This is a genomic window from Psychrobacter sp. SHUES1 (assembly GCF_001652315.1).
GTDB classification, from domain to species: Bacteria; Pseudomonadota; Gammaproteobacteria; order Pseudomonadales; family Moraxellaceae; genus Psychrobacter; species Psychrobacter faecalis.
The window spans coordinates 1-57,671 of sequence record NZ_LXWA01000053.1 but is presented as its reverse complement, the minus strand read 5'-3'; the positions used below and the strand labels follow the sequence as shown (position 1 = coordinate 57,671).

General features: G+C 44.5%; 53 protein-coding genes and 3 tRNA genes (1 of these 56 running past the window's edge). 27 read left to right on the top strand and 29 right to left on the bottom strand.

Annotation, left to right across the window (positions count from 1 at the left end; translation table 11 throughout):
• The 13 genes from A7325_RS13835 to A7325_RS07245 form a co-directional block, all read right to left on the bottom strand.
• Positions 1-288 carry the 5' portion of a hypothetical protein gene (locus A7325_RS13835; protein ID WP_068406361.1) on the bottom strand. 69 nt of this gene lie to the left of the window's left edge, so only the first 288 of its 357 coding nucleotides appear in the window; it begins with the start codon at positions 286-288; the stop codon falls past the left edge of the window.
• A gap of 27 nt (positions 289-315) precedes the next feature.
• Positions 316-1,755, bottom strand: a complete 1,440-nt coding sequence (locus A7325_RS07300; protein ID WP_068406356.1) for a phospholipase A — start codon at positions 1,753-1,755, stop codon at positions 316-318.
• A gap of 394 nt (positions 1,756-2,149) precedes the next feature.
• Positions 2,150-4,309 (bottom strand): protein-disulfide reductase DsbD domain-containing protein, encoded by a 2,160-nt coding sequence (locus tag A7325_RS07295; protein WP_068406354.1) that lies wholly within the window; start codon positions 4,307-4,309, stop codon positions 2,150-2,152.
• Between the two features lie 77 nt (positions 4,310-4,386).
• Positions 4,387-4,947, bottom strand: a complete 561-nt coding sequence (locus A7325_RS07290) for a protein-disulfide reductase DsbD domain-containing protein (protein WP_068406351.1) — start codon at positions 4,945-4,947, stop codon at positions 4,387-4,389.
• Positions 4,948-5,222: 275 nt separating this feature from the next.
• Positions 5,223-5,684 (bottom strand): type II secretion system major pseudopilin GspG, encoded by a 462-nt coding sequence (gene gspG / locus A7325_RS07285; RefSeq protein WP_286796058.1) that lies wholly within the window; start codon positions 5,682-5,684, stop codon positions 5,223-5,225.
• Positions 5,685-6,170: 486 nt separating this feature from the next.
• Positions 6,171-7,373, bottom strand: coding sequence for a type II secretion system inner membrane protein GspF (gene gspF, locus A7325_RS07280; RefSeq protein ID WP_068406348.1), 1,203 nt, complete (start codon positions 7,371-7,373; stop codon positions 6,171-6,173).
• Between the two features lie 79 nt (positions 7,374-7,452).
• Positions 7,453-8,520 carry a hypothetical protein gene (locus A7325_RS07275; RefSeq protein ID WP_068406345.1) on the bottom strand — a complete coding sequence of 356 codons (1,068 nt, stop codon included), beginning with the start codon at positions 8,518-8,520 and terminating at the stop codon, positions 7,453-7,455.
• 355 nt (positions 8,521-8,875) lie between these two features.
• Positions 8,876-9,811 carry an AraC family transcriptional regulator gene (locus A7325_RS07270; RefSeq protein WP_068406344.1) on the bottom strand — a complete coding sequence of 312 codons (936 nt, stop codon included), beginning with the start codon at positions 9,809-9,811 and terminating at the stop codon, positions 8,876-8,878.
• A gap of 465 nt (positions 9,812-10,276) precedes the next feature.
• Positions 10,277-10,352, bottom strand: a tRNA-His gene (locus A7325_RS07265).
• A gap of 39 nt (positions 10,353-10,391) precedes the next feature.
• Positions 10,392-10,468 (bottom strand) — tRNA-Arg (locus tag A7325_RS07260).
• A gap of 108 nt (positions 10,469-10,576) precedes the next feature.
• Positions 10,577-10,653, bottom strand: a tRNA-Pro gene (locus tag A7325_RS07255).
• A 242-nt stretch (positions 10,654-10,895) separates the two neighbouring features.
• The gene (locus A7325_RS07250; protein ID WP_082894337.1) at positions 10,896-12,515 is read right to left on the bottom strand and encodes an McrC family protein; all 1,620 of its coding nucleotides are present in this window, start codon (positions 12,513-12,515) and stop codon (positions 10,896-10,898) included.
• Between the two features lie 18 nt (positions 12,516-12,533).
• Positions 12,534-13,976, bottom strand: coding sequence for an McrB family protein (locus A7325_RS07245; RefSeq protein WP_227514958.1), 1,443 nt, complete (start codon positions 13,974-13,976; stop codon positions 12,534-12,536).
• A 337-nt stretch (positions 13,977-14,313) separates the two neighbouring features.
• Between A7325_RS07245 and A7325_RS07240 the strand changes: the two genes are divergently transcribed.
• Complete coding sequence (locus A7325_RS07240) at positions 14,314-15,069, top strand: DUF4442 domain-containing protein (protein WP_068406341.1); 756 nt, start codon at positions 14,314-14,316, stop codon at positions 15,067-15,069.
• Positions 15,070-15,143: 74 nt separating this feature from the next.
• Positions 15,144-15,638 carry a RidA family protein gene (locus tag A7325_RS07235; protein ID WP_068406338.1) on the top strand — a complete coding sequence of 165 codons (495 nt, stop codon included), beginning with the start codon at positions 15,144-15,146 and terminating at the stop codon, positions 15,636-15,638.
• 140 nt (positions 15,639-15,778) lie between these two features.
• On the opposite strand, the gene gspE is transcribed toward A7325_RS07235, so the two are convergent.
• Positions 15,779-17,320, bottom strand: a complete 1,542-nt coding sequence (gene gspE / locus A7325_RS07230; RefSeq protein WP_068406335.1) for a type II secretion system ATPase GspE — start codon at positions 17,318-17,320, stop codon at positions 15,779-15,781.
• 384 nt (positions 17,321-17,704) lie between these two features.
• Here gspE and A7325_RS07225 point away from each other — a divergent pair, with 384 nt between their 5' ends.
• Both A7325_RS07225 and A7325_RS07220 read left to right on the top strand, forming a co-directional pair.
• Positions 17,705-18,544, top strand: coding sequence for a thiazole synthase (locus A7325_RS07225; protein ID WP_082894336.1), 840 nt, complete (start codon positions 17,705-17,707; stop codon positions 18,542-18,544).
• 260 nt (positions 18,545-18,804) lie between these two features.
• Positions 18,805-20,244, top strand: coding sequence for a WS/DGAT/MGAT family O-acyltransferase (locus A7325_RS07220; RefSeq protein WP_068406332.1), 1,440 nt, complete (start codon positions 18,805-18,807; stop codon positions 20,242-20,244).
• 65 nt (positions 20,245-20,309) lie between these two features.
• Here the strand turns inward: A7325_RS07220 and A7325_RS07215 are convergent, their stop codons facing one another.
• Both A7325_RS07215 and dxs read right to left on the bottom strand, forming a co-directional pair.
• On the bottom strand, positions 20,310-21,137 hold the full coding sequence (locus A7325_RS07215; protein WP_068406329.1) for an inositol monophosphatase family protein: 828 nt from the start codon (positions 21,135-21,137) through the stop codon (positions 20,310-20,312).
• A 263-nt stretch (positions 21,138-21,400) separates the two neighbouring features.
• The gene (dxs, locus tag A7325_RS07210; RefSeq protein ID WP_082894335.1) at positions 21,401-23,449 is read right to left on the bottom strand and encodes a 1-deoxy-D-xylulose-5-phosphate synthase; all 2,049 of its coding nucleotides are present in this window, start codon (positions 23,447-23,449) and stop codon (positions 21,401-21,403) included.
• Between the two features lie 531 nt (positions 23,450-23,980).
• On the opposite strand from dxs, the gene ribA reads away from it, so the two are divergent.
• The 3 genes from ribA to A7325_RS07195 all read left to right on the top strand — a co-directional run bounded on the left by ribA (position 23,981) and on the right by A7325_RS07195 (position 26,651).
• Positions 23,981-24,664 carry a GTP cyclohydrolase II gene (ribA, locus tag A7325_RS07205; RefSeq protein WP_068406328.1) on the top strand — a complete coding sequence of 228 codons (684 nt, stop codon included), beginning with the start codon at positions 23,981-23,983 and terminating at the stop codon, positions 24,662-24,664.
• An 18-nt stretch (positions 24,665-24,682) separates the two neighbouring features.
• Positions 24,683-25,690, top strand: a complete 1,008-nt coding sequence (gene hemF / locus A7325_RS07200; RefSeq protein ID WP_068406326.1) for an oxygen-dependent coproporphyrinogen oxidase — start codon at positions 24,683-24,685, stop codon at positions 25,688-25,690.
• Between the two features lie 490 nt (positions 25,691-26,180).
• Positions 26,181-26,651 carry a c-type cytochrome gene (locus A7325_RS07195; RefSeq protein ID WP_068406323.1) on the top strand — a complete coding sequence of 157 codons (471 nt, stop codon included), beginning with the start codon at positions 26,181-26,183 and terminating at the stop codon, positions 26,649-26,651.
• Positions 26,652-26,728: 77 nt separating this feature from the next.
• Here the strand turns inward: A7325_RS07195 and gloA are convergent, their stop codons facing one another.
• Together gloA and A7325_RS07185 are read right to left on the bottom strand one after the other, a co-directional pair.
• Complete coding sequence (gene gloA, locus A7325_RS07190) at positions 26,729-27,298, bottom strand: lactoylglutathione lyase (protein WP_068406321.1); 570 nt, start codon at positions 27,296-27,298, stop codon at positions 26,729-26,731.
• A 117-nt stretch (positions 27,299-27,415) separates the two neighbouring features.
• On the bottom strand, positions 27,416-28,054 hold the full coding sequence (locus A7325_RS07185) for a carbonic anhydrase (protein WP_068406318.1): 639 nt from the start codon (positions 28,052-28,054) through the stop codon (positions 27,416-27,418).
• A gap of 464 nt (positions 28,055-28,518) precedes the next feature.
• On the opposite strand from A7325_RS07185, the gene potA reads away from it, so the two are divergent.
• From potA to A7325_RS07165, 4 genes are all read left to right on the top strand, one after another.
• Positions 28,519-29,793 carry a spermidine/putrescine ABC transporter ATP-binding protein PotA gene (potA, locus tag A7325_RS07180; protein WP_082894334.1) on the top strand — a complete coding sequence of 425 codons (1,275 nt, stop codon included), beginning with the start codon at positions 28,519-28,521 and terminating at the stop codon, positions 29,791-29,793.
• The gene (gene potB / locus A7325_RS07175; protein WP_068406315.1) at positions 29,793-30,701 is read left to right on the top strand and encodes a spermidine/putrescine ABC transporter permease PotB; all 909 of its coding nucleotides are present in this window, start codon (positions 29,793-29,795) and stop codon (positions 30,699-30,701) included. The genes potA and potB overlap by 1 nt, the downstream gene beginning before the upstream one ends.
• The gene (potC, locus tag A7325_RS07170; protein ID WP_082894333.1) at positions 30,701-31,519 is read left to right on the top strand and encodes a spermidine/putrescine ABC transporter permease PotC; all 819 of its coding nucleotides are present in this window, start codon (positions 30,701-30,703) and stop codon (positions 31,517-31,519) included. Before potB ends, potC begins: the two co-directional genes overlap by 1 nt.
• 118 nt (positions 31,520-31,637) lie before the next feature.
• Positions 31,638-32,528: a LysR family transcriptional regulator gene (locus A7325_RS07165; protein WP_068406314.1), complete on the top strand. Its 891-nt coding sequence runs from the start codon at positions 31,638-31,640 to the stop codon at positions 32,526-32,528.
• 83 nt (positions 32,529-32,611) lie between these two features.
• Here the strand turns inward: A7325_RS07165 and crcB are convergent, their stop codons facing one another.
• From crcB to A7325_RS07145, 4 genes are all read right to left on the bottom strand, one after another.
• A complete protein-coding gene (gene crcB / locus A7325_RS07160) occupies positions 32,612-32,983 on the bottom strand; it encodes a fluoride efflux transporter CrcB (protein ID WP_068406312.1) in 372 nt (123 codons plus the stop codon).
• Positions 32,984-33,034: 51 nt separating this feature from the next.
• Positions 33,035-34,075: a tRNA (adenosine(37)-N6)-threonylcarbamoyltransferase complex transferase subunit TsaD gene (tsaD, locus tag A7325_RS07155; protein ID WP_068406309.1), complete on the bottom strand. Its 1,041-nt coding sequence runs from the start codon at positions 34,073-34,075 to the stop codon at positions 33,035-33,037.
• Positions 34,076-34,169: 94 nt separating this feature from the next.
• Complete coding sequence (locus tag A7325_RS07150; RefSeq protein WP_068406307.1) at positions 34,170-34,697, bottom strand: c-type cytochrome; 528 nt, start codon at positions 34,695-34,697, stop codon at positions 34,170-34,172.
• A 144-nt stretch (positions 34,698-34,841) separates the two neighbouring features.
• Positions 34,842-35,270, bottom strand: a complete 429-nt coding sequence (locus A7325_RS07145) for a hypothetical protein (protein WP_226928764.1) — start codon at positions 35,268-35,270, stop codon at positions 34,842-34,844.
• Positions 35,271-35,775: 505 nt separating this feature from the next.
• Here A7325_RS07145 and rpsU point away from each other — a divergent pair.
• On the top strand, positions 35,776-35,991 hold the full coding sequence (gene rpsU, locus A7325_RS07140) for a 30S ribosomal protein S21 (protein WP_010195908.1): 216 nt from the start codon (positions 35,776-35,778) through the stop codon (positions 35,989-35,991).
• A gap of 174 nt (positions 35,992-36,165) precedes the next feature.
• A complete protein-coding gene (locus A7325_RS07135) occupies positions 36,166-36,615 on the top strand; it encodes a GatB/YqeY domain-containing protein (protein WP_068406303.1) in 450 nt (149 codons plus the stop codon).
• 63 nt (positions 36,616-36,678) lie between these two features.
• On the opposite strand, the gene A7325_RS07130 is transcribed toward A7325_RS07135, so the two are convergent.
• Positions 36,679-38,220 (bottom strand): M48 family metallopeptidase, encoded by a 1,542-nt coding sequence (locus A7325_RS07130; RefSeq protein WP_227514957.1) that lies wholly within the window; start codon positions 38,218-38,220, stop codon positions 36,679-36,681.
• A 432-nt stretch (positions 38,221-38,652) separates the two neighbouring features.
• Here A7325_RS07130 and A7325_RS07125 point away from each other — a divergent pair, with 432 nt between their 5' ends.
• The 4 genes from A7325_RS07125 (at position 38,653) to thiS (ending at position 40,941) form a co-directional block, all read left to right on the top strand.
• Entirely contained in the window at positions 38,653-39,135 is a 483-nt protein-coding gene (locus tag A7325_RS07125) for a sulfurtransferase TusA family protein (RefSeq protein ID WP_068406298.1), read from the top strand.
• 240 nt (positions 39,136-39,375) lie between these two features.
• Positions 39,376-40,239 carry an RNA polymerase sigma factor RpoH gene (rpoH, locus tag A7325_RS07120; RefSeq protein ID WP_197488882.1) on the top strand — a complete coding sequence of 288 codons (864 nt, stop codon included), beginning with the start codon at positions 39,376-39,378 and terminating at the stop codon, positions 40,237-40,239.
• A gap of 63 nt (positions 40,240-40,302) precedes the next feature.
• The gene (locus A7325_RS07115; RefSeq protein ID WP_068406292.1) at positions 40,303-40,674 is read left to right on the top strand and encodes a DUF423 domain-containing protein; all 372 of its coding nucleotides are present in this window, start codon (positions 40,303-40,305) and stop codon (positions 40,672-40,674) included.
• A gap of 66 nt (positions 40,675-40,740) precedes the next feature.
• A complete protein-coding gene (gene thiS / locus A7325_RS07110; RefSeq protein ID WP_068406290.1) occupies positions 40,741-40,941 on the top strand; it encodes a sulfur carrier protein ThiS in 201 nt (66 codons plus the stop codon).
• 271 nt (positions 40,942-41,212) lie between these two features.
• Here thiS and hpf read toward each other — a convergent pair whose 3' ends face one another.
• Both hpf and A7325_RS07100 read right to left on the bottom strand, forming a co-directional pair.
• Complete coding sequence (gene hpf / locus A7325_RS07105) at positions 41,213-41,593, bottom strand: ribosome hibernation-promoting factor, HPF/YfiA family (protein WP_068406286.1); 381 nt, start codon at positions 41,591-41,593, stop codon at positions 41,213-41,215.
• Positions 41,594-42,023: 430 nt separating this feature from the next.
• Positions 42,024-43,742, bottom strand: a complete 1,719-nt coding sequence (locus A7325_RS07100) for an RNA polymerase sigma-54 factor (RefSeq protein WP_068406282.1) — start codon at positions 43,740-43,742, stop codon at positions 42,024-42,026.
• 297 nt (positions 43,743-44,039) lie between these two features.
• On the opposite strand from A7325_RS07100, the gene A7325_RS07095 reads away from it, so the two are divergent.
• Positions 44,040-44,927 (top strand): carbon-nitrogen hydrolase family protein, encoded by an 888-nt coding sequence (locus A7325_RS07095; RefSeq protein ID WP_068406279.1) that lies wholly within the window; start codon positions 44,040-44,042, stop codon positions 44,925-44,927.
• A gap of 34 nt (positions 44,928-44,961) precedes the next feature.
• Here A7325_RS07095 and A7325_RS07090 read toward each other — a convergent pair whose 3' ends face one another.
• The 4 genes from A7325_RS07090 to lptM form a co-directional block, all read right to left on the bottom strand.
• Positions 44,962-46,002: a tyrosine recombinase XerC gene (locus A7325_RS07090; RefSeq protein ID WP_068406276.1), complete on the bottom strand. Its 1,041-nt coding sequence runs from the start codon at positions 46,000-46,002 to the stop codon at positions 44,962-44,964.
• A gap of 6 nt (positions 46,003-46,008) precedes the next feature.
• Positions 46,009-46,896 carry a diaminopimelate epimerase gene (gene dapF, locus A7325_RS07085; protein WP_068406273.1) on the bottom strand — a complete coding sequence of 296 codons (888 nt, stop codon included), beginning with the start codon at positions 46,894-46,896 and terminating at the stop codon, positions 46,009-46,011.
• A 223-nt stretch (positions 46,897-47,119) separates the two neighbouring features.
• Positions 47,120-48,454: a diaminopimelate decarboxylase gene (lysA, locus tag A7325_RS07080; RefSeq protein WP_068406270.1), complete on the bottom strand. Its 1,335-nt coding sequence runs from the start codon at positions 48,452-48,454 to the stop codon at positions 47,120-47,122.
• A gap of 115 nt (positions 48,455-48,569) precedes the next feature.
• A complete protein-coding gene (gene lptM, locus A7325_RS07075; RefSeq protein WP_068406267.1) occupies positions 48,570-48,881 on the bottom strand; it encodes an LPS translocon maturation chaperone LptM in 312 nt (103 codons plus the stop codon).
• A 716-nt stretch (positions 48,882-49,597) separates the two neighbouring features.
• On the opposite strand from lptM, the gene A7325_RS07070 reads away from it, so the two are divergent.
• The 9 genes from A7325_RS07070 to A7325_RS07030 form a co-directional block, all read left to right on the top strand.
• Entirely contained in the window at positions 49,598-50,827 is a 1,230-nt protein-coding gene (locus tag A7325_RS07070) for an acetate/propionate family kinase (RefSeq protein ID WP_068406264.1), read from the top strand.
• 110 nt (positions 50,828-50,937) lie between these two features.
• On the top strand, positions 50,938-53,094 hold the full coding sequence (pta, locus tag A7325_RS07065) for a phosphate acetyltransferase (protein WP_068406260.1): 2,157 nt from the start codon (positions 50,938-50,940) through the stop codon (positions 53,092-53,094).
• Positions 53,095-53,295: 201 nt separating this feature from the next.
• A complete protein-coding gene (locus tag A7325_RS07060; RefSeq protein ID WP_068406257.1) occupies positions 53,296-54,207 on the top strand; it encodes a nicotinate-nicotinamide nucleotide adenylyltransferase in 912 nt (303 codons plus the stop codon).
• A gap of 151 nt (positions 54,208-54,358) precedes the next feature.
• Complete coding sequence (gene rsfS / locus A7325_RS07055) at positions 54,359-54,772, top strand: ribosome silencing factor (RefSeq protein ID WP_068406254.1); 414 nt, start codon at positions 54,359-54,361, stop codon at positions 54,770-54,772.
• A gap of 200 nt (positions 54,773-54,972) precedes the next feature.
• The gene (locus A7325_RS07050) at positions 54,973-55,749 is read left to right on the top strand and encodes an MOSC domain-containing protein (protein ID WP_068406251.1); all 777 of its coding nucleotides are present in this window, start codon (positions 54,973-54,975) and stop codon (positions 55,747-55,749) included.
• A gap of 93 nt (positions 55,750-55,842) precedes the next feature.
• The gene (locus A7325_RS07045) at positions 55,843-56,727 is read left to right on the top strand and encodes an N-acetylmuramoyl-L-alanine amidase (protein ID WP_068406248.1); all 885 of its coding nucleotides are present in this window, start codon (positions 55,843-55,845) and stop codon (positions 56,725-56,727) included.
• A gap of 28 nt (positions 56,728-56,755) precedes the next feature.
• On the top strand, positions 56,756-56,947 hold the full coding sequence (locus A7325_RS07040; RefSeq protein ID WP_068406245.1) for a hypothetical protein: 192 nt from the start codon (positions 56,756-56,758) through the stop codon (positions 56,945-56,947).
• A gap of 8 nt (positions 56,948-56,955) precedes the next feature.
• Entirely contained in the window at positions 56,956-57,192 is a 237-nt protein-coding gene (locus tag A7325_RS07035) for a hypothetical protein (protein ID WP_068406241.1), read from the top strand.
• A gap of 3 nt (positions 57,193-57,195) precedes the next feature.
• Positions 57,196-57,671: transposase (locus A7325_RS07030; RefSeq protein ID WP_197488881.1), on the top strand; the 476-nt coding region annotated here is incomplete at its 3' end.

Here is a 57,671-nt window from a genome sequence, read left to right as displayed (position 1 = left end):
TGCTTGAATAGAGAGAACAGTACCCGAAGCGATATCAACCTCAAAGGGTTTGGGTCGCCATGCGATACTGTTATGACAATCGGAGCAAAGCAAGCCGCTGTTAAAACGGTTATTAACTTGCTGGCGCAGTTTGGCAAAAAATGAATGCTTATTTGGCGGACTTGGTGAGGAATGAGTTGGTAGGTGTTGTGATTGCGACGCACTGCGATAAAGACGGCACAACTGACAGCGTATGTCCCCATACTCTGCCAGCCATAATCCAGTTTGATAAGGCGCTAAGTGTCGCATCACTCGATGCCCATCGCTGCGTTTATTCTAAAAACCTTTCCAGTCATTTAGCACGATACCAAAACCAATCGAAGTATTTTCATGGTTATAATCAATAATAGATTCGCCATAACCTTGGAATAATTGAATATAGCCGTTGACGTTTTTGGATAATGGATAGACATAGTCGATTTGGGCAGCACCCTTGTTGGTACTCGGATTATAACGCAAAGTACCGCTTAGGCTTTGCTGATCAGGCAAATCATATAAAAATTTGATATCGCCATAGCCCATGTAATCTTCGATATCTGGATTGTCCTCACTGCTAGAGCTCTCGTTATTGACGCGCGCCCATAGACGCGGTATGACCGACAATTTGCCCCACTCTGCCCCTGCCATCAGATAAGCACGGTTCCACGAGCGCGATAAGGGATCATCTTGCCCATTAGAGTGGTGAATCGCACCCGCTCCTAACATGCGCAGACGGCCACCAAAAGGCAGATCAGCTGTGACAGGCTGGGTCAAAAATATCTCTGGCTGATAATCAGTGGCGCGAAATGGTCGTGAGTTGTCTTCGTTATAAACCTGCCAGTGCGACTCTTGGGTATAACCAAACCATAAATCGGCACTGGTATCAAACAAATCCTCCATCACTTTGGTCTTTAGTGACAGCTGGAACTTTAGCTCTGTATTACGGGTGTCGTTAGAGGTAAATTCTTCTTTATCTTGCGACGGCGTGCTTGGTCCTAAATTGGGATCAAAAGTATAAAATAGCGGTAGCAAATAAGTTGGTCGGTGTGGTCTGACTGTCCAGGTACCTCGCTCGCTGTTTTTATCCAAATCATAAGCCAAACTTAACGGCGTGTATTTCTCGATATCAGCTTGGGTGACGCCGACGTTTTCTAATACTTCCGCCTCCCTTTGCGTCAATCCAACCGTATCCAAACTCTCGCCATTACCAGCTTCGTTATTTGCTGTATTATTACTGTTTGCAGAAATGGTGGTATTTTCTTCTACTAGGACAACTTGCGGATTACCAGCAAGGGTACTTTGTAGGGTTTTTGCCAAATCAACTGGTTGTTTAGTCGTGGTGTAACTCGGCGTTTTGCCTTGCTCGGCAACTTTATCAAAACAAGCCAAACGCGCACCACTGGTTTGTACTTGTGTACATTCATAAAACAGTCTTGCTTGTTCGGCGACAAACTCCTTACTAATCACCTTGTCGCTTTGAGCCGCCGCATTTGGATTGACCACGCGCTTATTGTCAACTTTTGCCGCCTCATCAGTATCATACTCAAATGCGATACTCTCTACCGGTAGCTCTTCATAGCTTGGAGTGCCATTAGCGGCGTTGGCTTGTAAGGTAAAACAAGCAAGCGCTGTCCCAACCGCCATGGTTAAATAGCATTTGGACCGCTGACTGTTATTATTTTTGCCTGCTTTGTTAAGCGCTAAAGAGGGACGCTGCGGCGTAATAGGAGAAAACATAAGTGTCCTTTATCTAACTGGCATGAGCGCCAGCAGAGTCTATGAGATAATTGATATAACCATTAGCATGATTGCTAAAATAGAGTAAAAACCAAAGAAAACCAATAAATATGGACGTGTCAGGTAGCCATTACTCGTGGTAATGCGCCTTTCGCAATGTTGCTTTATTGTAATGAAAATAAGGGCACTATACTAGCGTTATTGCGAGCAAATTCTGATGTAAATAATAAGGTAAGTAGTTAAATGAATAGTAATAAATAACGTTAAACCAAGGATTTAGCGTCTATATTAAAAAAGCTATTTAGTAAGATTGAAAAAGCCAACGTCCTATTATCAAAGGACGTTGGCTTTTTAATGGGTAGAAATGATGTGGAATTTATCTACATTTAAACGATTAATTTAGCGCGGTTAAGGTTTGCTCAAACGCTGCGTGCCCGATTTCACCCACTTGCTGATTGACCAATTGCCCGTCTTGATAATACAGCAATGCTGGCGGACCAAATAGTTTATAACGCGCTAAGATTGCTTTTGAATCAGCCGTAGTCTCCGTGATATCAAGTCTGACCAATTGCCAATCTTGCATTTGCGCAGGGCGATTATGAAATAAGTTTTTATCCATAATCCGGCACTCAATACACCATTCGGCGGTGACATCGACCAGCACTTTAGGGTTGGCGGCGACAATAGCATCTAATTCAGCGAGCGTCGTGACCGTCTTATCGGTTGCATTACTGCTGGCTGGTTGACCAGCAGTCGTCTGCATCACTGGCGCGGCGCTTAATGACGCGAGCGGATGTAAGCTGTCGTCATTACCCAATGCGGCGCCGACGATTAAACACGTCGCCCAAATACCAGCGATTAAGCTTAATGCTTGGGTCAACATTCGACCTTTGCCTAGCCAGCTCCATGCCCACATCGCCACGACCATAAACCACAGGGCCCACACTATCAGCATTACAGGCGAGATAAAGACGCGCTCAATTAATAACAACGCCACGGCAAACAGCAGCAAAGCAAAGCCTTGCTTGACCCAGTTCATCCACTCGCCAGCTTTAGGCATGATTTTACCTTGGGTCGCGCCGATTAAGATAAGCGGCGCTGATAAACCAAAACCGAGCATAAATAAAGCGGCAAAGCCAAGGAGCGGACTGCCAATCGTCGATACGGCAAGCAGCGCCCCAAATAAGGGTGCCGAAACGCATGGCGATACCACGAGCGCCGATAAGAATCCCGCAATTAAACTGCCACCCGTACTACCAAGTTTGCTATCCCCCGCTTGGCTTAGACCCTGCATTTTACTACTGATGAATCTTGGCAGACGAATGCTAAATACGCCCAACATATAAAGGGCTAATAAGACAAAAACGATGGCAAACCCAATTAAAATAATCGGATTTTGTAGCCAACCGATAATGCCTAACGATTCGCCAAATACCGCAATGACCGCGCCTAAAATACCATAAGCGATGGCAACACCAATAGCGTAGCTGGTCGTTAAAATAACACCGCGTTTTACCGTTGGATTGTCTTCACGCGCGACGATATTGGCAACAATCGGTAGCATCGGTAACACGCATGGCGTCAATGCCAAGCCCAACCCTGCCAAGAACAATAACACCAATGCCAACCACGGATGCGAAGCTAAGCCAAAAGGGTCACTATTAATGGCGTTATCAACGACAACGGTATTGTTTGTTGCAGTTGTAGCGCTATCGTTTGCTGGCATATTACTTGTGACATTGTCGCCTACAACTTCTTCATCGGCACCAGAGATGGTATTGCTAGTACCAAGCTCTGCATCTAATGCTTCATCATCTAACAAAGCGTAATCAATCACCTCGTCATCTGGCGTAGTTTGCTCTGTAGCAAGACGATCAGTATCAGTCGCCTCTGTAGATGCTTGCGCAGTTTCTGCATTGCTGTTATTGCTCGCAGAAACTGTAGCAGTGCTACTTGAACTATTGGCTGCCGATTGTGACGCAGCAGCAATTTTGACCGTGGTTTTTATTTTCTCCGGTGGATAACAAAGTCCTGCTTTGGCACAGCCTTGCCAACCTATCGTCACGGCGGCATTATTTATCGCCTTGCCATTACTACTCAATATAGTGCTAGCAACCATATTGGCTTGGTCAAATACCAGTACTTTTCCAAAGGTCGGATCATCAATGGAGACAGGCTTTTGGCTAAAGGTAAAAGGCGCGGCGGTCACGCCAGCAGGCAGCGTTAGCTTAATTTGGTCTTTATAAACATAGTGCTCAGGCGTAATGTCAAAGTTAATCGCTAAGCGCGTGCCATTATTGGTCGGTTTGCTGCTACTGCTAACTTGAAACGCTTCGTTAACGGGTAAAAATTTCGGTTGGGTCGCGCTTTTATCACTGCTAAATAAATCGCCCAACCCTGCCGCTTGCGATGCCACTGGCACGGCCATCAGCCCAGTCGCTGCTAGCCCTGCCAATAATGAACCAGCGCTTAAAGCGAACGCCAACAGATAAGATTTTTTTGACGGTTTATTTTGCGTTAATGACAGAGACTTTTCTGCGCTCTTAAGGGACATGAAGGGCTACCTATTATTACCAAAATTCGAATTGACCAATTCACTGTCTGTATGGACTTTTCTATTTACATCATTATTTATTTACGAGCTGTGCCAATATTGACCGTGGTTTTAATTTTCTCGGGCGGATAGCATAAACCCGCTTTAGCACAGCCCTGCCAGCCGATGACAACGGGTACATTTTTGGCGCCTTTACCATTATTGGTACTCAGGGTGGTGGTAGCGATGATATTTTTTTGCGTAAAAACAGGCACTTTCCCAAAGGTAGGATCATTAATAGAAATTGGCGACTGGCTAAAGCGAAATGGCGTCGCACTGATGCCCTTTGGAAAGCTTAGCATCAGCTTGTCTTTATAAACGTAATGGCCGGGCGTGATATCAAAGGTAATCGATAACTGCGTGCCTTTAGACGTCGCTTTGGTAATACTATCTACTTTAAAAGCTTTATCGACTGGCAAAAACTTCGATTGTGCTGCATTATTATTGCCAAACAATTCACCAAGCCCTGCTGCCTGCGCGCTCATTGAAATTGTTGATAAACCTGTCATCAACGAAGTGCTTATAAGCGCCATTGCCAATAGATGAGGTTTTTTAGCAAGGCGTTTATTGATAACTGGGGTGGCTGTTTTGATAAACATAAATAACTACCTTTGATAGCGGGTTTTAAAGGTTACTTTTAACAACTGTTTGTAATGACTTTTAATTAAAAAGGCTAAACGTATATGGTGGCCGTCTGTTTAGCATGGTACTTACTAACATAGTACTTATTTTATGCTTTCATAAAAAATATCAACCAATAAAGCCTTATTGGTTGATATATAGAAATTTTAACGCCGCTTTAATCAGTAAAGTGTTAGAAAATGCTATGTTGCTCAGCGCTAATCACTTTAATCTAATCACTTTAAATCGCAGCTTACAACTGAGCATAAATATCAGCATCTTGCCCTTCGCCGCCTTGCTGCCCATCAGCGCCTAATGAAAATAAATCATAAGGACGACCTTCGCTACCTGGCGCAACATATTGCAACTCGTTTTCCCAACCATCGGTCGGATAGCCACCTTTGATATAACCGCCATCGGGATAGTTTTTGGCGTCAGCAGGCGGTGTGGTTAGGGCTTCTAAACCTTGCGCCGTCGTCGGATAACGTGAATTATCAACTTTGTACATATCAAGCGCATTGGATACCGTTGCCAGCGCCGTTTCTGTGGTTTTGACGCGCGCTTTATCACTTTGTCCGACCACTTTTGGTACGACTAGACCTGCGAGAATGGCCAAAATCACAATCACTACCATAATCTCAATAAGGGTAAATCCAGACTGGCTATGAGACATTGACGGACGACCTTTCAGAGCAGCGGGCATATTTTCATTCATGTTTTCTGCCTGCAACTTATCGTCATTCCTAGCGTTTTTTGGCATGGTATCTACTTGCATCGTGTCAATTATAGTCATCGCTTTGGTCATCGCTTTTGGTATCAGGTGATATAAATAATGAATGTACTGTTCAGAGCGTTTTAGTGGGTTGGCTTTAGATTAATGAACCCTCAACCGTTTATCACTATAAACCATGCTTTTATTTTTATCCAGCGCTGCAATGGATTGTTATGAATATCTACTTTTATGGATACATGCCGTGAAATGTTGGATAACCGCTATCCTTTATACTAAGCAGTTTATAAGCAAAGCTTTTGACTGGCGCTTACTATAGCCTAATGACTGGCTGCGCTCTAGTAAAAACATACCGTTGTCAACAATCTACAACACTAAGCAAGGCTTAAGAAATTTAGCGGAAGCTTTAGCAAGATAAAGGTAATGGATTTTGAGCCAGCTACAGAGAAATTAACAAAGCTTAAGCGTTTACTAACCTGCCAAATCATTCATATTCACTATCGGTAGCATCACTGCCATGACAATAATCATGACCACCACGCCCATCAATACCAACATGAGCGGCTCAAGTAACGACAGCAAGGTGCTGATAAAGTTGGTCGCTTCGGCTTCTTGCATATTGGCGGCGCGGCTGAGCATATTTTCAAGCTCGCCTGAGTTTTCCCCACTTTTAATCATTTGCACCATCATTGGCGGAAAGTAGGTAGATTTTCCTAACTGACTCGATAAGCTTGAGCCTTCGGTGACTCTATCGGCTGCGGTGATAATGGTTTTTTGAATGTGTAAATTGGTCGTCACCGCCGCCCCTATATGCAGCGCTTCAATCAACGGTACCCCTGAGCGCACCAATATCGCAAGCGTACTGGCAAAACGGGCCGCATTAAGCCCTTTTGATAAGCGCGCCAATATCGGTAGTCTCAGTACCATACTGTCTATGGCTAATTTGCCTGCTTGGGTTTGCGCAAAGCGATAAAACAAAAACGCCGCCCCTGCCAATACCAGAAGCATCAACCACCACCACTGGGTAATGATATTTGATAAGTTCAGGACGATTTGGGTAATCAGCGGCAGCGCTTGCTCAGATTGCTCAAAAACTTTGACAATCTTGGGAACCACAAAGCTCATTAGCCCCATAATGACCCCGACTGCCATTACCATTAATACAATTGGATAGACCATCGCCCCTTGGATTTTCTTTTGTAGGGCAAAACGGTTTTCGGTGTAATCTGCCAACTGATTAAGGATTAAATCTAAATGACCGGACTTTTCCCCTGCCGCAATGGTGGCGATATAAAGCGGCGGAAAACTAGCGGCTTGTTGCAGGGCGCGTGCGAGGCTTAAACCTTCTAGCACATGCGAGCGCACGGCAAGCATTAATGATTTAATATGGGTTTTTGGTGATTGTTTGGCGACGGCAGCCAGCGTTTCCTCTAAAGGAATACCGGCGGCAAGTAATACCGATAATTGACGAGTCAGCAGTGCTAATTCATAAGCCGATGGTTTTTTATAGCGGTTTTTACTTTGGCTTTGTCGGTCATTGACGGCGGTGACTTCGACGGGCGTCCACTGTTTATCACGCAGCTGCTGGCGCACTTGCCGCGCAGAATCGCCTTCAAGTAAGCCTTTTTGGACACTGCCATGGTCATCTAACGCTTTATAATGATAAGCGGGCATAGCAGCAAATATCCTAAGGTGAGCAATTTAACATGCTGATAAACAGAAGTTTTACAATAGATTTTAAAGAGTAAAAGTCTTAAAAAAGCGGCGTAGAATCACTGCTATCTGGCATTAAACCTTGTAACAGTAAAACATCTAGATGCTGTTGTTGCAATTTTTTATCAAAATCATTGACTTCAGCAATCAGCATGCGCTCGATACGCTTGTCACTGGCGAAGACGCTAAGGCGCGCGCAAATAACGGCCAATTGATAAATACGTTTTTTGCAATAACCATCCAAGCCTTGTAGCAGTCTTACCATATGTGGCGTCTCTAAACTAGCGTATTCATAGTCGCTCACGACCTGCGGACCAAGTGCGGTAACCCCATAGCTGATAGACAGATGAGCACAAAAATAGCAGCTAAATAAGTAACCAACTACATGACCAATATAATAAGCGCGGTCATAGGTAAAACTACTGACGCCAAAATGACCAAGCACATAACTGTTTAAGCTGCCTTGATCTACAATAGGCTTGTCATGTTTGAGCTTACCAACGGTAGGGAAACGCAGTGGATTATGACCATCTTGTGTCGTCAGCTGCCAACCGGCGGGCTGCTGTGCGGGCATATGACGCACGATATCTTCGATAATATCATCGACCACGTGCAACTGTTGCCATAAACGCTCTAGCCCATCGGTATCCATCAGACCACGTTTATCAAGCTGCTGCGCCAGTAAATATTGCTGATATTCTGCAAACTGCGTTTTTAGCGTTTGCACCAGATACGTAGGACGAGTAGCGGCGGAGGCCATATATAGCTGGCGTGTGCGCTCATGCTGACGACGATAAAGCGCTAACCGCTGCGTGGCGACATTGGTTTCGCTGCTGTTCGACTCACTGCTGCTAAGAGTATTTAGACTTGCTTGCTCAACGCCTAATTCAACATTTGACTCAGTATTTGATAACGTAAATAACGCGAGCAGCGCCGCTTTATCAAGCGCAGGCGTAATATTGGTTTTTTGCTTGTTTTTTGCCGTACGCGGTTTATTTTTCGCCTTACTTTTTACGTCTTTTTTATCAGCGTTGCCCGTCGGCGTAGCGGACGCAGTAGTACGCTGGCTATTTGAAGTCACGGTTGGCTTAGCGGTTGGTTCAGTCATAAAATACCATTAGCTGCAAAAATAAACTTTGCCCAAGTTATCCTAAATGAATAGTCTATCAGCGTTTAAAACCAACTACTTATCGATAGCGGCCAGCAGACAGTGCCATAAAATGCGCTAAAATCTCACTACTACGCTTGGGCAAAACATGACTCTATAGTACCTTAACCTAAGTGCATTGTCAGCTAGCCATCGCCGAAATACTCAGTATCGAAATCAGTGATAAAGGTGATGGTAAGTAATAGTTATGGTAAAAGGCGGGAGTTTTAATTAATAATGAGCATCGAGCAAAAAAGCGCTAAGGCCGATAAATAGCCTGAGCGCTTTTTAAAAAGGTATAGCAGTTAACAGCTAATTAAGAGAGCGTTTGTTGTTGATACTGCTGCCGATAAGCTTTAGGTGAGATGCCGTAAACACGCTTAAACGCTTGGCTAAAGGTTGAATCCGAGGCATAACCGACCAAACCGCTAATACGGCTGATACTGTTTTGCTGCAAACGCAAATAACGCGCGGCCAAGCGCAAGCGATAATCCATCAAATAGGTCAACGGCGGTATACCAACGACCTCTTTAAAGCGCTGAGCAAAGCTTGAGCGTGACATGCCTGCTACCTCAGCAAGCTTATTAATGGTCCAATTTTCGCTTGGCATCTCATGCATCGCAACCAGCGCTTTGGTCAAAAACGGATCCTTCATCGCTTTTAGCCAATTCTCAGTGGCTTCAGGCAGACTTTCAATATATACCCGCAAACATTCAATCATCATAATACTTGCCCAATGATTGATCACCGCGGTTTTACCCATGCGCTCGTGCTCAGCCTCTAGCGTCAGTAGCCTAATCTCAACATCAATCACCTCAAACCGGCCATCATCTTCATCATTGACTTCCGGCAGAATCGATGGCAGTACGGACAATAAAGGCCGAATCATCGCCTTATCATACTTACACTCGATTAATATCAATGACGCTTCAAAATCACCGTCACCCTTTAAATCCAGCGTATGATCTTTACAGCTCGTCAATAACTCATCTAACGGCTGCGCCTCATCACTATAATAATTTAGCGCATAACTCACGTGCTGATGCGCGCTTGGAATCATAATCATGTCACCGGCGCGCGTTTCTCGTGGGCCATTGCCGACGTCGATACAAAAACCACCCGACATCACCAAATAAAATAAAATCGTATCTTGCCTAGTGAGTGAATAAGACCAATTGCCCGTCACATTTAATCGATAATACTTCGTTTCGAATAAATGTACATTTTGTAGCAACACGCTTAGTGCGTCCATCCATCACTTCCTCAATCATGGGTAATTAATATAGAAAAATTTAAAAATAGAAACAAAGCACTGATGACTGCAAAATCTTTTAAAATAATGGGGCAAAAAATTTTATTTTTATTTGATAGGCATTTTATTTTGGATAAAATCAAAGCAAAAATTTGAATAAGAATATCGAGTAAATAATTTAATGTGATAGCTTAATTGAACAAGGCTTAACAAATGATAGAACAATCGCGAGCCTATCTATCATAAGAAAAATAGCGAAAAAAGGCTAGCAGATGTTTAAACATTAAATGCCTAGGAAGTTTATAACTTATTAGAATTAAAACAGCAGGCTAGTTCGCATATCATCATAACTTAAAAAGTATGCATTGATATAAAACAAACAGGCACAAAAAAATGCCAGTAAAGGCAAGCAGTGTTATTTTGATATTTTTGAATTTAATAAGGAAGGAGATGCAGAATAAAATATGGGGCGACTGATGGGACTCGAACCCACGACAACCGAGATCACAACCCGGGGCTCTACCAACTGAGCTACAACCGCCATAACTATTGCCTGATAAGGCAAGATTGACAGGCTAAATGGTGCGCCTGGCAGGATTCGAACCTGCGGCCACCTCCTTAGAAGGGAGATGCTCTATCCAGCTGAGCTACAGGCGCTCTTAGAGGACTTTTATATATTTTGATTGGTTTATCATATCAGAAATATCTAACATAAAAACAATATCATCATACATAAAAAAAAGCCTGTAAGGCTCTTTAAATAGATGGTCGGAGTGATAGGATTCGAACCTACGACCCTCTGGTCCCAAACCAGATGCGCTACCAAACTGCGCCACACTCCGAAATTCTCTATTATCTCGATAATTTGTTACTTAACTTGTTGTTGGTAATACCGCTAACTTGTTAATGTTCCTCGCTATCGAGGTGCACATATTAAGGGGTAAAGCCGATTGTGTCAACACCTATTTTTGATTATTTTAAAGAATCGTTAAATTCTTTCAAAAATGCGCCATTTTTATAACAATGGCGGCGTCGCAACGTTGGTTTTTTACTGACCTTAATACTACATTGCCAACAGCGCTTATTATACTACATTCAAATCTGGAAGCAAGTCACCGTTTACTTTTCCGGTCAGCACATTAAAGGGTATCAGCCATAATTTGGCATGATTGGACGGCTTTTTGTAGCTTTTATCATTGTCTGCGTCATTATAAGCTTGTTGCTGGAGCAGGATTGGTTGTCTGCTATCGTCCTGTACCGGATAAACCAGCCAGCCCTGCTCGGCGTGATAAGCCTGCGCGTAACTGCTCAACTGATAGGCGTCGCCCGCACTTATCGCCCCTGCATGCGGTAAATGCTTCCATTTAATATCAATCACATGGCTATAATTGCCTGATTGGGGTGAGTGAGCAGAGGTATGCGTTTCTGATTTTACGTCATCCTCACCCAGCGCTTTAATGTTAGGTCCAGTCTGCAAATGAGCACTTTTATAAATCAATAAATCAGGACGAATGGACAAACACGCCTGCCCTTTTACATCATGTAGCCACACTCGCTGTGCTTGAAACAAAGGCTTATAAGCCAAATCAATTTGCTGAAACTGGGCCGCTATGCGCAGGCTTGTCCATTGCTCGAACGCTTGATTCATATCAATCAATAAACATAGGCGCGGTTGTGCGGCGTTTTGCTTGGCTAATGTTTGCGGCTTAATGCCATTGCCAGTATGAGCGTCAGATTGCTGCAAGAGCCAATAAGCTAAGTCCAATAACTGCTGCGCCGCTTGTAATTGCTGCCGAGATAAAGGCTGCAGTGCCAATTGCCGCTTTGCTTGCTGATAAAAAGACTCAAGCCGCTGCAACTCATAACGACTTAACACTGCTACTTGTCGCCACTGCTGTAATGCGGGCAGTGACATTGATGGCGGAGATAACGGAGTAAGTAAATTCAGCGCGCTTTTAATCAAGCGATTACACAGCATCTCTTGGCTCAGTACACTGCTTTCACAGACAAACTTATGCGGCTGCATGCTGTTATGGCGTAATTGCTCTTTAATCAGCAAACGACCTTGTAACGCTGCTTGGTTATGGATTTTCGCCTGATAGTGCTTCGTCGGCTGATAATGCGCCAAACGCTGTAAAAACTGCGCAATCAGCCAGTCAGATAATGGCATTGCTTTAGTCGGTAGCGCTGCTAACTGATTGCTAAATTGGCCAAAGTTTTTTGTATTAGGAAGCTTATTTTTATCATGACTGCTGGTTAAATCTGCCAGCATATTCTGCACCCATTGCCGCGTTTGATTGATGTCATTGGTTTTAGCTAAACCGTATGGCTGTGACGAATTATGTTTGCTAGACGTTTTTGCTATTAACTTGGGCAACATCTCAAGTGACATCCCACTTGGCAATAAAATAATACCAATATAATGGCCGACTTTTAGTTGCCATTGTCCTTGCTGACGTTTAATGCTAAAAACGGCAAACTCTTGCACCATTAGCCAATGAAAGTCCGCTACGTGCGCAAAATCATGGGCTGTTAAACGTTGATGCTCAAACACCGTAATAATATTAGCATTAAGTGCAGCCGCATTGACGTTATTAGCAATACTCGCACTATTACTATTGGCACTATTATTATTGCCACTATTAACGTTATGATTAATGTCGCTGCCTATCGCTTTGCTCTCAGACTGTAATACTCTACTCATCACAAGCTAGCCACCTTGTTAATATAAACGCTGATAGACAAACGGCTTGGCAAACTCAGCAGTATTATTGATTAAATCGGCATTAATTTTATAACTGCCACTACTCATAGACTGGCCGAGCAATGAATGCTGGTCGGCAAACATTGGATTTGAATTATTAGGACTGACTAAGTTATTGGCATTATCAAACAGCGCTTGGCTATCTTGTATAAACTTCGCGCTTAGGGGCTGCTGCTCATCTTGAAAGATATATTGCAAAACAGTGACTTGCCCGCCCGCTGCTTGTGCCAATTGCGGAATGATTTGTTCAATCAGTGCCGTTTGCAAGTGCTCAAGACTGTCTACTGACCATAAAAACGCATGACCTAATTGTGCCTCTGCACCAAGGGTTTGCGTAATACGGTGATTTAAACCGGTTAAGAGTTTCGCCAAATCTATTGTTTCTTCTGACTTAAACGCTTCTGTATTATCAGCTTTTAAGTCTTGATTGAGATAAATAACAGGTAATAATTCCGACTGCGGCGGACAATCAATAAAGCGAAAACGCCGCCGTAATGCCATATCAAGCGGCGTTAATGAATGGTCTTGGGTGTTCATGGTGGCATAAATATCAACGTTGGCAGGGACGCTAAAGGTTCGCCCTGAATACGCCAAATTAACCGTCATCGCATTTGCCATGCTAGCGCGTTTATCGGGTTCAATCAAACTTAATAGCTCGCCAAAGACCCGTGACACGTTAGCACGATTGACCTCATCAATCAGCATCGCATAACGCTGCTCAGGATTATTGGCAGCGCGTTGGCACAATTTCAAAAACGCGCCATCTTGCACGCTATAACTCATTTGAGATGAGCTGTTTTTTGTATGATCGGACGACGCCATCACCGGGCGGATACCTTCGACAAATTCCTCATAACCATAGGCTTGATGGAAGCTAACCATACTAAAGCGCTGCTGGCGGAACTCTTGATTTTGGCTATTATTCTCACGCTGCGCCTGCTGAAATTCCGTTAATTGCTGCGCTAAATCGCTTAACAACTCCATGCTTTCTGGCAGTAAATACCATGCCCCGCTATTGTCTTTATCAAAATAGGCTTGGCTGGCTCGGTTTTTATAACTCACCGTTTGCGAACTCGTAGGCGTATGCATTTGCAGCACAGACCAGGCGGTATTGCTTAAGTTTTTATCGCGCGCATTTTGCGCCGCTTTATTGACAAAAAACTCATGATTGACAATTTCTGGTACCTTGACCAAGTCCTGTTTTTTCGACTTAAAATCCAAAAATATTAAGCAAACCACGTCACGCCAGCTTAACGGCTGCAAAAGTTGTCTCAATAATTCTTTGTCATTTATCTTTGGTAAGCAGTCAGTATATTGCTGGGCGATTTGGAGCAAGCGATAGGTTTTACCTGTACCAGCAACGCCTGTATAGATGATATTGGTTGGTTTGGAAGGAGACATATTTGGCATGACCTTATCTAGCATGGCATTATCGAACATGAGAAAAAAACGGCAAAATAGTTGAAATGTGCTAAAACCTGACGATTATAACGTGGCTCGCTAAAATTAAACGAGCTAACAAAAATGGCATTATTTCTCATACCTAAGATACCGTTACGTTAGTCATATTTTATACGCGCGGCAGTTCATGTTAATAATGGTAGCGATACGGCACTTAATGTACCATAACTAAAATAGTTGCTAAGATAAAAGAATTCGCTAACTTATCAATCATCTCAATATTTTTTATCGCACTAGTAAAACACTGTAAATCCCACTTTAAATTGAGGAATGTTGTATGTCAGGATTATTAAAAAAACTCCCTAGCAAACTGAGTAGCAAACTACCAGCCAAAGTTTCTGACAACACCAAAGTGCTAGACGAAAAACCAAATAGCACGCTAAAACCCATCAGCAACCAATTTACCAAACTGCTGTCTGTCACCAAGTTTCTGCCTGCGGCCGCGCGCGCCAGCATTTTATCAAAAGCCTTTGGTAAAGTTGTGCCGTACGTGGGCACAACAGGTATTTATTATGAAAACGTCGATCCCAATCAAGTGGTGGTCAGTTTAAATAATACCAAAGCGGTACAAAATCATATCGGCTCGGTTCATGCGGTTGCTATCACCTTACTTGCGGAAACCGCAACAGGGTTTATTTTGGGTTTAAACCTACCCTCTGACCGCGTATTATTGATTAAATCTTACTCGGTGAATTTTTATCGCCCGATTAAAAAAGGTCAAATCGCCGCGGTGGCATCATTATCTGACGAGCAACGCTTGGATATTTTAAATACGCCAAAGGGTGAGATGGTCATACCGTGCGTGATTCATGACCGCGAGTCAGATAGCGACCGTGACCCTATCGTCGTTGAGATGACGTGGGCTTGGATACCCAAATCTGAGCTAGAAGCACGCCGTCAAGGTAAAGCCGCTAAAGCGCTAGAAAACAAGCAAAATGACAATGAAAAAACCAAAGATGAGCAATCTAAGTCTGAGCAAGACGAGAGTGAAGCAAGCAGCAAACACTCAACGCTAGAATTAGAAAGCAATTAATTTTAATTTGCTAGAGAAGCAAATAGCTACCAAAAAATGGATTTAGAAAACATTACAATAACAAGGAGACAAGTATGTCTAGATATATCAATAAACTGACGACTCATTTATCTAAAGTAGTGCTGATTAGCGCCTGTTCATTAGGCTTAGGTTTTGCGGTTACGGCCAATGCCGCGCCAGCGACCAATAACGCAACCATTACCAAATCTAGCCCAGTATTTCTCGGCGACGGCGGTAACTATCCGTTTTCGGAAGCGGTACGGGTCGGCGATACGCTCTATATGTCAGGACAGATTGGTTTTAAAGACGGCAAATTGGTCAAAGGCGGCGTCAAAGCGGAAGCCAAACAAGCGCTCGATAATATCCATGAAACCTTGTTAAAGTACGGCTACCAAAAATCAGACATCGTCAAATGTATGGCGATGCTGACTGATATGGATGACTTTGATAACTTTAATAAAATCTATAAATCAGAATTGGCTAAGCCTTATCCGGTACGCTCAGCTTTTGGTGTCGCAGAGCTTGCAGCGGGCGCAAGCGTTGAAGTTGAATGTATCGCCGCGAAATAGCAGCGCTATTACAAATAAACCAAACTGACTTTTTGATTAGCGGTTATTGAGCCAATTGCACCGACTTTTGACTCAATGACCGTTTTGCTTTATACAATCGTTTTGCTTTATACAATCGTTTTTCTTATACCATCGTTTTTTTATACAATCATAGCGTCATCAGTTAGGGCGCTTTCTTTAGTTACCCGCAGCACTTCTTCTAACGTCGTCCGACCCTCTATGACTTTGCGTAGTCCATCAGCACGTATCGATGGCGTTTGCTGACGGGCGTATTCTTCTAGCTCGTACTCGGCAGTATTACTATGAATCATCCGGCGCAAGGTATCGTCAATCGGTACCACTTCATAAATTGCCGTCCGCCCTTTAAAGCCTGAATTATTACATTTATCACAGCCCACTGGCTTGGGTAAATTGATGACCTCAGCTGCCAAGCTTTTAGAGTCTAATGGCATGCCAATTTCAGTAAATAATTTGGCCTGTTCATTATCGGCAGCCTGCCAACCATGACAATGGGGGCATAACGTCCGTACCAAGCGCTGAGCGACGACACCAATCAGTGAGGACGATAATAAAAATGGCTCTACGCCCATGTCCTGCAAACGTGTGACCGCACCGATGGCGGTATTGGTATGTAGCGTTGATAATACCAAATGTCCGGTAAGCGATGCTTGCACAGCAATCTCGGCGGTTTCTAAATCACGAATCTCACCTACCATCACCACATCTGGATCTTGCCGCAACATGGCGCGCAAACTTTTAGCAAAGGTCATATCGACTTTATTATTCACCTGCGTCTGACCAATACCATCGAGCTGAAATTCAATCGGATCTTCAGCAGTCAAAATATTACGGGTTTGGTCATTTAAATCGGTTAATGCCGAATAGAGCGTAGTGGTTTTACCCGAACCCGTCGGTCCAGTCACCAAAATAATGCCATGCGGACGATGGATTAAGCGCTTAAGTTCGCTATAGTCATTATCAGACAGTCCGAGATAAGTCATATTGAGACGACCGGCTTGCTTATCTAATAAACGCATGACCACGCGCTCACCAAAGCTTGATGGCAAGGTCGATACCCGTACATCGACCTCACGGCCTGCCAGTCTTAAACTGATGCGACCGTCTTGCGGCACACGCTTTTCGGCGATATCTAGCTTAGCCATGACCTTGATACGCGAGACCAGTAACGGCGCCAATTGACGCTTGGGGGTAATAATTTCTTTGAGCTCACCATCAACTCGAAAGCGTACCACTAAGCGTTTTTCAAAAGTTTCAATATGGATATCTGAAGCATTTAGACGAATCGCTTCAGACAACAGCGCATTAATCAGACGAATAATTGGCGCATCGTCTTGTTGATCCATCAAATCTTCTGTTTCAGGAACGCTATCGGCCAGGCTATCGAGGTCAGGATGGTCTTCAAGCCCAGCGGCAATATGCTGCGACTCGCCCGTATTACCGGCATAGGCGGCATTCATGCGTTTTTCGAAATCTTCAATGCTGATACTTTCATAATTTGGCACACCGCGTACGCCTTGCTGCTGTAAAAAACGCACCGCCTCATTAATGGCGGACAATGGCGTAGTTTTGGTCAACACCAAGGTCGGCGGCAACTCAGGATCAATAGCAAGAATGGCCAAAATTTGATGGCGTTTTGCAAAACTGTACGGCAGCTGCAGCATAAAGACGACCTAGTGAGTGGTTAATTTAAAAAAGAACTTAAAAAACAGCTTATAAAATAACTTTGAAAACAGTCTTGAAAACACAATCTAATACATGCCAAAAAACACTACAATCGTTAAACTGGGTAAAGATTGTCAGTAAGCGCGTATGAGTTTGTTATAATAACATTTTGTTTTAGGCAAGTAGCAAGGCTTTGCTTGGATTTATGACTTTGCTTTTAAAGCAGTTATATTATTAGCATTTAACATCGCAAGCCTTTGGCCACATAACGCCTATTTACGTTTTGCCTCTACTACTATTTAATAAAAACTCTCATTAAACACAGTAACAAACTTAATAACCTCGTTAGTCACTTTTGTCAGCCCGCTATTAGGATTATCCTTATGTCACAAGCCGCAAATACTCCTGCCAATGTTCAATCATTTTCACAAAATGCCTTATCGAATGATACCTTTACGGTTGGTAGTCGTACATTCTCTTCTCGATTGTTGGTCGGTACTGGTAAATATAAAGACATGGCTGAGACGGGTGCGGCGATTGGCACGTCAGAAGCTGAGATTGTCACCGTTGCTATTCGCCGTACCAATATTGGTCAAAATAGCAATGAGCCAAATTTATTAGATGTGATTTCACCGGATAAATATACCATCTTACCCAATACCGCAGGCTGTTTTGATGCCGAAACCGCGATTCGGACGTGTAAGCTTGCTCGCGAGCTATTAGGCGGGCATAATCTGGTGAAGCTAGAAGTATTAGGCGATGAAAAAACCCTTTATCCAAACGTGATGGAAACTCTAAAAGCCGCCAAGGTGCTAATCGATGATGGTTTTGAAGTCATGGTTTATACCTCTGACGACCCCATCGTCGCTCAAGAATTAGAGAGCATGGGCTGTGTGGCGATCATGCCGCTTGGTAGCTTGATTGGTTCTGGTCTTGGTTTGCTTAATCGCCATACCTTAAGCCTTATTATTGAAAATGCCAATGTACCCGTATTGGTTGATGCTGGCGTCGGTACCGCTTCTGATGCCGCGATTGCGATGGAGCTTGGTTGTGATGGCGTGCTGATGAACTCAGCGATTGCCAATGCACAAAATCCCGTGTTGATGGCGCAGGCCATGAAACATGCTATATGGGCAGGGCGTCAGGCGTTCTTAGCAGGTCGTATGCCGATGCGCAAAATGGCCGCTGCCAGTTCGCCGCAGACCGGCTACTTTTTTCAGTAGTTTTTAGCTTAGATTTTTCAAGTTGAATCCTGCAGGGCGAATTTTCTAGCTTAAATCTTTAAAAGCATGGCTTAACACATAATGAAATAATAAAAATCCCGTGCGCCATGCTTTTTATATTAAGATATTTTTCTAACTACTGTTAAATTTTCAATAATTTTTTGCTATATTTTTTAATTTTACTACACTTTACCTTTGTTTAACTGAATACTTATTTAGTTTATTGCCATTTTTTATTCATCGTCATAAAAGGATTTATTATGCGACTTCTCACAGCAGTCGACCAGTTGTTTTTACTTCTTGAGTCGCGTAAACAACCCATGCATGTTGGGGGTCTATTTTTATTCGAATTGCCAGAAAATGCGGACAGCAGTTTTGTTTGTCAATTGGTCAAGCAGATGCAGCACTCTGAGGTGCCGCCGACCTTTCCTTTTAACCAAGTGCTTGAGCATTTGATATTTTGGAAAAAAGACAAACACTTTGATGTTGAGCATCACTTGCACCATGTAGCGCTACCACAGCCCGCGCGTGTACGCGAGCTTTTGATGTACGTATCAAGAGAGCATGGTCGCCTGTTAGATCGGGCAATGCCGCTATGGGAATGTCATGTTATTGAAGGAATTGAGCCAGAAAGCGAAGGCGCGCCTGAACGTTTTGCCTTATATTTTAAAATCCATCATTCGATCGTTGATGGCATCGCTGCCATGCGCTTGGTCAAAAAATCCTTATCGCAATCGCCAACCGAACCGGTGACGCTACCGATTTGGTCACTGATGGCACGTCATCGTAACCAAGTCGATGCGATTTTGCCGAAAGAGCGTTCGGCGCGGCGCATTATCAAAGAGCAAATATCAACCATTAAACCGGTATTTACAGAATTGCTCGATAACTTAAAAAATTTCGGTGATGACAGTTATGTCAGTACCTTTGCAGCGCCGATGAGTGTGCTTAATAAACGCATTTCAGCCTCGCGGCGCATCGCCGCGCAGTCCTATGAGATACAGCGCTTTAATGATATCGCTGAGCGCTTAAATATCAGTAAAAACGATGTGGTGCTTGCCGTTTGTGCTGGCGCTATTCGCCGTTATCTCCTGTCGATAGATTCGCTACCAAGCAAGCCTTTGATTGCTTTTGTACCCATGTCATTACGTACCGATAATAGTGTGGCGGGCAACCAGTTGTCATTTGTTCTTGCCAATTTGGGCACGCATTTAGACGATCCACTCAGCCGCATCGAGCTGATTCATCGCAGTATGAATAACGGCAAACGCCGCTTCCGCCGTATGAATCAAGCGCAGGTTATCAATTACAGTGTGATTTCTTATGCGTGGGAAGGTATCAATTTGGCAACTGGGCTGTTTCCGAAAAAACAGGCCTTTAACCTGATTATCTCCAACGTCCCTGGGTCAGAAAAGCCGCTATATTGGAACGGCGCGCGTCTGCAATCTTTGTATCCGGCATCGATTGTATTCAATGGACAAGCGATGAATATCACTCTCGCCAGCTATTTGGATAAGATTGAATTTGGCATTACCGCTTGCAGTAAAGCTTTACCGCATGTACAAGATATGCTCGTCCTCATAGAAGAAGAGTTGCAACTATTAGAGCGCACTAGTAAAGAGCTTGAATTTCAAGGCATTACGGTGACAGATAAAAGTAATGACAAGAAAAGCGGCAAAACAAAAAAGCTGGCGCCATAAAAGCTGGCGCCATAATGGAACCAGCTTTTTCAATATTAATTTTCTAAATCTTTAATAAGTTAAAACTACAAAATATCGCCCCACGTTGGGACAACCACTTGCATTAACGGTTTTAGTAATTTAACGTTACAAGCAAAGATAGAGCCTGAGGTCATTGAGTTGTGCGCGCCTGTATGGTCAACGACCACGCCGCGTGCTTCGGTCACGATAAGCTCACCAGCAGCAATATCCCACGGCTTAATAGACATCTCAAAATAACCGTCAAAACGACCAGCTGCTACATAGCATAAATCTAGCGCGGCTGAGCCTAAACGGCGAATTTGACCGCCCGCTTCAGAGATTTTTTGTAAGCTTTCAAAATGCTGCTTGGCATAAGAGATGACTTCGCCATTGCGTTTACGCTCAAGCGGATGACCGGTGGTAAATAGGCCGCCGTCGATGGTTTTACGCTCGCTCACTTGCATACGGCGATTGTTTAAACGCGCGCCTTTACCACGGCTAGCCGAGAACATCTCATCACGCACAGGGTCATAGATGACGCCGTGCTGGGTCACGCCTTTATGTTGCACCGCGATAGAAACACAAAACTGCGGTACGCCATGGACGAAGTTTTTAGTGCCATCTAGCGGATCAATAATCCAGCACCAATCCGCATCTTCACCGCGACCTTCTTGCATACCAAACTCTTCACCCAAAAACGAGTGATTTGGATAGCTGGCTTTTAAAGTCTCAATCGTCAGCTCTTCACTGAAACGATCAATGCGCGTGACCAAACCATCAAGTCCTTTTGACTCAATATCTAGCTCGATTTTGTGGCGGTTTTGATGCGCATATAAAATCTCTTTACCGACTTTTTCAGCAGCACGCGCTGCGATAACGACCATGGGTTCCATAAATAACCTATTTGCTTGATGAATGAATACTACTTAAAAGATGTGACTGATAAAATGTACAAAAAATAAAAGCCGCTTAAAATTAAATCAGATTAATAACTCATGAAACCATCGCCGCCTAGCGAACCAAATAAATGATTGCCAGCAGTAGTGCCGCCCAAGTTGTCAAATAATTCACACCTACGGCAAGTAGGCGAGGTTTAAGCAAAAATGCTTTATTTTTCAATCTGCTATTTTAGCAATTTTTTTTGAGTGATAGGATTTTATTTTAGCAATTGCTGCAGCTGGCTGACGACCCCTGCAACATCCAGACCACAATCAGCCATTTGTTCTGTTGGCGAACCATGAGCGATAAAGCGATCAGGTATACCAATATTACAGATTACTGGGCGGCTATTTTTAAAGGCTATTGATTCGTTAAGTAAATATTCATTGATTGCACTGCCCGCGCCGCCCATAATCGTATGCTCTTCTAAAGTAGCGATATGGGTAACGCCTTGCTCGATTAAGCTTTCAAGCAAGTGCGTATCTAATGGTTTCACCCAGCGCATATTCACCACATGTACTTGGCAGTCTGTTTTTGTATTATCGTTAATCAGGCTTACTGCCGCTTGCTGAGCCGTCGCCACCATGGTACCAAAGGCTAATAATGCCAACTTATTAGGTGCGTTATCTTGACCTAAAACTGACTCTACTACCGCTTTACCAATGGAAAAAACCTGTGCGGGCTGAGTAATCGTCGCGCCAACGCCAACTCCGCGCGGATAGCGCACAGCCGTACAGCCTTGATATTCATAGCAAGTATTTAGCAAGTGATAACATTCGTTTTCATCTTTTGGCGCGGCAATCAGCATATTCGGTACGCAGCGTAAAAAGGCAAAATCAAACACACCGGCATGGGTAGCACCATCTTCACCAACTAGACCAGCGCGATCAATAGCAAACATCACATCAAGATTTTGTAGCGCCACATCATGAATGAGCTGATCGTAACCGCGCTGCAAAAAGGTTGAATAAATGGCGACGATTGGTTTGACGCCTTGGGTCGCCATGCCGCCTGCTAACGTTACCGCGTGTTGCTCAGCAATCGCTACATCAAAAAAGCGCTTAGGAAATTGACGGGCAAACTCAATCATACCCGAGCCTTCTTCCATGGCTGGGGTAATGGCAAGCAATTTCTCGTCAGTAGCAGCTTTATCACATAAGAACTGACCAAAGACTTGCGAGTATTTTAATAGCGGTGTACTCGATGCTAAGCTATCGGTTGGGGCTTTCTTCTCGCTATCTTCAGCAGGCAATCTACTGATAGCATGATAGCCAACTGGATCTAATTCAGCAGGCGCAAACCCTTTACCTTTGGTGGTATAGATATGCACCAACACTGGGCCTTTTAATTGCTTGGCAAGCGATAGTACGCGCAGTAGCTCAGGGATATTGTGGCCATCAAACGGACCGAAATAAGTAAAACCAATGGCTTTAAATAGATTGTCTTCTAATTGCGGCACATCGCGCAGCTCGTTATGACGTTTACGGCGGTCGTAGGCTTGCATGTCAGGACGCTGGCATAATATTGGCTCGCCAGCATCAGAGATATCAACCTGATAGCCTGACTCCCACAATGTCGCTAAATGCCGTGAAAAACCACCAATCGAGCAAGATATCGACATGTCGTTGTCGTTTAAAATGACCAGCAAATCCGCATCTTGTTGGACGGCGTCATTCATCGCTTCAAACGCCATGCCGCCGGTCATTGCGCCATCACCTATAATACATGCAACCGTTTGCGCGCGGCCTTGATAGCGTAGCGCCAGGCTCATGCCAAGACCCGCCGAAATAGACGTCGATGAATGCCCAACGCCAAAAGTGTCATAAACCGACTCGGCGCGTTCTGGAAAAGCGGTCAAACCATCTTTTGCGCGAATAGTACCAAGCTTTTCACGGCGACCCGTCAACACTTTATGGGCATAGGCCTGATGACCGACGTCCCAAACAATCTGATCTTGGGGCGCATCTAACAGATAATGCAGGGCAATGGTCAACTCAATGACGCCTAAATTGGCCCCGAAATGACCGCCACTTTGACCAGCTGAATAAAGCAGAAAAAGCCGTAGCTCATCCGCCAAGGTAATGAGCTGACTTTCGCTAAACGCTTTTAAATCAATCGGGGCGTCTACTGTATCAAGTAGCGGCGTATGCGGACGCTCACGTGGAATCACTGCATAAGTTTTTTGCAGGTGCGATAGCGATGCAGCAGAATCAATGGCTGACGCAGATGATGACTTAGACTGTGGGGAATGAGGTGACTGCTGCATAAAACGTACGATACCTACCAATCTGCTAACAAGATGCTACCTTAAATGCTAGCTAGCATCTAAGTGGCGTTAATAATAGTGCGGACATTATAAATCAACAAATGTCATCGACTATATGTTTATTGATACAGCGCTTAAAATAGCTGTGAATAACGATTTAAAATAAAACAAACTTTCAAAATTTAGAACTTTCAATTTTATAGACATTTTAAAATGAGACTATGTCCTCATATAAAATATTATAGCGCCTGCTAATTTTGCTTTCATATTGAGCGCATATTGGGCGACAGTGACGACATAGTAATGCAAGGGCTAAGACTTGTCACTGTATCCGTCAAAATAGTATGGCATAATAGCATTTATTTTTAATTGTCGCTTTAATCATCGTGCGCCGTCTGTGAACTTTGTGTGTATTTCCACCAAACAGCTTTCGTATGCTATTTTAGTTAGCAGCGCTTATGTCACACCTTTATTATTATAAAACTTTAACCGACCGCTAGCGTCACGATGATCGGCTTATGCAGGACATTAATGTCATATCAATTTATCACCAATGCCAAACTACCGACTCGTCACGGCGAGTTTGATATTCATATCTTTGAAAATGCAGACGGTCAAGAGCATGTGATGCTTACTGTCGGTTTACCTGTGGCCAATCAAACTGAGGTTTTAAATCAGCAGGACACGGCATCAATCGAAGACAGTCAGACGTCAAAAGAAGCGCTCATTCCGCTCATTCGCATTCATTCGGAATGCTTGACGGGTGATGCTTTTAGCTCATTAAAATGCGATTGCGGTCCCCAGCTTAATACCGCGATGCAGGCGATACAAGAAACCGGCTGCGGGGCGATATTATACTTGCGTCAAGAAGGACGCGGCATTGGCTTGACCAATAAAATCCGTGCTTATGCCTTGCAAGATCAAGGGCATGATACGTTAGATGCCAATCTTATGTTGGGTTTACCGGCTGATGCGCGCGTTTATGATATGTGCGGGCCGATGCTTGCTCATGTCGGCGTCGATAGCGTGCGCCTGATTACCAATAATCCCGATAAAGTGGCTTACTTAACCGAGCATGGTATTAATGTCGTCGAGCGCGTGCCGTTATTGGTTGGGGTGAACGATATGAATGCTGAGTATCTCGCGACCAAACGCGACCGCATGGGCCATCTGCTCGATAAAGATTTCAATACCGCCTTACACCTTAATAAATAGTAAATAATTAGATATTTTATGACCATACCAAATATAGACAATCATGACAATTTGCCAGAGACCAATTCTGCCGTGACGCCAACCCACAATGACATCACGCGCGTGCGTGAGTTTTTGGTGGATCTGCAAGCGCGTATCTGCCAAGCGTTAGAGTCGCAAGAGCGCGACGGCAGCAGCAATGATCAGCCGGCAACCTTTGTACCTGACGATTGGGAACGTCCTGAGGGCGGCGGCGGCCGTTCTTGCGTGCTCGCAGGTGGTGAAGTGATTGAAAAAGCGGGCGTGATGTTTAGCCATATTCATGTGCATAACCTGCCCGCTTCCGCAACTGCGCGGCATCCTGATATCGCTGGCCGTAAAGCGCAAGCGATGGGCGTTTCATTGGTAGTGCATCCTAAAAACCCCAATGTGCCAACCAGCCATGCCAACGTGCGTTTATTCGTTGCTGAAGCCGAGGGCGAAGACCCGATTTGGTGGTTTGGGGGCGGTTTTGATTTGACGCCGTTTTATCCGGTGCTTGCTGACTGCGTACATTGGCATCAGGTTTGTCGCGACCTGTGCGCGCCGTTTGGCGACAGCGTCTATCCTGACTTTAAACAATGGTGTGACGAATACTTCCATCTGCGCCATCGTAATGAGCAGCGCGGTATCGGCGGCCTATTTTATGACGACGTCAATACCGAGAGCCGCGGTTGGGATTTTGATACCTGCTTTAAATTTATGCAAGCGGTCGGTAATGGTTATCTTGAAGGTATATTGCCAATTTTTGAGCAGCGTAAAAACACCCCTTATACCGAAGCACAACGTGAATTTCAGCTTTATCGCCGCGGACGCTACGTCGAATACAACCTTGTTTATGACCGTGGCACTCTATTTGGACTACAAAGTAATGGACGCATTGAGTCCATCTTAGTCAGTATGCCGCCGCTTGCCAGCTGGCATTATCGCTTTGAACCTGCCCCCGGCACGCCTGAGTTTGAATTGACCGATTTTTATCTAAAACCGCGTGATTGGTTGACTTTATAGTCTTCATTGGCATAATAAGCCGCAGACAGCGTTTTGGTTCTTGGATAAACAGCCTATTTGCTCTCTTTAAAATTTCAGAAAAACACTATCAAGGTCAGCGTTACTGCTGACCTTTGTTATTTACTGTTTTTATTTAAGAGTAGCTAAACTGTTAAACAGGGCATTTTGACTTTTAGCTTATAAAACGCGCTTTGGCGAACATTCATAGCTGATTAAAATGCCATTACAAAATGACATTACAAAAAGGTACTTTATTATCCTACTTTATTTTAGCCTGTTGAGGTTTAATTAATAGCAATATGGGTTTAAAGCGTTATAGATTTAAAGTCATGTTGGTTTAACAGGCTATATGGTAAAAGACCAGAACTTAGCTGTCTTTAACATTTAGAACAACCACATAATATTCAATTCATAGTAGCAATATAACAGGTGGCGAGCATGCAAGTGCTTCGGCACCTTTTTATTAGCCACGTATAAAGGAGCAATACAGATGGCACAGGTTTCTAATAATAAATCATTCAAGTCTATCGTCGGCGTAACGTTGATGGCAGCCGCCTTAGGTCTAACAGCTTGTAGTACACCAGTTGACCCTGACGTCAAAGCGCGTCAAGACACCATGAAAAGCTGGGGCGATGCGATGGGTATCATGGGCGATATGGCTGAAGCGCCTGATACCTTTGATGCCGAAGTCTTTAAAGAACAAGCGGCATTTTTAGCAAAAGACTCTGCCAATCCTTGGAGCCACTTTGAAAACCAAGAGGCCACAGGTAATGCTACTGAAGCGGTTTGGAGCAACGTTGACGGTTTCCGCGCTGAAGCTGATGACTTCCGAAAAGCCACTGCCAACCTAAATGCAGCGGCACAAAATGCAACCAGTGTCGATCAAGTTTTACCTGCGCTTGGACAAGTCGGTGACAGCTGCAAATCATGCCATACCGATTTTAAAGTGAAAAAAGACTAACGAGTATTCGCTTTCAAATATAAAAAAGCCGCTATTGTTCATATAGCGGCTTTTTTATTGGTTAAAGAGTAACTTGTTTAACCCATTAAGTCGGCTTGGACGATTTCAATCCAGTAACCATCAACGTCTTTGATAAAGGCGATATTTTTCATACTGCCGTCTTCTGGACGTTTTTTAAACTCGACGTTGTTTTTATCAAACCAAGCAACCGCTTCGTCAAGACTTGGCACACTAAAGCAGATATGACCAAAGCCTTGTGGTTCACCATTGCCATCATGGTAACTAAAGTCCGCTTGGGTTTCGGTACCGTAGTTATGAGTCAGCTCTAAAATACCGCGCTGACGGAAGGCAAAAATTTCTAAGTCGTCACCCGCTGGCAAATTTTCCCGCTCGCTGTCAGTCAACTTGGCCAAGAAATATAAATCAAACCCCATCGTAGGGAACTTTTTTACCGCCAGTAACGTCATGCCCAAAATACCCGTATAAAAGGCCAACGATTTGGCTGGGTCTTTGACGCGTAGCATGGTGTGGTTAAAAGTATAACCTGCCGTCTGCGCTGAAATTGGCTGCACGCCTTCTGCTTTTACGCTGCTCTCAGGCTGAGTGATACTGTCTTTATTAGCATCTAAATTTTTTAAATCCGTCATAATTTTTCCAATATCTAAGTATTTTAATCGTCATTTATCCATTATAAATCATTGATAACGGGTACGTGCAAAATCAAATCGTATCCACCATTCCGAACGTTTAATGATAAATAGCTATTAAGTATCTAAAAAGCGTACTTTTCCAGTCTCTAAATTGTATTCAGCGCCAACGACGAGTAGCTGACCGCTACTGGTTAAGTCTTCTAGGGCGCGCGAACCATGCTTTAATTGGCTGACCGACATGCGCACATTGGCACGAATAGAGCGATCGACCAATTCATCCGCATCGACGTCTTGACCGTTGGCCGTTGCCAGCTCATGCAAGTTGTAAACACTTGGGCGAATACGATCGACGATTGATTGTAAATTTGGCGAATAGTTTTGCTCAGGATTGATCAGCGCATCGACGCAAGCGGTCACCGCTCCGCAATGCGAATGCCCAAGCACTACCACCAGTTTGGTGCCAAATTTTTCTGCCGCAAATTCAATCGAACCGATTTGAGATGGCGCAACCACATTACCCGCCACGCGTATGACAAACAAATCGCCCAAACCTTGGTCAAACACAATCTCAACTGGGACACGGGCGTCCGAGCAACCCAAAATAATCGCTAATGGATCTTGGTCACTGATCAGCTCAGGACGTTTTTGCATGCAAGGGTCAGTGCTGGTCAGACTTTCTACGTAGCGTACATTACCTTCTTTGAGTAGTGCCAGTGCTTCTTGTCCAGTTTTTGGGCGGTTACTGTTAGGCATAAGGGGTCCTTGTTTATCAAAATGGTTTAAATTATAAATTGCGCTAGCATTCTGTTTTCTACTTTAAGATACAGCTTTCAGCTATGCTTATCTTTTAAGCTTATCTCTTAAACTTAGCCGTTTGCTATTGCAAATATCCTTGTATTTAGCATACACAAAATTATTGTAGCGCAAGCAAGACAGAAAAACGGTAAAAATTCTTTATTGTATGAAGGAAGCATTGCAAGCAAAAGCATTGCAAGGCAAGAAATTGGCAGCCAAGCATTTAGCTCATTATTTTTTTAACGACCTAAACCAACCGATAACGAACTTGCACTGACTTATAACAAGGGTTTGTTATAATACCCAGCAACCAGATTGTATATATAGCCAACGCTTATCGCCAGACTTAACAACATGCAAATTGCTGCCAGTATCTACTATTTTAGTGCTGCTGCGCATTTGGTGTTTTAGGAATCAACCTTATGACCGAAACGAATGTAAACCTGCAAACCACGCCTTTGTCGCCTAATAGTGACAAGGCGCTGCTGCAACTGACTGGTCTCCAAAAAATTTATGATCAAACCGAAGTGTTAAAGGATATTAACCTTGATATTGAACATGGCGAATTTATCACCTTGCTTGGGCCATCAGGCTGCGGTAAGACGACTTTGCTGCGCTTAATTGCGGGTTTTGAGCAGCCAAATGCAGGGGCGATTTATCTTGATGGCATACAAATGGCAGGCTTGCCAGCGGATAAGCGTCCGGTCAATACTGTGTTTCAGCAATATGCGTTATTTCCACATATGACGGTGGCGCAAAACGTCGCTTATGGGCTTAAACTCAAAAAAGTGCCAAAAGATGAGATACAAACGCGGGTACGTGAGATGCTGGCGATGGTACAGCTTGAGCATTTGGCCAATCGCAGACCGCAAGATTTATCCGGAGGTCAGCAGCAGCGCGTAGCGATTGCGCGCGCGGTGATTAATCGTCCTAAGCTATTATTGCTCGACGAGCCATTATCGGCGCTCGATCATAAGCTGCGTTTGCAAATGCAATCTGAGCTTAAACGTCTGCAGCGCGAGCTTGGCATTACCTTTGTCTTTGTCACTCATGATCAAGAAGAAGCGCTGTCGATGTCGGACCGCATTGCGGTGATGAAAGACGGTAGATTTCAGCAAATTGGCACGCCGATTGAGATTTATGAAACCCCTGCCAATCTATTTACCGCCAAATTTATCGGTGAAACCAACTTGTTTAAAGCGGAAGTCAAAGGCGTTTACCCTGAGCAGCCCGATCGTGATGGGCGCGTGACCAATGGCCGTATTGAGGTCGAGGTCTGCGAAGCACAAGCGCAAGAGGGGCCGACGACCTTACGCAATCTGCGCCGCCCTGACTTTGCCAATGACGTGCAAGTTGGTGATATCGTTAACTTACTATTGCGCCCTGAAGATTTACGCATTTATGACCCCAATGATAAAGAACATGGCGGCTTACTGGGGCGGGTGATTGAAAGTAATTATAAAGGCAGTACCTTAGACTCGATTATTGAGCTAACCAACGGCCATATTATTAAAGCCTCGGAGTTCTTTGATGAAGACGACCCAAGTTTTGATTATAAGCTTAACGAAGGCGTTAAAGTATCGTGGGTCGATGGCTGGGAATGGGTGTTGCCAGAAGAAGATACGCTTGCTAGCGGCATTGATAACGGGATAAACAATAGCCCTAGTAAATTAGCTGCCCAAAAGGATATCAGCTAATGGCGCGTCCTAACGTAGGTAATAAAAAATCAAGTCATAAAAACTTGAGCAATAAAAGCCCTTTTCGTACCGCAACGCTATGGCTAATTTGGGGTTGGCTGCTCATCTTTGCGCTATTGCCAAATATACTGGTGATTGCCGTCAGCTTTTTGACCCGTGATAGCACCGCTTTTATTAGTTTACCGGTCACTCTCGACAGCTACGTGCGCATGATTGACCCGCTATATTTTGACGTTTTTGTGCATTCATTATGGATGGCGGGTATCACCACAGTCATTTGCTTATTACTTGGCTACCCGTTTGCTTGGTTTGTTTCTCGAGTAGATAAACGCTGGCAGCCACTGTTAATGCTCATGCTGATATTGCCATTTTGGACCAACTCTTTGGTGCGCACCTATGCGCTAAAACTATTATTTGCCAGCAATGGTTTGATTAATAAATCCTTATTAGCCATCGGTATTATCGATGCGCCCATAGATATTTTATATACCCAAGGCGCGGTCATTGCCGGTTTAACCTATTTGTTATTTCCGTTTATGGTGCTGCCGCTGTATGCGGTATTCAGTGATTTGCGCGATGATATGCTGCTCGCCTCGCAAGATTTGGGTGCTTCAAAGCGCCAAACCTTTTGGCACGTGGTATTACCCTTAACCACACCGGGGATTATCTCCGGGGTGCTGTTGGTACTACTACCAGCGATGGGGATGTTTTATGTCGCCGATATCTTGGGCGGCTCACGTAACTTATTGGTCGGTAATATTATCAAAAACCAGTTTTTGGATGCGCGTGATTGGCCATTTGGTGCCGCCGCCAGTGTGCTATTGACCCTTGCGATGGCGGTATTATTACTCGCTTATCGTGCCAGTAGCCGCCGTATTGGCAAGACTGATTTTAACGAGGTGGCCTAATGTCTGATAGTTCACTGAATAGTACTCCAATTAAAAATAAACGCTCTATCAAATTAGGTAATATTGCCGCCAAAGGCTATCTCAGTCTGATTTATATTTTATTATATCTGCCTATCATCGTTTTGGTGGTAATGTCATTTAATAAATCAAAAATTGGTTATAACTGGGGCGGCTTTAGTTTAAAGTGGTACGAGTCGCTACTGAATAATCAGGCGATGCTTGATGCCTTTTGGCACTCTATTGTTTTAGGCTTGGTTGCGGCTACGGTTTCGACCGTTATCGGTACATTAACGGCGCTTGCGCTGCATCGCTATGACTTTCGCGGTAAAGGGCTGCTCAATGGCCTGTTATTTGTGCTGATGATGTCACCTGAAATTGTCCTAGCAATATCGCTATTGACCCTGTTTTTATTAATCGGATTGCAGCTTGGCTTTGTCTCGCTATTACTAGCGCACATTACTTTCTGCCTACCGTTTGTCGTTATCACTGTGTTTGCGCGCTTAAGTAGTTTGGATGAGCGCTTGATGGAAGCAGCGCGAGATTTGGGTGCTAGCGAATCAACAATGGTACGTACGGTGTTGATTCCAGTAATTTTTCCTGCGGTGATGGCTGGCTGGTTACTTGCCTTTACCTTATCGCTTGATGATGTGGTGGTATCGACCTTTGTGACCGGCCCTAGCTATGAGATTTTACCGCTCCGTATTTATTCTATGGTGCGCGTGGGACTTAAACCTGAGGTCAATGCTATTGGGACCATTTTATTGGTCGCTTCATTAGTTTTGGTGGTTATCTCACAATTGCTGCTGCGTCGGCGCTAGTTTTAATTTTTACGGTAAAATAATGGCAATGTAATTTTAGGCAAAAAGCGCCTATGATTTTTCAAGATTCTAAACACCTATTTTCCTATTTCTTTAACGTCAGTGGTTAGGTTATTTTATGCTAGAGCTCCGTCATCTTAATACACTAACTGCGCTGCGAGCCCATGGCTCATTGGCCGCTGCTGCCGATGAGCTGCATGTCACCGCCTCTGCGGTCTCCCATCAGTTAAAAGAATTGGAAAATTACTACGATATTAGCTTGGTCAATCGGCGCACGCGTCCGCTGACCTTTACCCCAGCGGGCAAAACAGTATTGGCGCTGGCTGATAGCATCCTGCCGCAGGTCACGCGCACCAAAGCCAACTTAAAGCGCTTGGCACATGGGCAGGCAGGCAGATTGCGCCTTGCGTCTGAATGTCACAGCTGCTTCGATTGGTTGATGCCGATTCTCAATCACTATCGTCGCGAATGGTCAGATGTTGAGCTGGATTTTGCCACTGGTTTTGAGCCTGAGCCACATCATTTACTGCAAGAAGGTGATATCGATTTATTGATTACCACCAGTAATTTACCTATAGAGGGCATCAGTTATCAGCCTTTGTTTGAATACGAGAGCCGTTTGGTGCTGTCGCCGACTCACGACTTGGCTGAGCAACCATTTATTCATGCCCAAGACTTGGTTGCTGAAACCTTGATTGCCTATCCGGTAGAAGCTAAGCGCCTCGATATCATTGCCAATTTTATGACCCCAGAAGAGGTCAGTTTTAAAGCGATTCGTACCACCGAGCTCACGGCGATGCTAATTCAATTGGTTGCTAGCGAGCGCGGGGTGGCGGCACTGCCTGATTGGGTGGTAAGCGAGTATGAGAAAAAAGGTTGGGTAGTTTCACGCCCATTAGGCAGTGGCGTCTACTGTCAGCTCTATGCAGCGACGCGCACCGCAAGCCAAGATATGGCTTATATGCAAGGGTTCGCCAGTCTATTAGAAGGGATTGTAAAACCGGTATAGCTAGTGCTTTTTTTAAAAAGTTGTTTAAAAAAGAGCCGTATTAAAAATTAATATGGCTCTTTTTTATTGCGACATTTTTATTATTACAAAACCAATTTAAAGAAATAAAACCCAATTGCCGTTGCCAGTAATGTCAGTCCCACATGTAACCACACTAAGCTCAAACCTGCCAGCAAGCGCCCTTCATTAATAAAAGTAAATACTTCAGCACTAAAGGTACTAAAAGTCGTCAGTCCACCCAAAAAACCAGTTATGACAAACAACCTGACATTGGGAGACAAGCCGCTACCAATACGCTCAAACCAAACTAATGCTAATCCTATTAAAAGTCCACCTAAGACATTGGCGCCAAGCGTACCGAGCGGTATCCAGCTATGCAGCGGATTAAAACGTGCCAACCAGCCGCGCAGGCAAGCACCAATGGCAGCACCTAATCCAATTGCAAGCCATTGCATAAGCTATCCTTGAGTAAGATAAAGTTTAATAGGTTAAGTATAAGATAGCATTTATAATAGCGCAGGCAGCTCGGTCATCGGCCAACGCGGGACGCAGCTAACAGCCAAATCATCTGCCTGACCGGCTTGCAGGCGCTCGTAACCGGCATAAGCAATCATCGCCCCATTATCGGTACATAAGGCTGGCGGCGCATAATGAACGCTAGCATTGATTTTAGCAAGCTCGCGCTCTAATGTCTCACGCAAATGGCTATTGGCACTGACGCCGCCAGCTATCACCAAGCGGCTCATCTCGACTTGTTTCAGTGCCTTGACGCATTTTTTCACCAAGGTATCAACTACTGCATGTTGAAAGCTTGCCGCAATATCGGCGCGCACTTTTGGATCGCTGTCGGAGCCATCAGTGTCCTTGATAAGATTATGCACCGCCGTTTTCATACCGCTGAAGGAAAAATCTAAACCGCGATGTAGCATCGGGCGCGGTAAGTCATAGGCATTTTGTTTGCCATTTTCTGCCAATTTGGCAATATTTGGTCCACCAGGGTATGGCAGACCAAGCATTTTAGCCGCTTTATCAAAACATTCACCCGCCGCGTCATCGATAGACTCACCAAGGATTTCATATTGCCCGATACCATATGCGGCAATCAGCAAAGTATGACCACCAGAAACCAGTAAGGAGACAAATGGAAACGCTGGCGGATTCGCTCCCATCAAAGGCGCTAACAGGTGTCCTTCCATATGGTGAACGCCAATCGCTGGCACATCCAAGCCATAAGCCAAGCTACGTCCAAATAATGCGCCCGTCATCAGCGCCCCTATAAGTCCCGGCCCTTTGGTATAAGCAATCGCATCAATCTCATTTTTAGTGATATCGCACTGCTCTAGCAATTCGTTGAATAACGGTACCAGCTTACGAATATGGTCGCGGCTGGCAAGCTCAGGCACTACTCCGCCATAAAGTGCATGCAGCTCTATCTGTGAATACAGCACTTGCCCAAGCAAGCCTTTATTATTGCTATCTATCTGCTCGCTATCAAAAATCGCCAGACCTGTTTCATCACAGGAGGTCTCTAAACCCAATACTTTCATCTATGTGCCTTTATATTTGCTTTGTAGCATTAATAAAAAACCGCCACTGTTAGCTTACAATGGCGGTCATTCTAGCAAATTTCAATACGTAATATTAGCGAGCGGCAGCAACCATATAATCAACTGCGGCATGAACTTGTGCTTCAGTGACGTCTCCAACCGCTTGCGCAGGCATTTTATTAAAGCCTTTAGCAGAATGCATGTGTAACGTTTCTATGTCTTTGGCAAGGTGCGGTGCCCAAGCTTCTTTATCACCAAATTTCGGTGCGTCAAGCAAACCATTCTCATGGCAAACTTTACACTGCTTTTCGTACAGCTGAGCACCAGCATCGGCCGCCAACACTTCTGGTTCAGCAGCAGCTTCAGGTTCAGCCTCTACGACAGGTACTTCCGTAGGCTCTGCTTCAACCGCAGGCTCAGGGGTGACCACTTCGGTTTCTGTTACAGGCGCTTCAGGTTCTATAGCCACCGTTTCAGTTTCATTGGTAGTAGCTGGCTCTTCAGCCGCTGTATTGTCGCCGCCACTACAAGCGCTCAATGCCAAAAGTGCACTTAAGCTTAGGCTTGTGAGCGCCAATTTAGCAACGGATTTTTTCTTCATTGTATTTTGCTGCATAGTCATAGTTAATCCTTCATCTATAGTTTGTTAATATAAACTTAAATATCGTAGCTGGCATATTAATAGTCATCGCTGGCAATGATGAATCGCTATTATGAAATGAGCATGCGGCTTACTTACTTAATTACTCATAGCTACTAAATACTATTAGTTCGTTGCAGGCTCAGTCGTATCAGTAGTCGTAGCGGCCGCATCGGTATTTGTCGCCATGGCACTATCAGTAGTAGCCGCTTCTGTATCAGTACTTGTAGTAGCCATATCTCCTGCCGCATCTGTCGCTGCGCCATCTTCTGCTACTGCAGTGTCAGTACCCGTAGCACCCTCTTCTGTCCCTTCTGCCGTGTCAGCAGCAGGCATCGGCGCTGTTTCTGGGAAGTCCATATCTTCTGCTTCAGGTGCGTTTGCACGTGCAAGTTCTGAAGCTTCATCGACTTTATCTTTTGCTAAGACTTCACCTGATTCAGTGCTCGCTTCTTCCTTGTCAGTGCTACAAGCACTTAGACTGACGCCCATCGTCAGAAACAATGTCGCCCACAATGCAGTACCAATCGTTGTTTTCTTCATGCCATTTTTCATTCAAAAATCCTCAAAATAATAGCTATAAAAGCCTTGTAACGTCTATCTCGGCATATTTTTAAGCGTCTAGTTTCAATAGCTAAATCTTGAAATTTAAAGCAGCTTAAATATGAGCGACAGACTGAGTATAGGATAGGATAGGATACCATAGACTCCATATAAGCCGTTATTGCTAAACAGCTGTTTTGTCCACAATTTATTGATTATTTGTTAAAAGATTATTAAAAATATTAATACTCACGCCTTCAGTTAAATCTTATTATATTTGTACGGTGTAATTAAATTTTATTGTCTATTATTTGACCTCTATTTAAGCCCTTATCTTACATAAATACGCTAAAGCCTTTGACTTTACTGCAGTTTTTGATTAAAATAAGCGCCCTTGTGCTAGTGCGCAAGACTATCCTAGTTTGAGCTGATGCCGATAATCTTGAGATATTACGGCTAAATACTAATACACAGCCAAACTAATGCCCTTATATCTCATCCTAATCAAGGAGATTTCATGCCTGCAGTTAAGGTTAAAGAAAACGAACCAGTTGACATCGCTATCCGTCGTTTCAAACGTGCTTGTGAAAAAGCCGGCGTTCTATCAGACGTACGTAAGCGTGAATTTTATGAAAAACCAACGCAAGTACGCAAGCGCAAAAAAGCCGCTGCTGTAAAGCGTTATAAGAAAAAATTACAACGCGAAACTATTCGTACCACTCGTATGTACTAATCACCAATACGATTAGCTACCTACCAGCGCTACACTAACGCCACTGTTATCGATGAATAACAGTGGCGTTTTTTATGCTACAATTTTTGTTATTGCTGCTGATAAATGCTCAGCATATTTTTATTTAACACTTACCAAAAACTATTTTACCCATACTTATAAGGAATAATAACAATGAGCCAACTTAAACAGACATTATCTGACACCATCAAAACCTCTATGAAAGCGCGCGAGCTTGAACGCGTCAAAGTGTTGCGCAACGTCCAATCTGTGGTCAAGCAGATTGAGATTGATCGCCAAACCGAGCTTGATGATGCGCAAGTGTTAGAAGTGCTACAAAAGCAGCTCAAACAGCGTCATGAGTCCTTGTCTATCTTTACCGAAAATGGCCGCGATGATTTGGCCAGTAAAGAGCAGTTCGAGATTGATATTATTAATGAGTTTATGCCAAAACAAATGGATGATGCCGAGCTTGCCGCTTTGGTCAATGCCGAAATCAAAGAGCAAGGCGCCACCTCAATGCGCGATATGGGCAGCGTGATGGGGGTGTTAAAGAATAAAACCGCAGGCCGTGCTGACCCTGCATTAATCTCTAAATTGGTAAAAGATGCTCTGCAAGGTTAAGTGAAGTTAAAAAAAGTTATATATTCTTAATCTGCGTATCGACCCAAGCTAGCAAACAACCGCCTAAGGCTTAAAGTCTTTGGCGGTTTTTACCGCTTTGATTTCCGCATTAATACTGGCAAGTAACGGTCGGGCGCTGCTCGCTTGCGCGGTTTTTTGCATTTGCTCGGTCAATTGCTTGGCTTGCGTTAAGGAAGTCAGCGCGCGCTCATAATGTCCGCTCCACAGCTGGTCATGACTGCGATAACGCAGCGCATTGATGGTGGCGATTTTTGCCAGTTGCGGCGACTCGGTAGTTTTGGCGATTTTTTCATTGGCCAGTTGCAAGCTTTGCCATGCATAGCGGTCACTTGGCTGCTGCTCGGTCAAGGGCTTAAGCAGTGCTTGCGCCTTGGCTGGCTGATTGCTATTGGTCAGCGCTTCCGCTAAATAAAGACGCAAGTCGCGGCGTTCAGGATATAAGCGCTGCTGACTCTCAAGCAGTTCCGCCGCTTGTTGCCATTTATTTTGCTCAGTGAGAATTTGACTTTGGGTTATGGACAATAAGGGTTCCAATACTTGCCGCTGGGCTGCGGGTAGCGCTGACAGCTCGGTATATATCTCATTGGCCTCGCCAAAACGCTGCTGCTCGCCATACCAATACATCAGCGCCAATTTTGCGCCAACACTATTTTTTGCGGCGGTCGTCAACGCGGTTTCAGAGACATGCTCGCCGGTGCTTTGCGTGCGCCAATAGAGCAAATCAAACAACGCTTGATGGCGCTGCTGCTTGGATAAAGGCAGAGCATCATAACGCTGGGCGCGGCTTTGCGATTCGCTTAAACGCTCATTACTCAAAGGATGCGAGCGCACAAAACTGGGCAGGAATTGATTGGCGGTTTGGTTCAATTGGCTTTTTTGATTCATGGTTGCAAAAAAGCGCGGCATGGCGCGTGGATCGTAACCCGCTTGGTTCATGATTTGCATGCCCACACGGTCGGCATCACGCTCATTACTACGGCTAAAAGCCATGCTGCTATTCATGGTAGCGGTTTGGCTGCCCATCATGACTGCCGCCGCCGCATCGCCATCGACCGCTGAGGCTGCAATCGCTGCCAGCATGCCGCCTATTTGCATCAGCAAGGCTTTTTTGCGCTCATCCGCGCCGCTCTCATAATGGTGCTGGCTAATATGAGCCACCTCGTGAGCAACGACGCTGGCAAGCTCATCCATGCTGCTTGCCGCCAGTATCGTTCCAGTATTGAGCCCAATTACCCCGCCGGGCGCTGCAAAAGCATTGATACTAGGGTTATCAATGATAACCAAACCTAGCGGCGCTTGCTGGCGAGCTTGCGCATTTAGCCGCCACGTCATCTCTTTTATGGTTTCATAAATCCAAGGGTCGTGCTCCATCTTCGCGCGACTATTGATGTTTCTTAATGACCACTCCCCAAGCAGTTTATTTTCATATTGCTCAGCAAAGCTTAGCCCCTGCCCGCGCAAATTGGGTAAATCTAATTCTTCAGCACTTGACGTCTGCCAGGAACCGTAAGTAAATGGCGCGACTTGCGTGCCAGCACTATTGGCAGTAGTGGCCAGTGCCAGCAAGGTAGCCGATATACCCACCTTTAGTACAAAAACGCCTGTTAACGTTTTTAGCGTTCTTTTAAACAGCGATTTTTTAAGCAATGCTGGTCTATGAAAATAATACAAGTGCGTATCCTATCCGAGTAATCCTAACGTCTTTTTGACTATACGAGCTTGTTTAGTTAAGGTCAATTGCCGTCTGCATCTGGCTACCAATAACGCTGCCACGCGTCACGCTTGTGCAACATGCTTGTGTAAACTTAAGCGTTATAAAGCGAAGTATTAAATGTAAAGTTTATCCTATCGCCCGGTTGTTATTAGATATACTGATTGACCAATGATTATGATAACTATATTCAACTGCAATTGAGTAGTGGCAATTTGCTATAATAGTAGGTCGTGGTAAGCGCTTGTTATCCATGGACTACAAGTGATACTTTCTCAAACATTGATATTTTAAAGGTTTATTTTATGTCTACTGATAACCAATCTGTCATTGTACGAGACTCATATCCTATTTGTTTTGTCGAAACCGTATCTGACGCGCAGCAACAATCGATAACGCAGCTGCTCGATTTATTGCCAGCAGATACTCTTAACTTAGTAGAAAATCTTAACTCGACGGATAGCGCAGAGCAAAGACAGCCAATCATAATTAAAAATATGGTCGATGGGCGCGGTCTTGCCTGCCCTATGCCGCTATTAAAAACTAAAGTGGCGCTACGAGAAGTAGCGGTTGGTGAATCGCTATATGTCGTTGCCACGGACCCAAACTCACAAGCTGATATCAGCGCTTTTTGTCAGCAGAGCCAGCAAACAGGCACAGCAAATCCCTTATTATTGCTTATCAATCAAGCAACAGCGGCAAGTAGCGACAAAATGCTAGGAACAAAAACCAGTACTGCTGTTGATACAATATATCACTTCATCATTACCAAAACTGATAGCAACTAAGCGGCGCTATCCTTTACAATTATAACTATAAGATTTTTATCTGACTCATTGCTTATCTATTTAACCAAGGTCAAGAATATGGCTAATACTTCTAATAACGCTGCAAATACCCGTAAAAAAGACAGCGCAGCACCTGAAAAAAACGAAGCACGCGATGCGGCCTTGAAAGCCGCTGCGGCGCGTCCGCCTTACGATGCGAGCGCACTTGGCGATACACGTACCCGTGACTTAGTGCCTGCTATGCCAACACATTTATCGGCGCCTGGCGTAAATCTAGGTGCTTATATTAATACCGTGCATCAGATTCCGATTTTGACACCGACTCAAGAGCAAGAACTTGCTCACCGCTATTATGATGAGGGCGATGTTGAAGCGGCGCGTCTGCTGGTTATGTCGCATTTACGCTTTGTGATTCATATTGCCCGTAGCTACTCAGGCTATGGTCTGCCGCAAGCCGATTTAATCCAAGAAGGCAACTTGGGCTTGATGAAAGCGGTTAAACGCTTTGATCCTAATAAAGGCGTGCGTTTGGTATCCTTTGCCGTGCATTGGATTAAGGCTGAGATTCACGAATTCGTCATTCGTAACTGGCGTATTGTCAAAGTTGCGACCACTAAAGCGCACCGTAAATTATTCTTTAACTTACGCAGCCTGAAAAAGACCAACAACCAATTAACGCTCGAAGAAGCCGATGCCATTGCCAACGATTTAAATGTAACACGTAAACAAGTGCTAGAAATGGAGTCGCGCCTGACCTCGTATGATGCGTCGTTTGAAGCGCAATCGAGCGATGATGACGATGGTCGCTACGCGCCGCAGCTGTTTTTAGAAGATGGTATCGACCCTGCAGAAATGGTTGAAGAGGATGACTGGGAAGAGAACAATTCATCGGCTCTGCTAGCAGCAATGGATACGCTAGATGACCGTTCACGCGATATCGTTGAACAGCGCTGGCTTTCTGAGCAGAAATCAACCTTACATGAGCTAGCAGCGGTTTACTCTATCTCAGCAGAGCGCGTACGCCAAATCGAAAAAAACGCCATGGATAAAATCCGTGAAGCCATGACCATCGATAGCGTTATTTTGCCCGATGATATCCAATAAGCTTTAGTTTGTTAGTTAAAACTTACCTATGATAACAATCCTATTTATAACACGAGTTTTACCATGCTAAATTGGATAAGTATCGCCGCTATTAATATGGCTATCGCCGTCGCCTTGGGCGCGTTTGGCGCTCATGGGCTTAAAAATTCGGTCAGTATCCAGCAGCTTGAATGGTGGCAGACGGCAACTCTATATTGGTTTGTACACGGGCTTGGATTATTGCTCGTTGGTATTCTTATTCGCCTTAATTATACGACCCAAACCACAGCATGGCTGCTACAAATCGGCGCACTTATTTTTGCGGGCAGTTTATATGCCATGACGCTTGGGGCACCGCGCTGGCTTGGAGCGATTACCCCTATCGGTGGTATGCTGATGATTGCCGGTTGGCTATGGCTTGCTGTCTCGACATTTCGCTTAGGCCATACTGCTTAAGTTGAATAACAAAATGGGTCAATGGATGAGTAACAAAGGATTATTAGCTTTTAGGGAGCACATATTATGAGTGATATTAGTGTTAATGGTAAAAAATTGCAGACCACGCATCAAACCGTCCAAATGGTCGTCAATGAGCTTGGACTTAGTAAAGGCCGCTATGCGGTTGAAATCGATGGTGAACTTATTCCAAAAAGTGAGCTTGATAAAATGCGTATTGTTGAAGGTATGAATATAGAAGTGGTACAAGCAGTTGGTGGTGGTTAAGCGAATATTAGCCCGCTAATTTTTTCATGGATAAAAATTAAGCAATAAAAAAGACCTCTTACGTTGATACGTTGAGGTCTTTTTTATTTGTCGTGCTCTTAACAAATAAAGCAACTTTACGAGCTATCATTCCAATATGATTACTTAGTAAATACGCCAATTATAATAATTATCTTATAGGCTATATTTATCAAACAGTCATAATAATAAAGTCAGCTACTATGTAGATCGGTTGCTGTAGTGAATACTACTTAGAGCAGTGACGAACCCATTACATGACAGGTGCTGCATCATCAACTGTCAGCTCTTCGTAGCGTTCATCGCGCCCTGGACCTTGAGTTTTCTTACGATCCTGACGGGTTTTATATTTACGTACTTGTCTATCAAGCTTGTCTGCCATCTCATTAATGGCTTTATACATATCGTCTTCGCAGGCTTGGACGAACATTTCTTGACCTGCAACTCGCATAATCGCTTCGGCTTTATGGGTTTTTTTCCCACCTTCACTTGAGCCGCTATTATCTAGCGATAATTTTACCTGAATACTTTGAATCTGATCGAAATGACGTTCTACTTTTACAAGCTTTTCGCGAACGGCGTTGTCCATGGCTTCGGTAACACTGATATGGTGACCACTGATAGAAACATTCATATTATCGTCCTTTTATTATTGCTTATATTATTACGTACAATCAGCAGTGAGTTAGCTTTATAGCTTTTGTCATGCTGCCTTACCAATAATTCATCCAGTACCTTTCTTATCATAAAGTTTGGCTTGTCATTTTCTATTCGCTAACTGCTTTATTCTTCTACTCCTTTATTAAAATAAAAAATTAAAATACATTTTTATCATTTGTTAAATTAACTAAATCGGCCAAACCAATACTTGGTTTTCGTTGTTGGTATGACTCTAATTTGTCATGAAAACCAAAGAGTAGCAAGCCATCAAATTGTAAGTAAATGTAATAAAAAATGATGTTTCATAAATGTTTCTATATAATCAAAAAATTTTATTTTTTATTTACGTTTGAATTGGCTTAATTCTGGCGGTATGACATTTATAAGTCGTTGAATGACAACATTTAATATTTTTGTTTGCGCTGAGTGGATGATCCGATATTCATTGCTTCACGATATTTGGCTACCGTTCGTCTGGCGATATCAATGCCTTCTGCAAATAAAGAATCTTTTATGCGGCTATCAGATAATGGCTTTTTCGGGTCTTCATCTGCGATAAGCTGTTTAATCATGGCGCTGATGGCGGTCGAGGAGATGTCTCCGTCACTACTACTGACGTGAGATGAGAAGAAATGCTTCAGGGAAAACAACCCTTGGGGCGTCAAAATGGTTTTGCTCGTAGTCAGGCGCGAGACAGTCGATTCGTGCAAATCAACTTCTTCGGCAATCGCTTTTAAAATCAAGGGCTGCATGGCAGTGGCGCCATGTTGCAAAAACTCTTGCTGGTAGCGTACGATACTGGTTGCTACTTTTAAAAGGTTTTGATTGCGCTCTTCGATACTGCGAATAAACAGGCGCGCATCGGTGAGATTTTCGCGCAGATATTGATTGTCAGGACTGTCATCGCCACGTTTGACCAAATTGGCATATTCTTGATTGACCTGCAATTTAGGCAAGGTTTCAGGATTGAGGCGCACTTGCCAGCCATCTATTTGCGCAGTCGTGTCGTTTCCATTTTTGTTATCAGTGGTGTGATTGCTATTGTGGCGGCGAATCGGCGTGACTAATACATCAGGAATATCGTAGCTTTCTGACGGCTGCATATAATCGGGCTGACTGCTTTGAAATAGTAGGCCGGGTGATGGATTTAACGTACGTAGCAGGTTAAGCGCTGGAGTAATTTGTTCAGGCGCAAGGCCGGTGAGTTCAGTCAAGGCTTTGATATTATTGCTGACCAAATGCTCACTGGCTGAGAGAAGCGCTTGGGCTTCTTTAAGATACTTTGTATTCGTATCAAGCTTGGACAATTGCAGCGCTAAGCACTCATTGAGGTTGCGTGCGCCAACGCCAAGCGGATCGCACGATTGGATAATGCGCAGTACCGCCATGACCTCATCGTACTCGACGCGCTCGTCCCATTGATAAAAGCTGGCAATGGTATCAAAGCTTTGTAACAACTCATCGATATCAAGGCGTATAAAGCCCATTTCATCCATAGAATCCATGAGATATTCGGCGATAAGTGTATCTGTTTCGGAGAGGCGCTTAAAGTTCAGCTGCCAGCGTACATGGTCTTGAATGGTAGCGCTGGTACTGCCCTGATAGCTATCAAAGTCTTCATTGTTGCCGTTAGCCGAATGAGATGAAAGACTCTCTGAACCTATCGCGGCAGAGGCATAATTACCGCTGCCAGAACCGCTATAATCGTCGCCCTCTACGGTATGGTTGTCGATTGCTTCATCATCAAAACTGGCTTGCTGCAACTTATCTAGGCTATCGCCACTGTATTCATCACTTATATTGGCATCACTGCTATTGTCTTCATAATCAAAACCATCATCTGAAGAATGGGTAGATTTAGCAAACGAATCAACGCTAGCATTTTGATTCCAACTATCTAATGTTAACGGCTCGCCATTATGACTGTCGTAACCATCACAATCAACATAGTCATCTTCATCCTCTTCCACACGCTCTAGCAAAGGATTGCTATCAAGCTTTGCCTGTACCTCCTGCGCAAGCTCAAGACTAGAGAGCTGCAGCAATTTGATGGCTTGCTGCATTTGCGGGGTTAGCTTTTGCGAGGTATTTAGCGTGGTCGCCAATCCAAACGACATACTCATGGGTGACTGATTACCTTTCGATCGTGGTGAGATTCTATATGTTATGCTGGTTAAAGCCTGCGCTTATTAACGCTTATCATCACTAATAAGCGCTTTAGCCTATCAGGTCATGACGATAGCATTTTTTGCTACAATGTTGCTATGATAATTTATATTCTGTTCAGGTAAGCCATTTTTAGCTTTTGTTCACCTTATAAAACTGCAAAAGCTTTGCAGAGATACCAAGCTTTTATATATAACAGGATAAAAATAACTAAGAGTAAAGCCCTATAAAGCTTAAAAATCGAGAATAATACTATGAATGAGATAAGAAATAACGGACAACTCACCGTTGCTGCTGTACAAATGAGCAGTCAGCAAGACATCGAAGCCAATTTAGCCGATATAAAAGCTGCTATTAGCGAGGCAAGTAAGCAAGGCGCGCAGTTAATCGTTTTACCAGAAAACTGCTGTAGCATGGGTCGGCAGTTTGCCACTGCCGAGCGTTTTGATGAGTTATCCGACGCAATGGCCGAGTATGCACGTGCTTTTGGTATTTATCTATTAGCAGGCTCGCTGCCCTGCCCTTATCGCCCTGATGGCGTCATCGTGCCCGATGGAAGGCTACGTCAAGTCAGTCAGTTGTTTGCGCCAGATGGTACACGTGTGGCACGCTACGACAAAATTCATTTATTTACTGCAACCGTTGCCGATAAACAAGGCAGCTATAATGAAGCGGCGACTTTTGAGCCTGGCACGCAAACGGTTGTGGTTCCACTCGAAGCAAATGATGCCGTTTATCAGCTCGGTATGATGGTCTGTTTTGATTTACGCTTTCCAGCCTTAGCGCAGCGATTACGGCAGGCGGGCGCAGAGGTGTTAAGTGCGCCATCGGCGTTTACTTATTTAACGGGACAGGCACATTGGTCGCTATTGCTACGCGCGCGGGCATTAGACAGTCAGTGTATGGTGATTGGTGCCGCACAAGGTGGTGAGCATCTTTATAAGAATGGCGATAGTCGGCAAACATGGGGACATAGCACGATTACTGCTTATGACGGCACGATTATCAATAGCTATGAGGATAGTGACTTAAAAAACTCTGCTAATAAAAATTATGCCTTGGTATTAGCAAACTTAGATAAAGCAGGACAAGCGCAAGGACGGCAAAAGATGCCAATCTTTGACTGTCACCGTTTGGCATAAATGTAGGATTAAATACTTAAGAAATAATCGGAGCTTAATTAATATCAACGTCATTTTTCGTATGCGACGCACGCGGATGGGCGCGGTCATAAACTTGGGTTAATTTAGCAAAATCGACATGGGTATAAATCTGCGTGGTACTGATATCACTATGCCCGAGCATTTCTTGTACCGCGCGCAAATCGCCACTGCCGGATAGCATATGCGAAGCAAAGCAATGACGGAGTAAATGTGGATACATGTTTTGCGCAATCCCAGCCCGCGTAGCCGCAACTTTGAGACGCTGCTGCACCGCACGTGTGGATAAACGTGTACCTAATTTTTCACTGATAAACAACGCATTGTCCATCTGCTCTACCCAAAGATTGCGGTGCGGTAGATAACGTTTAATCGCCTCGGCGGCTTTGATACCTAATGGCACTAAGCGCGTTTTGTTGCCCTTACCCGTCACCCGCACGCGCAAATCAGCTAAGTCTATATCGGCCACATCAAGCGCCACCAGCTCACCAACACGCAGACCGCTGCTATAAAGCAGTTCGAACATTGCCTTATCACGCAGCCACAAGCGCGCCTGCTCTGGCGTATCAGGGATTTCTTGGTCAAGCAGTTGCGACAATAAATCAACGTCAGCGATAGACGGCAGCGGTCTTGGACTACGCTTTAGCTGATAGCCGGTGGTTGGGTTGATACGCGCTAAACCTTCTTCTATCAACCAGCCATAAAAATGACGGATAGCCGATAGCTCTTGCTGAACGCTCGCCAGTGCCAGCTTATCTTCATCGAGGCGTTGGCTGATATGCTGGGCCAATTGGCGCTTATCACAGCGCGTCCATGTCAGACGCTTGCCGCGTAAAAATAGCGCCAACTGGTTTAGCCCTGCAAAATAAGCCACCAGCGTATGTTCGGAGTGATTGCGCACCGACAGCGTATTTAACCAACGATGCACTGGCGCTAGCAGTTCACGCAGCGTGCTATCTGCTTCGATGGTTGTTGCCAGTTCTGCCGATAGCCATTTTTTTGACTCAGTGTTTGATATAGTGTTTGACTGAATATCTGAGCTAGGCGCTGTCGTCATTATTTATTAGCCTTCTGGATTGGGCTTGATACCCGCTTGTGCCATCAGACCGTCTGGGCTAAAGACGCCTTCATAGACAAACGCCGTTGGCCCCGTCATCATCACAGAATAACCCGGCTGCCATTTGACAATCATACTGCCGCCATAGAGCTGCGCGCGTATGTCTTCGCCCTCATCGAGCCAGCCTTCACGGATACCAACCGCCACCGCAGCACAAGCACCGGTGCCGCACGCTTGGGTTTCACCGACCCCGCGCTCATAAACCCGCAGACGGATATGACGCTGATTCATGACTTGCATAAAGCCGACATTGACGCGCTCTGGAAAGGCCGGATGCGATTCGATGGCTTTACCCAAGGTTTCAACATCGGCTTCTAGGACATTATCAACCCTGATGACCGCATGCGGATTGCCCATATTGGCGACATACAGCTGCACCGGCGTACCATTGACGTTTAGATGATAGGCGTTTTGGATTTTGGTCGTCGCTCTTGGGGTAAAGGGAATCTCACTTGGCTCAAATTTCGGTTTACCCATATCGACTTCGACCCAACCGTAACGGTCGGTCGTTAAGGAGATTATCCCGCTTGCCGTCTCAACGCGCAGGCGCTGCTTAAATGACAGTTTACGCGCTTGCACAAAACGGGCAAAACAGCGCGCGCCATTACCGCATTGCTCAACCTCTGTGCCATCGGTATTAAAAATGCGATAACTAAAATCAACATCGGGGCGCATCGGCGGCTCAACAACGAGCAATTGATCAAAGCCTATACCTAAATGACGATCGCCCAGCAGCTGTACCAATTCCTTGGTCAATTCTAAGCGCTGGGTCACCAAATCGATGACCATAAAATCATTGCCCAGCCCATGCATTTTTGTAAATTCTATTAGCATATCCTTGTTATCCTATCCTATTTTTATGTATGCCTTATAGTAGCACGCTGTCAGATACAATCATAATTATCACCGCTATCAAACGCGAAGTTAGGGCGCTATCACCGAACAAATATTTTTTATCCAAATTTTCATTAAAGCAGGCAATAAAAAACCCATTGTCGTTATCACAATGGGTCATTTTTAACTAAAAAAACTCGTAAGCACTAAACTGGCTAAAAAACTATTTATCCTGCCACAACACTTCATCAGCATATAAAGATTCAAGCGTTTCGCGTTTGCGAATCAGTTGATGCTTATCATCGGCTACCATCACTTCGCTAGCACGACCGCGCGAATTGTAATTGCTACTCATGGTAAAGCCGTACGCACCAGCGCCAGTGATAGCTAAAATATCACCTGTTGCTAATGACAATAAGCGGTCTTTTGCTAAAAAGTCACCAGTTTCACAAATCGCCCCAACGATATCCCACGGCTGTGTACCATCGGTATCTAAACCGTCTTTGGGCAATGTCGCAGGAATCACTGCCATTTCTGCTTGGTATAAAGCAGGACGTATCAAATCATTCATTGCCGCATCGACAATAGCAAAGTTCTTGTGCTCGGTTGGTTTAAGTACATCAACCTTGGTTAATAATACACCTGCATTGGCCACGATACTACGACCCGGCTCAAAGAATACCGTTAAACCAAGCTCACTCAGCTTAGGCAGTAATGCTTGGGCGAACTCCTCGATAGACACTGGCGTCTCATCGATATAGCGTACGCCAAGCCCGCCGCCCAAGTCGATATGACGCATCTCAATCCCTTTAGCTCGCAAGCTATGTATCAGCTCAATCACTTTATCTAAAGCTGCAACAAATGGCGCAACCTCGGTCAATTGCGAGCCGATATGACAGTCGATACCGACAATATCAATATGCGATAATTGCGCCGCTTGTTCATAAACCGCAACGGCATTTTCATGACTGATGCCAAATTTATTGTCTTTTAAACCGGTTGAAATATACGGATGGGTTTTGGCATCGACGTCTGGATTGACCCGCAATGAAATCGGCGCGGTTTTATCAAGCGCTTTTGCCACTTCGTTAATCAGCGCCAATTCACTAATCGACTCAACGTTAAAGCAGCCAATACCTTGATTAAGGGCATATTCGATTTCGCTATAGGTTTTGCCAACACCTGAAAATACCACGCGCTCAGCTTTCCCGCCCGCTGCCAAAACCCGCATCAACTCACCGCGTGAGACAATATCAAATCCTGCCCCTGCTTGCGCCAAGATGCCAAGTACGGCAAGGTTAGAATTTGCTTTCACCGCATAGCAAATTTGATGCTTTAGGCGGGCAAAGCTTGTGGTATAAGCCTGATAAACGTCTAAAATCGCTTGTTTTGAATAGACATAACACGGCGTACCATAGTGCTTGATCACCTCATCAATACTTACCTGCTCCATATATAACGCGCCATCGCGATAATCGAGCGCGGGCAAATGGGCGGTTAAGGCTTCAGGATGCACATACAATCCTTGCTCAGTTTTGGTCGTGACTGACTGACTCATAAAGTTGTCTCTAATATAATCAATGTATTAAGGGATTAATGGGTTTAGTAGCTTGGATAGGCTGAGAATCGTTTGCGTATTTGGCTTTTAATAAACCAATACTAATAGACAAGCATTAATAATCGTTAGGATCCGTACTCGGCGCAGGCAGCTGAAAATTATCGGCATCTTGCTCGTTATTTGCATTGTCATTAAGCTTAGTAAAGGCGGCATCTTGCGGATGACTGGTGCTCCCAAGCACAGCCGTATTGTCTTTTACCGTTTGGCTACTCGATTCTGTTAAGTACAAATCGCCTTTTTGCCCGCAACCTGCCAAGGCAGTTGCCCCGATGACCAGCGTCGCTATGGTTAGCTGATAAACAGCAGATTTGACGTCAACGCTTAAATTAGCGCTGTTAAAATTTGAGGTACGGCGTATAGTAAACATAGAATGGCTAACCTTTCATCTTGCAATGGTTTGCAGGCGATAACAATCACTATCAGCGAAAATAAGGCTGCAATAGAAAAATAGAACAATTTTTTAATCATAGCATTATTCGATAAAGTTGTGCGCCCCCTGCTGCTGATTGGCACATAAATTTATAAGAATTAACGACTAACGATAGGCAAAATGGGATTTTATAAACACTATCAATAGCTACAGACAGAGAACCACAGACAAACTTACTTACAATTTTATAAAAAGTGCTTTTATCCTATTATCTATGCAAGAGATTGATTATATTCGGTGTACACTTGTATAAAACGGCATGATTAAAGCCTTATAGTTATCGTGGTATAAAATTCAAAATATGGTACATTATAGTGAACCCTTGCAGCAGCAATGAAGCGCTAATATGGGTTTTAATAGCCATTAACCGCTGCGAGCATTATGGGCAGTTATGAGCTTTAAAGATGTTTAAAAACACTGCAAGCCTGAAATGCGTAAAACAATATTAAGAAAAATATTAAAAATAATGCGAAAAACAATGCTAAAAGTAAGACTAAAAGTAAGACTAAAAGCAATGATAAAAATCAGCGATAGGATTGTTGCGTATGGCAGCTGTTTGACTTACGGCGACAAGAATATGGCTGGTTTTTTTATGTAATCGGTGACTATCGATGTCGATTCACCACCCAAAAAATAACTTCTAAGGATAGAGTATGAGCGCTGGCGTAACCACCAAATTTAACGATAAAGACTCTGCAACATCGAATCTAACCAACCCCACTTTAGTACTAAATTGCGGCTCCTCTTCAATCAAATACGCACTCATCAGCGAAGACAATACTACGCGTATCACAGGTCTGGCAGAAAACTTAGGCCTCGACACTGCTCGTATCAAACACACAACGCTAAATGGTGAAAATCTAGAAATCGCCATCGCTGGCGGTCGTCATGAACTGGCCTTGAAAAAAATCCTTGAGTTACTTGAGCAATATCACTTTATTGCTGTCGGCCACCGCGTGGTGCATGGCGGCCGCGAGTATTCAGAAGCGGTGCGTGTCGATCAGCATGTGTTAGAAGAAGTCAAACGCTTAAAAGTATTGGCACCGCTCCATAACCCTGCCAATGCGCTCGGTATCGAAGCAGTACAAGCAATTTATCCCGAGATTCCGCAAGTGGTGGTATTTGATACCGCCTTCCACCAAACCATGCCACCTGTTGCCTTTCGTTATCCACTGCCAAAAGTCCTTTATGATGAATATAAAATCCGTCGTTACGGCTTTCATGGTACCTCGCACGCTTATGTATCAGAACGCGCCAGCGAAATCACCAGTGCTAAAGCGCCACATGGTTGGTTGACCGCGCACCTAGGTAATGGCTGCTCGGCGACGGCTGTCTATAATGGTGAAAGTCTCGATACCAGTATGGGTTTGACGCCGCTTGAAGGGCTGATGATGGGCACGCGCAGCGGTGATGTCGACCCAAGCCTGCATATTCATCTCAAGCGCCAGCTAGGCATGAGCTTAGAAGAAACCGATAAGATGCTCAATAACGAAAGTGGCCTGCTGGGAATTTCAGGCTTATCCAATGATTTACGTACTATCGAACAAGCAGCAAATGAAGGTCATCAAGACGCTAAGCTTGCGATTGAGATGTTCTGCTACCGCGTCGCTAAGTACCTTGCCAGCTTAAGCTGTGCGCTACCTAACTTTACCGGTATTGTCTTTACTGGCGGGATTGGCGAAAACTCAGTGACCACGCGGACGCGTATTTTAGATATGATGCCGCATTTTGGTATCAAGGTAGATAGCATTAAAAACGCTAGCTTGGTCGGTGGCAAAGAAGGCAGTTTCCATGCCGACGATAGCAGCATTGAGCTGTGGGTGGTACCAACCGATGAAGAATGCCGCATTGCCCAAGAAACGCGCGAAGCCTTAGGTTTGTAAGCATCAGATTGCTAAACAAACCATGACTTGTGCCATAAGAAAACAGGGAGCGTTTGTATGGCACAAGGATAAAACGCGCTTAAAAAATAAAATAAATAGTAGGATACATTATGCAAACTTTTTTACTTGTGCCCATCAGTCGCGGTATCGGTGTGACGTCAGCGGCGTTAGGCTTGATTCGCGCCTTTGACTATAACGGTATCAAAGCTGGCTTTATGAAGCCGTTTTTACAAGACGATACCTTAGATAAGCAAAACAGTTTAGACAGCTCAAGCGCGCTGGCAATGCACGCTTTTGGTCTTAATCCACCCAAATCTATCAGCCGTCAGCGCCTTGAGCGTATGCTTGGCGACGACAATCTTGATGATTTGATGGAAGAAGTAGTCGTCAATTATCATACCTTAGGCGACGACTACGATGTGGTGATTTGTGAAGGCTTAGTATCGACGACTGAGACCTCTTATGCGTCGCAAATCAACCGCGCCATTGCCCATGCCTTAGATGCTAAAATCATTTTTGTCAGCACCGCCGATACCAGTAAACCTGCCTATCTGGCTGACAAGCTTGACGTCCACGCCCGTGAATTTGGCGGTATTGCCAGTGAGCGCACGCTTGGTTGTATCTTAATGCGGATGCACGATTTACCAAACGCCCAAAGCACCCTCGAAAATCAAATGGTCGCCCCAGGCGAAGCCATCGTCAATTTAGACGAGGGCTTTATGCAAGAAGTGCAGCGCCTGTCACCACACTTTAATACCGAAGAGTTCCGCTTAATCGGCGTAGTGCCCTTTAGTGACTCGCTCTCTGTGCCACGCACGTGGGATATCGCCGCTGAGCTTGACGCCACTTGGCTAAATGTCGGTGAGGCAAAATCGCGCCGTATCAACCGCATCAGTTTGACCGCGCGCTCGGTCGCTCGCGTTGATGAAGTCTTTAAACGTGGTACGCTTATCGTTGTGCCGGGTGACCGCGACGACTTACTGTTGGCCGCAGGGCTTGCTTGTATCAACGGCATCCCTTTAGCAGGACTGGTATTAACAGGCGGCGTAGTCCCAAGCGAAACAGTCGCTGAGCTTTGGCAATCGGCGCTCAAAACCGGCATCCCTATCATGAGTGTCGAAAGTGACAGTTATGAGACCGTACAAAGCCTGATGCATATGAGCTCTGAGATTCCAAGCGATGATACCGAGCGCGCCGAAGAAGTGGCACGTTATGTCGCCGCGCATTTAGACCTCAACTGGATTAAAGAGTACTTTAGCCAAGAATATGAGATGCGCTTATCACCATCGGCATTTCGTCATCAAGTGGTCAAAAAAGCGCAAAATGCCAAAAAACGTATCGTGCTCCCAGAAGGCTCAGAACCACGTACGGTCGAAGCGGCGTGCATTTGCCAAAGTCGCGGTATCGCCAACTGCGTGTTGATTGCCAAGCGTAGTGAGGTCGAGCAAGTAGTGAAAAATCGCGATTTGGTGTTGCCTGAGGGCCTTGAGATTATCGACCCTGATAGCCTCGATATGGATAAATATATCAATGCCGTGGTCGAGCGCCGTAAGGGTAAAACCAACGCCGAAGTCGCTGCTGAATACCTCAAAGACACGGTTTATTTGGGTACGACCATGCTCGAGATGGACGAGGTAGACGGTTTGGTTTCTGGGGCAATACACACAACCGCGAATACCGTGCGCCCTGCGTTTCAGCTAATTAAAACCGCGCCGCAGTATTCGCTGGTATCGTCAGTGTTCTTTATGCTGCTACCTGAGCAAGTGGTGGTCTATGGTGACTGTGCCATTAATCCTGACCCGAACGCCGAAGAGCTCGCTGAAATCGCCATTCAATCGGCGCAGTCTGCCGCCGCCTTTGGTATCAATCCAAAAGTGGCGATGATTAGCTACTCAACGGGTTCATCTGGTACGGGCGCTGATGTCGAAAAAGTCATTCGTGCAACCGAAATCGTCCGTCAGCGTGCGCCGCACCTCGCCGTCGATGGCCCATTGCAATATGATGCCGCTTCGGTCATGAGCGTCGGTAAACAAAAAGCCCCTGACTCACCGGTTGCCGGACAAGCAAACGTCTTCATCTTCCCTGACCTAAACACTGGTAACACCACCTATAAAGCGGTACAACGTAGCGCCAATGTGGTCAGTGTCGGACCGATGTTGCAAGGTTTGAATAAGCCCGTTAATGACTTGTCGCGTGGTGCGTTGGTCGATGATATTATTTATACCATTGCCCTGACCGCCATCCAAGCGCATAGCGACGCGATTTAATCTCGGTACCGTTTATAATTTACAGTCATGCTTAATCGCTCTACATTTAACCGACTATCATCATGATGGTCGGTTTTTTATGGACTATTTTTGTTAAATCTTTAGGGCTTTAAAACATACGACCCTACTGAGCGCTCGACAATAATGCTATAGTTCACTTAACGACACTGTACATTCGCAGCGCTTTTTGCTCATTTATTTATGCCTTATTCTAAAGACTATCACCTAACGAAAAACGCCAAACCCGCCATTCGTGCCTATTTGGGCGGCTCATTTGATCCTGTGCATAATGGTCATCTGCAAATGGCGCTGTATGTTTATCAAAGTTTATTACCAATAGCAAAGCAACAACAGCGTGAGCTACAGGTGTCATTATTGCCCAATGCGCGCTCGCCGTTTAAAGCAGACAGCACCGACCCTAAGCACCGTCTGGCCATGCTAAAGCTGGCTATAAAAAATACCCCGCTACAAATCAATGAGCTTGAGCTGTGGCAAACGCCGCCGGTCTATACCATTGATAGTGTAAAAACCTTACGCGCGCGCTACCCGCACGATGACCTGATATTTATCATGGGCATGGACAGCGCGCAGAGTTTGGATAAATGGAAAGACGGTTTGACGCTGACCGATCATGTCAATTTATGGGTATTTAATCGGCTTAGCATTGCTGAAAATGACCCTATTATTAAAAATGACCCTATTATTAATAATAATGATGAAAATACTATTGCACAAGAAAAGCTTATTAATCAAGACTTAGTAACGTCAAACCTTACTGCACTGCAATCTCAGCTTCCCATAGCATTGCAACACTTCATCACTGACTCGGCTACTGACCTTGTCGCGCCAGCTTTGCAGCATTTAACAGCCAGCAGTAACTTGAAAAACACCGCTCAAGGACGCATTTATATAGACCCGCGCCCTGTGGCAGCGATATCAAGCACCCAAGTACGTCAACAGCTGCGCAAGCAAGGTTCGCAAAACGCAACTTTACAGCCAATAAATGCTATCATTAACCCGACTGTACCCAATTCGTTCGCTAAATGGCTAAATCCTGCCGTTTATCAATATATTATCGACCATCAGCTATATTCTGCTGCTCAATTCCGTTAAAATCGCCTTATACGTTTAACTTTACCTATTTTATCCATGTTGCCGCAAAAACACCTGCCTATTTACCTATTTTTCAAGGGCGCGTGAGCACAAGCAATGTGATGATTTACTATTTTATTTTTAATATTTATGATTGAAGAGAAGACCATTTATGACCAATACCATGACTGAAGAACGCTTAAAAGAATGCTTAGCGGTAGTCGAAAACACGCTTGATGATATGAAAGCAAAAAATATCACTGTTTTAAACGTAGAAAATCTAACGGACGTGATGGAGCGCATCGTCATCGCTGACGGTACGTCGAAACGCCACGTCCGTGCGATGGCAGACAGCGTCGGCGCTGAAGTTAAGCAAGCGGGTTTTATGCCACTTGGCCGTGAAGGCGGTACCGATTCTGACTGGACGCTGATTGATTTGGGCTCTGTTGTCGTGCATATGATGACGCCAGCTGCGCGTGAGTTCTATGACTTAGAAGGCCTATGGTCGTCACCTGATCAATTGGCGGAACTGGTCGCTGTACCACGTGAGAAGAAAACCGCAGGTCGCCGCAATAAAAACAAATAATCTTGTTTGTTAACAGCATTGTTTAAGAAGAAGACCAGATTCTACTCTGGTCTTTTTTTGTTTAAAATTTGGTACAGATAAAGGTTAAATTGCTAAAGCCATATAATCACATGCCTGATTAGGCTAAGATAATAGCCATCTTTAACATCTCTAATGAGTTAACCACTCGCCTAATAAATCCCTATCGATTAGGATATTCCATGAGCATAGAGCAAATAGCATCTTCTAGCCAAAAAAATAGCGCTGATTTTAATCAACCCTTACCGCTACATATTGCCAATCTAGTCTGCGTGCGCGCTGGCAAAGCGATGCCATTTGCCCGTGAGCAGATGAGCGCGATTGATAAAGCACCCATCAAAGAAGCGGTTGCGGTGAATTTTATGGGTCTGAGCACTGATGAACAAGCCGACCGACGCCATCACGGCGGCCCGCTAAAAGCTGTACATCAGCTAGCGACGTCAACTTATGACAAGATAAATACAGAGTTTGGCTTAAAGGTACGCGTTGGTACCTTGGGTGAAAACTTAACGACCGAAGCGGTCACTGGTCTGCCTGCAATGGATGAGTCGACGGTGTGTATCGGTGATGTTTTTCAGTATGGTCAAGATGAAATCATTAATGGGAATGGTGGCGATAGTGTTCAATTACGCATCGTGCAACCGCGCCGTCCGTGCTACAAAATCAATGACCAAATCGGACAGTTTAAACTGAACAAAGTGCCAAATATCGCCTCTTGGGTGACCAAACAAGGTATTGCTGGCTGGTATTTTGAAGTCGTACGTGACGGTATGATTAACGCTGATTTGCCGGTTTATCTCATCGAACGCCCCTATCCTTTTGCGACCCTAGAAAAATTATGGCAATTATCAAACTCAAAAGAGAAATTTGATGCTGAGGTTATCGAGCCGTGGCTATCAATTGAATGTTTGGAGGACAGTTGGAAAACGGTTTTGGCGAAGAAGATTCGCAAGGATTAAAAAGCTGTAAAAATATCTCAATCTTATCTCTCTACTATCAATAACAAATAAAGGTAAGCATCATCGCCTACCCTTATTCATACAGAGCATTTCATGGCAAAAAATATTTTTTTAGCATTAGCATGTGCCTTAACGCTGCCTTTAATTGGCTGCGCGACAACTAATAACACCCAAATAGCGAATACTGAACCCTTCGTTATTGATAGCGAAACCTACCAAGCCACTGGTAAAAGTGAACGTATTAAAACCATTGTCCTGCATTATACGGTGAGCAATAATGCCCGCGCTATTAAGCTTTTGACCACCGGTAACGTCAGCGCCCACTATCTGATTTTAGATCGTGACGATAATAAAATTTATAACTTAATGCCTGAAAGCGAACGCGCATGGCATGCTGGCGCGGGCGGTTTTGCTGGTAGAACGATTCTCAACGATACCTCAATCGGCATCGAGATTGTCAATGCAGGCATTAAGCCTGAATATCGAGATGCCTTAAAAAACGGCGCGCTCGACTATCATCCTTATGAGCACTATGTAGAATTTGATGAGTTACAGATTAAAAAAGTGGCGCAGCTGGTACAAGAGTTGGCAAAAAGATATAATATCTCAGCAAAGAATATCATCGGTCATGCGGATATGGCACCCTCGCGCAAGATTGACCCCGGTGCAAAATTTCCTTGGCAGCGACTGTATTTCGATTACGGCATTGGCGCTTGGTATGATGAATTTGACAAGCAGTTTTTTATGAATCAAGACTTGCTTGCAGCAGCAACGATACCTGAGATTAAGCAAGCATTTCGCGATTATGGTTATCAAATCAATGATATAGACGCGTGGGATAAAGCCAGTCGTAATGTCGTGTATGCCTTTCAATTGCATTTCAGACCGCAGCAGCCAACGGGCGAGCTGGATTTAGAAACGTATGCGATACTACGCGCACTCAATAAGAAGTATGCTGGTCGTGATGACTTTTATTAAACGATAAAAATATTAGGAGACATAAGCCATGAGCAACTCACAATACAACGAGCAAAATGAGCAAGACGAGCTACAGAAATATCTAGAAGAAAAAGCCAAACAGGAGCAAGAAAAAGAGCAGGAAGCCGAGCCGCTCTCTGCGTATGAGGCTTGTGTGCTAAAAGAAAGCGCTAAGATTCATGAGTTGATTGCTGAGGCTCAGAAAGGGAAAGCTGATTAGGAAAAAATATGGATAAAGAAATCATCTTTTATGATCTTCGTATGCTAGCGAAAGCAGAAAATGGAGCTTACACTTTAAGTATTTCTGTTGAAAGTGGTTTCGCAGAATATAACGTGATCATAGATATAAATGCTCAAGACTTCAAAATAATCGAGAACGATAAATATAGAGTGGCATTGCTTCAAGCTGCGCGAGCCTTTCCTAAAAACTGTGTAACTGCTTATAATCCACTAACAGGAGAATAAGCAATGACTACTCAATCTGACATTAAAAAACTGGCCGAGCAAATGGCTGGTAGTATGAAAAGCTTCGATGACATCAAAGACTTTCAGAAGCAACTCATGCAGTCCTTTATCGACACTGCCCTTGAAGCTGAGATGGAAGATCATCTCGGCTACCCCAAGCATGAAAAGGCGGATAAACCTAATAAGCGCAACGGGCACACTAAAAAGACCGTCCGTAGCGACACAGGCGATTTTGAGATATCCACCCCAAGAGACCGCGGTGGCAGCTTTGAACCTACACTAGTGCGCAAGCATCAAACCCGTATTAGTGGCCTTGATGATAAAATCATATTCCTTTACGCCAAAGGTCAAACCACCACTGAGATTGTAGAGAGTATCAAAGAGCTTTACGACGTCGATATCTCAAGCTCTCTTGTCTCAAGAGTCACTAACAACATCATAGACGACATCACCGCATGGCAGAACCGGCCGTTAAGCAG

Bases quoted from the DNA above. Each gene is read 5' to 3' on its own strand.
- hemF (WP_068406326.1), top strand. From the start codon at position 24,683: ATGACCATACCAAATATAGACAATCATGACAATTTGCCAGAGACCAAT.
- rpsU (WP_010195908.1), top strand. From the start codon at position 35,776: ATGCCTGCAGTTAAGGTTAAAGAAAACGAACCAGTTGACATCGCTATC.
- A7325_RS07185 (WP_068406318.1), bottom strand. From the start codon at position 28,054: ATGCCTAACAGTAACCGCCCAAAAACTGGACAAGAAGCACTGGCACTA.
- lysA (WP_068406270.1), bottom strand. From the start codon at position 48,454: ATGAGTCAGTCAGTCACGACCAAAACTGAGCAAGGATTGTATGTGCAT.
- rsfS (WP_068406254.1), top strand. From the start codon at position 54,359: ATGACCAATACCATGACTGAAGAACGCTTAAAAGAATGCTTAGCGGTA.
- A7325_RS07035 (WP_068406241.1), top strand. From the start codon at position 56,956: ATGGATAAAGAAATCATCTTTTATGATCTTCGTATGCTAGCGAAAGCA.
- A7325_RS07195 (WP_068406323.1), top strand. From the start codon at position 26,181: ATGGCACAGGTTTCTAATAATAAATCATTCAAGTCTATCGTCGGCGTA.
- dapF (WP_068406273.1), bottom strand. From the start codon at position 46,896: ATGCTAATAGAATTTACAAAAATGCATGGGCTGGGCAATGATTTTATG.
- gspG (WP_286796058.1), bottom strand. From the start codon at position 5,684: ATGAATGAAAATATGCCCGCTGCTCTGAAAGGTCGTCCGTCAATGTCT.
- ribA (WP_068406328.1), top strand. From the start codon at position 23,981: ATGTCATATCAATTTATCACCAATGCCAAACTACCGACTCGTCACGGC.
- A7325_RS07135 (WP_068406303.1), top strand. From the start codon at position 36,166: ATGAGCCAACTTAAACAGACATTATCTGACACCATCAAAACCTCTATG.
- A7325_RS07100 (WP_068406282.1), bottom strand. From the start codon at position 43,742: ATGAGTATGTCGTTTGGATTGGCGACCACGCTAAATACCTCGCAAAAG.
- A7325_RS07125 (WP_068406298.1), top strand. From the start codon at position 38,653: ATGTCTACTGATAACCAATCTGTCATTGTACGAGACTCATATCCTATT.
- gloA (WP_068406321.1), bottom strand. From the start codon at position 27,298: ATGACGGATTTAAAAAATTTAGATGCTAATAAAGACAGTATCACTCAG.
- thiS (WP_068406290.1), top strand. From the start codon at position 40,741: ATGAGTGATATTAGTGTTAATGGTAAAAAATTGCAGACCACGCATCAA.
- A7325_RS07275 (WP_068406345.1), bottom strand. From the start codon at position 8,520: ATGACTGAACCAACCGCTAAGCCAACCGTGACTTCAAATAGCCAGCGT.
- rpoH (WP_197488882.1), top strand. From the start codon at position 39,376: ATGCCAACACATTTATCGGCGCCTGGCGTAAATCTAGGTGCTTATATT.
- hpf (WP_068406286.1), bottom strand. From the start codon at position 41,593: ATGAATGTTTCTATCAGTGGTCACCATATCAGTGTTACCGAAGCCATG.
- crcB (WP_068406312.1), bottom strand. From the start codon at position 32,983: ATGCAATGGCTTGCAATTGGATTAGGTGCTGCCATTGGTGCTTGCCTG.
- A7325_RS07115 (WP_068406292.1), top strand. From the start codon at position 40,303: ATGCTAAATTGGATAAGTATCGCCGCTATTAATATGGCTATCGCCGTC.
- A7325_RS07095 (WP_068406279.1), top strand. From the start codon at position 44,040: ATGAATGAGATAAGAAATAACGGACAACTCACCGTTGCTGCTGTACAA.
- A7325_RS07225 (WP_082894336.1), top strand. From the start codon at position 17,705: ATGTCACAAGCCGCAAATACTCCTGCCAATGTTCAATCATTTTCACAA.
- A7325_RS07165 (WP_068406314.1), top strand. From the start codon at position 31,638: ATGCTAGAGCTCCGTCATCTTAATACACTAACTGCGCTGCGAGCCCAT.
- A7325_RS07270 (WP_068406344.1), bottom strand. From the start codon at position 9,811: ATGGACGCACTAAGCGTGTTGCTACAAAATGTACATTTATTCGAAACG.
- A7325_RS07245 (WP_227514958.1), bottom strand. From the start codon at position 13,976: ATGTCTCCTTCCAAACCAACCAATATCATCTATACAGGCGTTGCTGGT.
- potA (WP_082894334.1), top strand. From the start codon at position 28,519: ATGACCGAAACGAATGTAAACCTGCAAACCACGCCTTTGTCGCCTAAT.
- A7325_RS07215 (WP_068406329.1), bottom strand. From the start codon at position 21,137: ATGGAACCCATGGTCGTTATCGCAGCGCGTGCTGCTGAAAAAGTCGGT.
- potB (WP_068406315.1), top strand. From the start codon at position 29,793: ATGGCGCGTCCTAACGTAGGTAATAAAAAATCAAGTCATAAAAACTTG.
- tsaD (WP_068406309.1), bottom strand. From the start codon at position 34,075: ATGAAAGTATTGGGTTTAGAGACCTCCTGTGATGAAACAGGTCTGGCG.
- A7325_RS07045 (WP_068406248.1), top strand. From the start codon at position 55,843: ATGGCAAAAAATATTTTTTTAGCATTAGCATGTGCCTTAACGCTGCCT.
- potC (WP_082894333.1), top strand. From the start codon at position 30,701: ATGTCTGATAGTTCACTGAATAGTACTCCAATTAAAAATAAACGCTCT.
- A7325_RS07220 (WP_068406332.1), top strand. From the start codon at position 18,805: ATGCGACTTCTCACAGCAGTCGACCAGTTGTTTTTACTTCTTGAGTCG.
- A7325_RS07060 (WP_068406257.1), top strand. From the start codon at position 53,296: ATGCCTTATTCTAAAGACTATCACCTAACGAAAAACGCCAAACCCGCC.
- gspF (WP_068406348.1), bottom strand. From the start codon at position 7,373: ATGCCCGCTTATCATTATAAAGCGTTAGATGACCATGGCAGTGTCCAA.
- lptM (WP_068406267.1), bottom strand. From the start codon at position 48,881: ATGTTTACTATACGCCGTACCTCAAATTTTAACAGCGCTAATTTAAGC.
- A7325_RS07145 (WP_226928764.1), bottom strand. From the start codon at position 35,270: ATGAAAAATGGCATGAAGAAAACAACGATTGGTACTGCATTGTGGGCG.
- A7325_RS07295 (WP_068406354.1), bottom strand. From the start codon at position 4,309: ATGTCCCTTAAGAGCGCAGAAAAGTCTCTGTCATTAACGCAAAATAAA.
- A7325_RS07050 (WP_068406251.1), top strand. From the start codon at position 54,973: ATGAGCATAGAGCAAATAGCATCTTCTAGCCAAAAAAATAGCGCTGAT.
- A7325_RS07040 (WP_068406245.1), top strand. From the start codon at position 56,756: ATGAGCAACTCACAATACAACGAGCAAAATGAGCAAGACGAGCTACAG.
- A7325_RS07290 (WP_068406351.1), bottom strand. From the start codon at position 4,947: ATGTTTATCAAAACAGCCACCCCAGTTATCAATAAACGCCTTGCTAAA.
- A7325_RS07150 (WP_068406307.1), bottom strand. From the start codon at position 34,697: ATGACTATGCAGCAAAATACAATGAAGAAAAAATCCGTTGCTAAATTG.
- A7325_RS07090 (WP_068406276.1), bottom strand. From the start codon at position 46,002: ATGACGACAGCGCCTAGCTCAGATATTCAGTCAAACACTATATCAAAC.
- A7325_RS07300 (WP_068406356.1), bottom strand. From the start codon at position 1,755: ATGTTTTCTCCTATTACGCCGCAGCGTCCCTCTTTAGCGCTTAACAAA.
- pta (WP_068406260.1), top strand. From the start codon at position 50,938: ATGCAAACTTTTTTACTTGTGCCCATCAGTCGCGGTATCGGTGTGACG.
- A7325_RS07070 (WP_068406264.1), top strand. From the start codon at position 49,598: ATGAGCGCTGGCGTAACCACCAAATTTAACGATAAAGACTCTGCAACA.
- A7325_RS07250 (WP_082894337.1), bottom strand. From the start codon at position 12,515: ATGAGTAGAGTATTACAGTCTGAGAGCAAAGCGATAGGCAGCGACATT.
- A7325_RS07240 (WP_068406341.1), top strand. From the start codon at position 14,314: ATGTCAGGATTATTAAAAAAACTCCCTAGCAAACTGAGTAGCAAACTA.
- A7325_RS07235 (WP_068406338.1), top strand. From the start codon at position 15,144: ATGTCTAGATATATCAATAAACTGACGACTCATTTATCTAAAGTAGTG.
- dxs (WP_082894335.1), bottom strand. From the start codon at position 23,449: ATGCAGCAGTCACCTCATTCCCCACAGTCTAAGTCATCATCTGCGTCA.
- gspE (WP_068406335.1), bottom strand. From the start codon at position 17,320: ATGCTGCAGCTGCCGTACAGTTTTGCAAAACGCCATCAAATTTTGGCC.